Source organism: Clostridium sp., from assembly GCF_051656525.1.
GTDB lineage: Bacteria > Bacillota > Clostridia > Clostridiales > Clostridiaceae > Clostridium.
This window is the reverse complement of sequence record NZ_JBOGCC010000232.1, coordinates 1-54,653: the sequence shown is the minus strand read 5'-3', so window position 1 is coordinate 54,653 and position 54,653 is coordinate 1. Positions and strand designations below refer to the sequence as shown.

Here is a 54,653-nt window from a genome sequence, read left to right as displayed (position 1 = left end):
TGCGGGTATCGTATATCGGTAATACTCCAGCCTTCCAAGCTGGAAAGGTGAGTTCGATTCTCACTACCCGCTCCATATGCGTCTTTAGCTCAGCTGGATAGAGCAACGCCCTTCTAAGGCGTGGGCCAGGAGTTCGAATCTCTTAAGACGCACCAAACTTTGGTGGACGTAGTTCAGTTGGTAGAGCGCCAGATTGTGGTTCTGGTTGTCGTGGGTTCGAGTCCCATCGTCCACCCCATTGTTTAGGGATATCGCCAAGCGGTAAGGCACCACACTTTGACTGTGGCACTCGTAGGTTCAAATCCTGCTATCCCTGCCAACAATATGGTTCACTAGCTCAGTCGGTAGAGCACATGACTTTTAATCATGGTGTCCGGGGTTCGATTCCCCGGTGAGCCACCAAAAGCTATACGGTAGTATAGCTTTTTTTTATTCAGAAAAATAAGAAAATATAACTTAAATGCTATTTAGTATAAAAATTAAAATATCATTAATATAGAAATAAAAATTAAAAAACTTTAAAAAATAAGAATAAAAAAACTTTGTATAATGTATTATATACTATATAATATAGATGATAAGGAAATAGAGTATCCTTATTTAAAGTAAATATAGAATATATGGGGGTATAGTATGGGTTTTTATGACAAGCTTACAGGGAAAGGAACATCAGGGGGAGCAAATTTAAGTCTATTAGATGATTTTTTATTACCAAGTGAATCAGTTATAGCATCATACCAATTTATAAGAGATTCAATTATTTTAACTAATTTAGGAATTTATATGATTGATGTACAAGGAGTAACAGGAAAAAAGGTTGAAACTAAATTTTTTCCAAGAAAAAATGTGAAAAGCGTTAGCTTTGAAACAGCAGGAAGTTTCGATTTGGATGTTGATATAAAAATAGGTGTAGAGGGAAATACAATAGTAACAGCAAATGGTATTCCTTATTCAGCACCTATATCATTCAAAGTTCCAAAAGCACAATCAAAAGAAGCAAAACAGATAATTAACCAAATAAAACAATACTACTTATGTGTATAGATTTTATTGAGAAATAGCATAAATTTATTATTAATAATAGAATTAAATTTGAAGATAAAAAATGAGATCTTAGATATTATATCTAAGATCTCTATTTTAATTGGTTTGAATCTTTTTTTGTATGTTTAGAAAATATGTAATTATTCTATTTGTATTTGAAAGTCTTATTTATGTAAATAAATAGTTAATTATACCAATGAAAAGAAAAATAAATGGATAATAGTGCTAAAATAAAGATGTAATTAATAAAAAGAAATGAGGGATTTATAATGAAAAGATTTATGTGTACTGTATGTGGATATGTATTTGAAGGAGCGGAAGCACCAGAAGTATGTCCAGTATGTAAAGCAGGAAGAGATAAGTTTGTAGAACAAACAGGAGAAATGGTTTGGGCAGATGAACATAAAGTTGGAGTAGCACAAGGTGTTGATGAAAAAGTAATCGAAGGATTAAGAGCAAACTTTGCTGGAGAATGTACAGAAGTTGGAATGTATTTAGCTATGTCAAGACAAGCTGATAGAGAAGGACATCCAGAAGTAGCAGAAGCTTATAAAAGAATAGCTTTTGAAGAAGCAGAACATGCTGCTAAATTTGCAGAAATGTTAGGAGAAGTTTTAGTAGCTGATACTAAAGCAAACTTACAAGCAAGAGTTGATGCTGAATTTGGTGCATGTAAAGGTAAAAAAGATTTAGCTACATTAGCTAAACAATTAAACTTAGATGCAATTCATGATACAGTTCATGAAATGTGTAAAGATGAAGCTAGACATGGAAGAGCTTTCAAAGGTCTTTTAGACAGATATTTTGCATAGAATTTAACAAAGTTTAATAGAAGAGTATCTATGAAATGTAGGAATATTTCATAGGTACTTTTTTTTAGTTAAGAATGTGAAATTGGAGTTTTTAATTAAAGGTGAAAAACAAAATCTAATTAATAAAAATTATTTTTAAAAAGGTATTTACAATTAATAATAATTATTATAAAATAAGTATAGATTAAAACGAAAGATTAAGTTAAGGCTTTTAAGATTTAAATTTTTAGGTTTTGAAAGCTTTAGGAAATTAAATATAAATAAAAAAATATATGTGTTGTAATAAGAGGAGGAATTTTAAATGAAGAAATTTATTTGTACAGTATGTGGTTATATTTATGAGGGAGAAGTTGCACCAGAAAAATGTCCAGTTTGTGGTGTTGGAGCTGATAAATTTAAAGAACAAGCTGGAGAAATGGCTTGGGCTGATGAACATAGAATTGGAGTTGCACAAGGTGTTGACGAAAGAGTAATTGAAGGATTAAGAGCTAACTTTATGGGAGAGTGTACTGAAGTTGGAATGTATTTAGCTATGGCTAGACAAGCAGACAGAGAAGGACATCCAGAAGTAGCAGAAGCTTACACTAGAATAGCATTTGAAGAAGCTGAGCATGCTGCTAAATTCGCAGAAATGTTAGGTGAAGTTGTAGTGGCTGATACTAAAGCTAATTTACAAGCAAGAGTTGATGCTGAGTTTGGTGCATGCCAAGGAAAGAAAGATTTAGCAACACTTGCTAAACAATTAAACTTAGATGCAATTCATGATACAGTTCATGAAATGTGTAAAGATGAAGCTAGACACGGAAGAGCTTTCAAAGGTTTATTAGATAGATATTTTGCATAGAAGTTAAAATACTGGGTATTTTAAGGCGATAGAGATATGTTTAAAATACCCGTATAAAGTATTTATACTTTATAAATTTAGTCTTAACTAGAGGTTAAATCTAGAAAGTGATTAAATTGTCCATTTAAAAATTACTATAAACATTCATCCAAATATAGAAAGAACCTAACCCCTTTAGGTTCTTTTTTTTTATGTCTAAATTTATTTAGTAATTAGCTAGATATTTTTAACTAATAGAGTATTAAAGGTAAGAATTTAAATATTAATTAAATTCTATTTACATATAATCAATTTACAAAAAATGGGGTGTGAGATATAATTTGAGAAAAGAGGTGGATGTATGGATGGTATTTTTATTTATGTTATTTATGTAATTGTTATTCTAGGTGGAGTAATGATTGGAGGAAGTTTTGCAAAATATAAATTTAAGCAACGGTGTTTAGAAAATATAAGAAATCTTTATGGAAAAAGAAAACATATTGAAGAAGATTATCTTAATCATGGAGATAATACAAAAAGCTATTTTTTAAATTCAAAAGATGAAGGATTTTATTTAGATAATATAACATGGAATGATTTTAATATGGATGAAATATTTAAGCTTATGGGAAATACTAATACAAGCATTGGAAGTGAGTATTTATATAAATCCCTTAGAATCTTAGAATTTAATAAGAAGAGTTTGGAGAAAAGGAAATTTTTAATTCAGTTTTTTAAAGAGAATGAAAAGATAAGAGAAGATATTTCTTTAGAACTTAGATGTCTTGGAAGAAAAAATTCAGCAATGCTTTCTGATTATTTTATGAAAGAAAATAAAGCATATGAGATGAATTTTAAATTATTTAAAATATTAAGATATTTACCTATTCCGTTAATAGTATTATCTTTTTTTAATCCAATATTTATTTTATTAATCGTTTTAAATATAACTGCAAATGTTATTATTCATATGAGAGTTGAGAAAAAGTTAGAGTATAGGATGCAAGATTATGTGTATTTAATCAATATGATATTAAATGCTAAAAAGATTTACTCTAAGAATATAAAAGAGATAAATGAGTATTATAAGGACGTTGAAAAGGCAATAGATAAAACTATTTGTTTAAAGAGGAAGAATATAGGTAGTAAAGAAGTGAATATGGGAAATGATACAGATATTATTTCTGAGTATATCGCAATGTTAACATTGAAAAATGTAGTAAATTATGGTGATATTGAAGAAGTTATTTTAAGAGAGCGTGAAGGTATTAGACTTATTTATGATTTTATAGGTGAGTTAGATGCAATAATTGGAGTAGCTTCTTTTACAGAAACTTTAAGTGAATATTGTATACCAGAATTTATTGAAGAAAAGAAAATAAAATTTAAGGAGATTTATAATCCATTAATAAAGAATCCTGTAAAAAATAGTTTTGAAGGAAATAATGGAGTATTAATTACAGGATCTAATGCATCAGGAAAAAGTACTTTTTTAAGGAGTATAGGATTAAATGTAGTTTTAGCACAAAGCTTTAATTTTGCCTTTGCAAGAGAATTTAAGATTCCAGTTTTAAGGATTTTTAGTTCTATGGCTTTAAGTGATAGTATTATGTCAAATGATAGTTATTATATGGCTGAGATAAAATCTATAAAGAGAATATTAGAATTTAAGAGCGAAAATTTTATATGTTTTATTGATGAGGTTTTAAGAGGTACAAATACACTGGAAAGAATAGCAGCTTCATCAGAAATTTTGAATAAGCTTGGAAATATGAAAAATTGTATTTGTTTTGGAGCAACTCATGATATTGAATTAACTTATATATTAAAGAATAGTTTTGAAAATTATAGCTTTGAAGAAAAGATTGAAGATAATAAGATAAAATTTGATTATAAGTTGAAAGAAGGAGCATCAAAGACAAAGAATGCTATAAAAATATTAGAGTTTATGGGGTATGAAGAAGATATAGTAAGTAGGGCAAATAGCAATGTTGAATATTTTATAAAAAATAGTAGTTGGCAAGAGATATAAAAGGGGAATTTATGAGAGTTTTATTGGTTGAGGATGATATTTCTTTAAATAAGGGGATAAGCTTTGCTTTAAGGAAAGAGGGCTTTGAAGTAAGTGGAGTTAATTATATTAAAGATGCTGAGGAAGTATTGATTTCTAAAAGGGTTGATGTAATTGTTTTAGATGTTAATTTACCTGATAAGAGTGGATTTGAATTTTGTATGGATTTAAGACGTGTATCTGATATTCCTGTAATTTTTTTAACAGCACAAAATTCAGATTTAGATATTAGTAATGGCCTTGATATGGGAGCAGATGATTATATGACAAAGCCTTTTAGTATTAAGGTTTTAATTTCTAGAATAAATGCGATTTTAAGAAGAAGTAAAAAGGAAGAGGTATCTAGAAAGTTTATTTCAAATGAGATTACGATAGATGAGGCATTAATGAAGGTTATGAAAAATGATGAGGAAGTTTATTTAAGCAAAAAGGAATTTTTACTTCTTAGATATTTAATGATAAATGGAAAAAGAGTTTTAAGTAGAGATCAAATATTAGATGCTGTTTGGAGTGAAGAAGTAGAGTTTGTAGATAAAAATGTAGTTCCTGTAAATATAAAAAGGCTTAGAGAAAAGATAGAGAGTAATCCTAAAAATCCAGAATATATAAAAAATATTAGAGGACTGGGTTATCTTTGGTCTTTTGGATGTAATAAGTTATGAAAAAAGAAAAGAGGTTTGATAAGTATATATTAATTAGTTTTATTAGTATAGTAGGAGTAGTATTATTTGGATATATTTTTATTAATTATAAACTTAAAGAATATCAAACAGAGGAGCTTATAAAATATGCAAATTGTATTGGAGCTATGGAAGGTAGTAGCTTCAATATTGATGAAGTAATAAAAAATGTATTGAATGAAGAAATTTCTAAAGAAAATGTTTATAAAGGTTTAGAGTATTTAAACAAGTATGGTTATTTTGAAGGGATGAATATTCAAAATAAGTGGATAGGAAAAACTTTTATTAAAATTAAAAATGTGACTTTAGGAGTTTTGGTTTTAGTAAGTGTAATATTGTTTTCTGTTATATGTATTTTGTTTTATAGAGATTTAAGGAAATTAAAGATGATAAATAAAACCTTAGAGAAGGTTATTGAAGGAAAGAATATGGAGCCTCTTAGTGAAATTGAAGAAGGAGATATAGGTCTTTGTTATCATAATATAAATACAGTAATTTTAAGATTGAATATAGCAAAAGAAAAATTAAAAGAAGAAAGAGATAGAATAAGAGAATTACTAAGTGAATTATCACATCAATTAAAGACTCCAGTTGCAGGAATAAAAATGAATAATGAACTTATATTAGAAGGATATGTAGATGATTTTGAAAGAGATGAATTTTTAAGAGCAAATAGTGAGAATATAGATAGAATGGAATGGATAACTACAGGTCTTATAAAATTATCTACACTTGAATCTAAGTCTATAAATTTAAATAAAAAAGAAAACAGTATAAGTGAAACACTTTTAAATAGTATAAATGCAGTTTATGGAAAAGCCTTAGAAAAAAATATTACTATAAATATTTTAAAGTTTGATGAAGGTAACTTAAAGCATGATAGAAAGTGGTTTAGTGAAGCTATTATTAATATTTTAGATAATAGTATTAAGTATAGTTTAGAAGATAAAGAGATAGACATTTTCTTAGAAATAGAAGTAACAAAAATTAGAATAATAATAAAGGATAGAGGTTTTGGTATAAGGGTAGAAGATAGGGATAAAATATTTAAAAGATTTTATAGAAGTTATAGTGAAGAAGTTAGAAATGAAGAAGGTTCTGGAATTGGATTGTATTTAAGTAAAAAAATAATTGAAGATCATAATGGAAATATAAAGGTGGAAAGTAAGGTAGGAGAGGGAAGTACTTTTATTGTAACTTTATATAAGCATTTAATAGATTAAGGCTAAAATAACAAAACTGTTATTTTAGCTGTTATTTTTATGTTATTTTAAGTGGTTAGAATAAAAATATAGAAAGCTTAAAATAAAAAATGTAGGGGAGAATTTAAGAATGAAGGTATTAGAGGGAATTAATTTAGTAAAGAGTTATGGAGAGGGAGAAACAAAGGTAGTTGCAGTAAATAATATAAATGTAAGTATAGAAAGAGGAGAGTTTGTAACTATTGTAGGAACATCAGGTTCAGGGAAATCAACATTACTTCATTTATTAGGAGGACTTGATTATGCAACTAGTGGAAAAATCATTATAGATGGACGTGATATTCAAACTTTAAAAAAGGATGAGCTTAGCATTTTTAGAAGAAGAAATATAGGATTTATATTTCAAGGGTTTAATTTAGTTCCAGTATTAACTGTATATGAAAATGTAGTGTTACCTATAAATGCAGATGGAAAAAATCCAGATGAAAAGTTTGTGAAAGAAATAATGGAATCTCTTGGTATATGGATAAAGAAAGATAAATATCCAAATCAATTATCAGGAGGACAACAACAAAGAGTGGCTATTGCAAGGGCATTAGTTACAAGACCATCAATAGTTTTAGCAGACGAGCCAACAGGAAATTTAGATAGTAAAAATACAGAGGAGGTTATGAGCCTTTTAAAATCTTGTTCAAAAAAATATAACCAAACAATTGTACTAATAACTCATAATGATGAAATTGCACATCAAGGAGATAGAAGTTTAAGAATTGAAGATGGAAAGATATTTGAATAGGAGGAATGGGATATGGAAAGATGGGTTGCACTTAGGTATATAAGATCTAGAAAAAAGAAAAATATAATAAGTATTTTAACAATAGTTTTAGTAACAGCGTTTTTAATGGCAGTAGGAATTTATGCTTATAGTTATAATTTAATGAGTAGAAATTTTTCAAAGGCATATGATGGTGGGTTTTATGGGGCTGCTATTATAGATAATGAAGAAGATATAGAAAAGATAAAGACTCACAATAATGTAGAGAGTCTTGGAACTAGAATATTAGCTTATATGGAAAGTAATAGTGAAAGTGATATAGAGTATGCTTATTATGATAATACTGCACAAGGATATTATGATTTAGAATTAAAAAGTGGAAAGATAAATCTAGAAAATAATGAATGTGTAATTGATAATTTATATGAAAAAGAATTTAATAAAAAAATTGGAGATACTATAACTTTTTTAGATAAAGAATTAAAAATAGTTGGAATTGTAGAAAATAAAAAATATACAGTAAGTGATAATAATTTTTATAGAGTTTTTGTAAGTGAAAATTTAGCAAAAGAGCTTGGTGGAAAAAAAGAGGGGTTAATAAAGCTTATAAAAGCAGAAACTTATGAAGAGGATTTTGAAAATATAAGATTATTAATAAATGGAGATGTAGAAGATATCTTTATAAATGAAGGAATGGTATCTAAAGATATAAATGGCTCAGAAATAATACCATATATTTTAATTGGATTACTTGTAGTTATTTCAGGAATATTTATAATATATAACATTTTTAATATAATGCTTGTAGAGAGAGTAAAAGCAGTAGGCTTATTATTAACAGTAGGTGTAACAGGAAAACAAGTTAGAAAAATAGTTTTATATGAAGCATTATTTTTATCAGTAATTGGTATTCCACTTGGAGCAATATTTGGGATGATTGGTGCAAAAACTACAATGATTGGAATAAAATTTGAAGAAGATTTAAGGTTTATATTAAATCCAATAGTATTTATATTTGTAATATTAGTTTCTTTAATAACTGTCTTAATTTCAGTATTAGTACCAGCATTTAAAATATCAAAATTATCACCAATAGAAGCAAGTAAGTTTACAGGAATAGAAGGAAGTAAATTAAAGAAAGAAATAAAAGGAAAAGATTTTATAGATAAACTTGCGAAAGGAAATATAAAAAAGAATAAAAAGATAAATAGAATAACTATTATATCAATGACTTTATCAATTACATTATTTATAGTTACTGCAACTATATTTAAAAGTATGAGTATTAAAAAGATGGTTCAGGATACTTTTATAGAAAATGTACAAGTGAATTTAAGTTTTGAAGGAATTTTAAATGGAGAGTATATAGATGAAGAGATACTTAAAAAGATAGATGAGATAGAAAATGAGGTAGTCCCTTTAAAGATTATAGGTGAAAAAACTGAAGGTATAGCTAGAAAAGCATATTTAGGAATAACAGATGAAATATTAAAAAAAGCAGAAGATAAAATAGTACTTGGAGAAATTAATAAAGAAAGCTTTAAAGAGGGAAGAGAAGCATTAGTATATATGAGTCATAATACTAGTCCGTATGCATTAGGAGATAAGATAATAGTAAAAGATAAGGAGGGGAAAGAAACTGAAGTTACTGTAGGGGCTATATTAAGTGAGCCAGTAGTAAAAGGAGTATATGCAGAAGGAATATATATTTATAATGATTCAAAAGTTTTTGAAAACACAAAGGATTATGGAAAAATTTTAGTGAAAACAAGTGAAAAAGAAAGTAAGATGGTAGCAGAAAAAATAGAAAAAATTACAGGGAAATATAAAAATATAGATAAGGTAGAAAACTTTGAAGATACCTTAATCCAGTTGAAAGAAGAAAAAAGAAGTTATGAGCTTTTAGGATATTCAATTATTGGAGTAGTGGCTATAATTGGTTTAATGGGATTTATTAATTCAACATTATCAGAAATTCTTTTTAGAAGAAGAGAATTTGGAATGCTAAGAGGAGTTGGAGTAACAGATATTCAAATTAAAAAGTTGGTTCAAAGGGAAGGAATATTAAAAATGCGAATCTCTTTAATTGTGGGAGTAGTCTTAGGAAATATTCTAGCATTTATATCAGTAAAAATATTTATGAATGCTATGGGAGCAACCTTTGCAGTATATAGTTTTCCATTTATAGAAACTATAGCATGTATATTGGCTATTCTTCTTTTATTAAAAGGAATCACAACAGTAGGAGTAAATAAAATAGTTAAAGATTCAATTGTGGAACAAATAAAAATTGAAGATTAAATGAAAAAATTCAGATAGAGTTTAAATTCTATCTGAATTTTTTAGGATTAGTTACAAAATTTAAAAATTATCCATTGAATAAAAGAATAAAGAGTCTATAATACAAAGGTGGAGATTAGAGTTAGGAAGTGATTTTTGTGAAAAGTGCAATGGGATTAATTTTTGCAATTGTTGCATCAGTCTGTTTTGGATTCTTGGGGATATTTGCAAAGATTGGATATGATGGAGGTTCAAATCCAACAACGGTTTTAGCTGCAAGATTTTTATTAGGAGCAACAATTTTATTTGTAATTATCAAGATCAGTGGTAAGTCATTAAAAATAAGCAAGGAACAATTTGTTCTATTAATTTTAGTGGGAGCAATAGGATATACATTAACAACAGAAATTTTATTTGATTCCTATGAATATATAGGAGTAGGACTTGCTACAGGGATTCATTTTATCTATCCATTATGTGTATGTATATTTGGATTTTTATTTGCAAAAGAGAAGTTTACTAAAAGAAAAACTATAGCTTTAGTTATTTCAATAGTGGGTGTATTTCTTTTATCTGCATCTGAAAAGGGAGGAGTAGATATAAGAGGAGTAGGACTTGCGCTTCTTTCAGGAGTGTTATATGGTGCTACTGTTTTTGCAATGGGAAGTGATAAAATAAAAAACTTAAGTGGTATAATTATAGCTTTTTATACATCGCTATTTGCTGGTATTATAATGTTTATATTTGGAATGATAAGGGGAGACCTTGTTTTTAAGATTAATATGAATATTGGAGTTTCATATATAGGAATTGCAATTATATCTACTGTTTTGGCAATAGTATTTTTACAGATGGCAATAAAAGATATCGGACCATCTAATACATCGATATTAGGAACTTTTGAACCTATTGTAGGGATAATAGCAAGTTTTATATTTTTTGGAGAACCTATAGGAATTGATACTATTCTAGGAATGCTATTAATTATTGCAGCAGTAATAATTTTAGCAAGAGAGAAACCAGAGGTTTTAGAAAGTACAAATTTAAAAATTAGTAGTACATAAAGAAATAAACTTTAATTTTACTCAAAATTTATTTTATTCTTAGGAAACATTTAATAAGTAAATGAATATAAAATAAAAACTTTATTTTAAATTAGAATAAAGTTTTTTTATTTATCTAAATTACATAAATGGGTGGCATAGGAAGTCACTTCATCCCATTTTTAGGGATGAAGTGACTTTTTTTATTATTTTAGAGAATTTAACAAAAAGGAGAGGTTTTTAAAAGATGGTTAATTTAACACCTATAAATATTTATAAAGGATTAGATGGAAAAAATAAATTTATTTTTGAAAGTGGAAGTAGGAATGAGCATTTTGGAAGGTATTTATTTATTGGAGAAAAAACTAAATGTTTAGTAATTGGAAATGAACTTAGTGAAATAGAGAAACTTAGACAGGAGCTAGAGGAAGAATTTAAAAAAAACAAATCATTTCCATTTTAAAGGAGGAGCTATAGGATATTTATCTTATGATATCACTGAAAAATATGAGGACAGATTATGCTTTAAAAATAAGGATACTGTAGAAAGTGAGAATTATAGGTTTTCTTTTTGTGATGAGTACATTTGTTATGATGCTTTTACTCATAGAATAAGTTTTGTGACTAATATAAGTAAAGAAGAAAAGCGTGGATATGAAGAAATTTTAAAAGCTCAAAGGGAAAGTTTTAGAGATATAAAAATTAGAATATCAAAAAATATTTTAGATATAGATGAAGATTTTGAATTGTATAGAAGACTTGGAGAAGAAAATTCTTCTCCATATATGTTTTTAATAAAATATAAGGATTTTTCAATTATAGGTGCATCACCAGAAAGTCTTGTTTCAGTTAATAGGAGCAGTTTTAGGAAAAAAGCTTTCAAAGTTTTGCAATATAGCAAAGGGAATAGGACTTGATGTAATTGTAGAAATTCATAATGAAGAAGAACTTAAATGTGCACTTGATTCTGATGTTGAAATAATAGGAATTTAGATACTTTTAAGGTTAATTTAAAAACAACAGAGAAACTTTTAAAAAGAATACCAAAAGGAAAGGTTGTTATATCAGAAAGTGGAGTTGGTGGAATTACGCTAGAAGAGGATTAGCTTATTTAGAGAAGTTAAAAGGGAATTTAAATAAGGAGGGTGTTGTAATAGTTAATTTATCTGGAAGATGGGATAAGGATATGGAGACTATAGATAAATATATGGAGAAAAGTAATAGGTAGGATAGAAGAAAGTAGAAAGAGTGTGAAAATACCTATAGTAGTTATGACATATTTTAATGTTATATTCCATTAGTATCTAGAACATCAGAAGAAAGAATAAAGAAAATTGTTGAAAATAGCAGTGGGTTTATTTATTGTGTATCAGTAAATGGAATAACAGGTGAAAGAACAAATATGGATTTAGAAATAGAGGAATATTTAGAGAGTGTGAAAGAGAAAACAAGACTTCCAAGATTACTAGGATTTGGTATATCAAATAAAGAAACTGTATTAAATGTTAGAGATAAAGTAGATGGAGTAATTATAGGAAGTGCTATTGTAAAAAGAATAAAAAAAGAGGATAGTGGATATAATAATATTAAAGCTTTCATGAGAGAGATAAGAAATATTTTATAAAATTTGAAACTTTCTGAAAATTTAGAGAAAAAGTATTGAAAAAATAAATCCTATCTGTTAAAGTGAAAGTGAAATATATTTAATTAAAGATGTGGTAAATTATAACGTTCTCCTTATTTTCGAGAATTTATAAATTTTAATCAAGTCTTTAAATAAGGAGGAATTTATTATGGATAAAACAATAGTATGTAAAGATTGCGGAAAAGAATTCGTTTTCACTGAGGGAGAGCAAGAGTTCTACAAAGAAAAAGGGTTTGAAAATGAGCCAGTAAGATGTCCTGATTGTAGAAGAGCTAGAAAGCAACAAAGAAACAGATAATATGAAAGGAGGCTAAGATTTAGCCTCCTTTTTTTTAAAATCTATCAGATAAATTCGACTAGAAATTCAGATAGAGTTGAAGCTCCACCTGAATCAAGTCTTATTTTATATTAATTCCATAAATAGTTCCATTTCTTGTAGCTACAACAAGTGTATCATTAAAGATAGCAGGTGAAGCTTCAATATTAGCATCAAGTGCAAGTGTATCTAAAGTTTTTCCAGTCTTACCATCTATTAAAAATAAATTTCCAACAGAATCTCCTTGAACTATAAATTCATCACCATTTTCATTTTTAAAATTTGTTGGTGAAGACCAAGCATAATTATCAAGTTTTTTCTCCCAAACTATGTCTCCAGTTTTTTTATCTAAGGCTACTAATAAGCCACTATTAAATCCACCATATCTAGAAAGAGAGAAAACTACAGTATCATTTAAAACAGCGGGTGTTGAAAGCATTCCACCGTTTACAGGAGAAGGTCCTAAAAGTGATTCACATTTAAAGGATTTTTCCCAAGAAATATCTCCGTTTAAACCATTAAGTTTTTTAATTTTGCAATAGCCTACGGCACCTTGAATATCTACTTCATTTCCAGCATAAATAAATGGATTATCATTTTCTATATCTATAGTAAGAGTAGCATCAGTATCATCAGAAAGATTTTTATACCAAACAGGTTTCATATTATTAAGATCAATACATTGAAGGAAGCCGTTGTTATCAGCAATATAACCTAAATTGGCAAAAGCAGCCATAGAACTTTCTATGCCAGGTTTTGAGCCAAGATTATATCTATATTTACTAACTTTAGGATTTATAGATATAGTATTCTTTTTTGAGTCATATTTTGAATTAAGTTTTAATTTATAAATAAGACCATTTTCACCAGGTGCAAAAAGTGTATCAGTTTCTTTATCGATAAGTGGAGATGAATCAAAAGCGCCCCATCCACGCGTAGCATCTTTATCATTACCAGCAATTTCATAAAGTTTTTTTCCATCTAGTAAACTATAAATATTGAAACTAAGAGGGTTATTTTCATTAATACCTTCACCAACATAAAGGAGTGGTAATCCACGTGGATCAATACTTAAACTTCCTTTAATAGGATTTCCAATATGAATTTTAGGACGGGTAGTTTTTCCAGTTTCTAAGTCAAGAAAGTAAATATTACCATCTAATGATGCATAAATAACCTCAACAGCATCTTTTTTATTTTTAAAATCAGATGAAAGATTCATTTTAGATTTTAATTCTTCAGGCCACCGTATTAAAGAAGGTTGTCCAGTCCAACCAGCACCACCTCCCCAGGAACTGCTAGAAGTTTTAAATGTCCAAGAGTTAGTAAGTTTATTATTTGTACCAGAAATTGTGCCAAAAGATGGGGATGTTCTATAATTACTCCCACGAAAAGTTAGAATACCATCAATTTCAGAGTAATTATTATCAAATATAATTTCATCTACATCCTTAAAGTTATTTATATTAGAATATGATAATTTATCTTTAGATAGATAGTTAGTATCTATTTTAGATATAGGTTTAATTATAGGTTCTATTATTAATTCTTCCACAGGCTCTTTATCTGAAGTTTCTATAGAGGGTTTTGGGGTAGTAGAGCTACATGATGTAAGAACAAAGCTTAAATTAGAAATAAGTATAAATAAAATGAATTTTAATTTCATAAATCCTCCTAAATAATTAATACAGATAAATTATAAACTAAACATAAGGAAAAAAATGTAAAATTATATATTGGAAATGAATTAAGTTTAAAACAAGTTTCAAAAAGAAATGAAAATATAATATAAAAAATAACAAAAAAATTAAAAAAAGTAAGAATAATGAGTGTGCAAATATAAATTTAAACAAGAAAAATAAAATATAGTAGCCTATATTTAAAATTAATGACTAGTAGATAAAAAATATATATGGATTAAAAGAAAGATTGATAGGGAACTGAAATAATTTGTAGCCATTTGAGTAGTACATAAATATATTAGCATTATAAATATATATTGAATTATAAAAAGGCGGTGGCATTGTGATTAGCAAAAATATTTATACAAATTGTGATACTTTTGTTTCATCAAATTATCCAAATGATAATTTTGGTAATGAATTATTTTTACTAGTAGGAAAATATGACGAGTGTAATTGTAATGATAGAATAGCAAACACTTTAATAAAGTTTGAGTTACCAGATTATGTATGTGGATGCAAAATTGTTGAAGCAGAGTTAAAATTATTTGTAAAGAAAATCAATGGAAGTTGTAAAAGTGTTAGTATAGACATAGCAAGAAATAATACAAGATTTAATCCAAATACAGTAACGTATACTTCGGTGCCAATGACTACTTTATTTAAAAAAAACATAATACTTACAAAAGATTGTGTAGGAAAATATATTTCTATAAAAATAAATGAGTTGGTAGAAGGATGGAGTGAGGGAACAATTCAAAATAATGGAATAACAATAATGATTTCAGAAAAAGCAAGCGGTGAAATTTTATTGGCATCATCAGGAGAGACTAATGGACCATTAATTAAACTAGTTTGTGAGAGTGAAAATACTTGTGGATGTAATGAAAGCTGTAAAGGACCAAGAGGACCAGAGGGGCCAAGAGGACCAGAAGGGTGTATAGGACCACAAGGAATGCAAGGACCAGAAGGACCACAGGGATGTCCAGGACCACAGGGATGTCCAGGATTAGAAGGACCGGAAGGACCAGAAGGACCAGAAGGGCCACAGGGACCACAAGGACCAAAAGGTCTAAAAGGTGATAAAGGACCAATAGGACCACAAGGCGTAAGAGGAACTCAAGGACCAAAAGGTGATAAAGGAGAAATGGGATTAGAAGGGCCAACAGGGCCACAAGGACCAAAAGGTTTAAAAGGTGATATAGGTCAACAAGGAGCAGAAGGGCCAGAAGGAGCACAAGGACCAGAAGGGCCAAGAGGACCAGAAGGGCCAAGAGGAATTCCAGGACCAGTAGGACCACAAGGAATACAAGGAATACAAGGGCCAGAGGGAGAGAGAGGGCCACAGGGACCGGTTGGGTCACAAGGACCAGAAGGACCACAAGGGATGCAAGGACCACAAGGATCAGAAGGGTTAAGAGGACCAACAGGACCACAAGGACCACAAGGTGCAGAAGGGCCAGAAGGACCACAAGGTGTACAAGGACCACAAGGACCACAGGGATTAGAAGGACCACAAGGTGATGTAGGACCAAAAGGACCAATAGGACCACAAGGAATACAAGGTGAAGCAGGACCAGAAGGACCAGAAGGACCGCAAGGAGATATAGGTCCAGAGGGACCAAAAGGACCAAAAGGAGATAAAGGAGATAAAGGAGATAAAGGGGATCAAGGCTGTCAAGGACCAAAAGGGCCAATGGGATTAATGGGACCAGAAGGACCACAAGGAGAAGAGGGACCAGAAGGTCCAGAGGGACCACAGGGAATACAAGGAATGGAAGGGCCACAGGGACCAGAAGGGGTACAAGGAGCAACAGGAGCAACAGGAGCAGAAGGGCCAGAAGGACCAATAGGACCAATAGGACCACAAGGGCTTCAAGGAATAGATGGAGCAACAGGACCACAAGGACCAAGAGGAATGGAAGGACCAATAGGACCAGAAGGACCAGAAGGGCCAGAAGGACCAGAAGGACCAGTAGGGCCAAGAGGACCACAAGGAGAAAAAGGTGCAGAAGGACCAAGGGGGCCGAAGGGAGATTGTGGAAAATGTACAAGCATAGAGCATATTTATATTTGTTCAGATTCTTGTCAAACAGTGAATGGACAATCAGCAATTAATCTAGGTAGTAATCTTGTTTTAAGTGGAACATCGATTTCTCATAGAGAGGGTTCATGTATTATAGAGTTGCTTCAAAGAGGTTCATATTTAGTTAATTTTTCAACATCAGCTTTAGGTGAAGGTGGAGCTTTAGCAGAGATAAGACTTTTAGCTAATGATAATCCAATAGGAATAGCAGCAGGAGAAATAAATAGAAATGGTTGTCTAGTAAATTTGGCAAGTTCTGCTATAGTAAGTATGCTAGACTGTGAAAAACTAGAGCTAGAATTAATTAATTCTGCAAGATGCAGTTTAAAATATTGTTTAACAAGAGTAACAGTAGTTAAATTGTCATAAACTTTATAATCATAAATATAACTATGATTAAAAATCATGTAGATTAGATTCTACATGATTTTTTAATTACAAAATAATGATAAATGTGTATAATGATAGAGAAATAGAGGAAAGGGAGTAAAATAATGCATGCTTTTTGGTTAACTGTTATTATAATATTTTTAAATATTATATTTTCATTATCACTAATATTTATAGAAAGAAAGAATCCAACAACAACATGGGCATGGCTTTTAATATTTATAATATTGCCTGGGATTGGATTTATAATATATGTTTTATTAGGACAAAATTTCAGCAGACAAAAACTATTTAGGGAAAAATCAATAATAGATGAATATAAGAAAAAAGTTTTAGAAACTCAGAAATTTGATAGATTAGATTTAAAAAAATATAATTGTGAAAATGCAGATTTAATGAAAATGAATTTTAACAATTGTGGTTCAAGATATACAAGTAGAAATGAAGTTAAAGTTTTTGATAGAGGAGAAGATAAATTTAAGTCTTTATTAGAAGATATAAAAAATGCTAAAAAATATATAAACATCCAATATTATATTTTTAAGAAAGATAGTATAGGAAGTGAAATAATAGAGGCACTTGAAAAAAAATTAGAAGAAGGTGTAGAAGTAAGACTTTTAGTTGATGCAATGGGGTCTAGGGGAATGACTAAAAAGAAGCTTAAGAGATTTTTAGAGCTTGGAGGAGAGTTTGCAGTATTTTTTCCAGGAATATTACCTCATATAAATACACGTGTAAATTATAGAAATCATAGAAAGATTGTAGTTATAGATGGTGAATATGGATATGTAGGTGGATTTAACGTTGGAGATGAGTATCTAGGAAGAGATAAGAAGATAGGTAATTGGAGAGATACGCATATTAGAATAAGAGGAAATGCAGTTATTGATCTAAATGAAAGATTTGTACTAGATTGGTGTTATGCATCTAATAAGGAAATTACAGAGCTTGATAAATTTATATATGAAGGTGATTTAAATAGTGGAGATGTGGGTATACAAATAGTTACCAGTGGACCTGATCATAATGAGGAGTATATAAAAAATGCGTATGTGAAGATGATAACTAATGCAAAAAGGAATATCTTTTTAACAACACCATATTTTATACCAGATGATACAATGATAGAAAGTTTAAGAATTGCAGCTTTGTCAGGAGTGGAAGTTAAAATAATTATTCCAGGAGAGCCAGATCATAAATTTATGGCATGGGCAGCTAGTTCATATATAGGTGAATTATTAGAAGCAGGTGTTAGAGTGTTTTATTATGAAAATGGATTTGTTCATGCAAAAGTTTTAGTAGTAGATGAAATGGTGTCTAGTATAGGAACTGCTAATATGGATATAAGAAGTTTTAGACTTAATTTTGAGGTGAATTCTTTTATATATGATGAAGAAATTTCAAGCAAAGTAGTTAAGAGTTTTGAGAGAGATTTAACTGAATCAAGAGAGATAAGTGTAAAAGAATATAATGAGAGAAGCATAACGTTAAAAGTGTTAGAATCAATTACAAGATTACTTTCACCTATATTATAAATTAATTATTAAAAAGACTGTATTGTCATACTAAATGAAAATACAGTCTTTTAAAAATAAAAAAATAATAAAAAATTCATATAAATACTGACAAAATAAAAGTATTATGATAGACTAAATTTAAATAAAAGGAATAAAATGGAAATTTGGAGGGTTAAAAATGAAAAAAGAAACTTTAGAACTAAGAAATAAATTTTATAGCTTTTTTTACTTTATATTCTGGGGCTTTTATTTTAGCGCTGGCTATTTTGTGTATGAAAAAAAGAATAGTTCTATAGTTTTGAGTATATAAATTTAATCTTTAGAAATTCACTATATTCTAACAAACAAAAATATAAGTGTAAATTTAGAAGCTCATCAAAATAGGTGGGCTTTTTTTATTTATAAAAAGGGGGCAAAATTAATGATAGTAATTTTAAAACAAAACACAAGTGAGAAGGATAGAAAAAAACTTACTGAAATGATTGAAAAAAGAGGGGTTTCAGTTAATGAAGTTATTGGAAGTGATTTAACTATATTAGGTTTAGTTGGTGATACTAGTAAGATAGACTCATCTCAAATTGAAGCTAATAGAAATGTTGAAAGAGTAATGCATGTACAGGAACCATTTAAAAAAGCAAATAAAATGTTTCATCCAGAGGCATCGATTATAGATGTAAATGGACAAAAAATAGGTGGAAAAAAGATTGCATTAATTGCAGGACCATGCTCAGTGGAAACAGAAGAACAAATTACAGGAATAGCTAGGGATGTAAAAAAACTTGGGGCAGGATTTTTAAGAGGGGGAGCATTTAAGCCTAGAACTTCACCATATAGTTTTCAAGGCCTTGCCTATGAAGGATTAGAACTTTTAAAGAAAGCAAGGGAAAATACAGGGTTACCAATAGTTACAGAAATAATGTCACCATATGATGTGGAGAAATTTAATGAAGATGTAGATATAATTCAAGTTGGGGCAAGAAATATGCAAAACTTTGACCTTTTAAAAGAGCTTGGAAAAACTAAAAAACCTATTCTTTTAAAGAGGGGATTAGCATCAACAATTGAAGAACTTTTAATGAGTGCAGAATACATTATGGCAGGAGGCAATGAAAATGTAATTCTTTGTGAAAGAGGAATAAGAACTTTTGAAACTTATACAAGAAATACATTAGATTTAAGCATAGTTCCAGCTATAAAGAAATTAAGTCATTTACCAATAGTAATAGATCCAAGCCATGCAGCGGGAAAATGGTGGATGGTAGAGCCGCTTTCAAAGGCAGCAATTGCAATTGGAGCAGATGGACTTATTATAGAAGTTCATAATGATCCTGCTAATGCTTTATGTGATGGGCAACAGTCTATAAAACCAGATATATATGGTAAATTACTAGAGGAATTAAGACCAATTGCAGAGGCAGTTTCCAGAGAACTGTAAGAAAATTTGTTAAAGAGATAAAAAGGTTGTAAAATTGATAAGAGATAAATGAGATTTAATATTATTAAAGAATAAGAGTTAATTTAGAAAGGTGGAAAAGTATGAAAAAACTGTTTGTAGATTTAGGTGAAAATTCATATGAAATAGTAATTGAAAAAGGGCTAATTAAAAATATTTCAAGAGAAATTAAAGAAGTATTTAATGGAAATAAAATATTTGTAATTACTGATGAAAATGTAGAAAAATATTATGGAGAGATAGTAAGAAAATCTTTAGTAGAAGAAGGTTTTGAAGTAGATTATATTTCTTTAGAGCCAGGGGAAAAAACTAAGGCCTTTAATACTCTTCCACTTGTTTATAATAGACTTTTAGATTTTAAGCTAACAAGAAAAGATTTAATAATTACGTTAGGTGGAGGAGTTATAGGAGATTTAGGTGGATTTGTAGCTTCAACATTTTTAAGAGGGGTTCCTTTTATTCAAGTGCCAACAACTCTTTTAGCACAAGTAGATAGTAGTGTTGGAGGAAAAGTTGCAGTAGATTTAGAGAGAGGAAAGAACTTAGTTGGAAGTTTTTATCAACCTAAAAGAGTAGTGATAGATCCTAATGTATTAGAAACTTTAGATGAAAAGTTTTTTAAGGATGGACTTGGAGAAGTTATTAAGTATGGATTTATAAAAGATGAAGACCTTTATAAAAATTTAGAAGACTATAAAGATAAAGATGAAGTAATGAAAAATATAGAGTATATTATATATACTTGTTGTAATATTAAAAGAGCTGTTGTAGAAAATGATGAAAAAGATTTAGGTGAAAGAATGATACTAAATTTTGGTCACACAATAGGTCATGCAGTTGAAACATTTTATGATTATGGAAAATATACTCATGGAGAATGTGTAGCAATAGGAATGTATAATATTTTTAAAATCACAGAAGAGAAAAAGCTTACAAAAAATATATACTCTGAAAATTTAAAGGAACTTTTAATTAAGTATGATTTACCTTATGAAATGGATGAAAGTATAAGAGAGAAGATATTAAAAACAATAGCACTAGATAAGAAGAATATGGGAAAAATATTAAAAGTGATTTTAGTTAGAGAAATAGGAAAAGCAGAAATATATGATACGAATGTAGAATTTTTTAAATAAGGAAAGGTGAAATTTTTGGGGAATTATAGAATTTTAAAAAGCAACTTAGAAGGGGAAATAAATATACCACCATCAAAAAGTATGGCACATAGAGCAGTTATATGTGCAAGTTTAAGCACAGGAAAGAGTGTAATAGATAATATTGATTTTTCAGATGATATAGTAGCAACTATAGAAGGAATGAAAAGTTTTGGAGCTAAAATAATAAGAAAACATAGATGCTTAGAAATAGAAGGAATATTTTCAAAGGAAAATAATTTGAAAAGCTTAGAATATAGAAAGATAGATTGTAATGAGTCAGGTTCTACTTTACGATTTTTAGTTCCAATAAGCTTATTATTTAGTGGAGAGAATAATTTTGCTGGAAGAGGAAATTTAGGAAAGAGACCTCTTGATATTTATTATGAAATATTTGAAAAACAAAATATAGAGTATTCTTATAAAGAAAGAGAATTAGATTTAAAAATAAAGGGAAATATTAAAAATGATATATTTAAAATAAGAGGTGATATAAGCTCACAATTTATAACAGGACTTATGTTTGTACTTCCTTTATTAAAAGGAAACTCTAAAATAATTATTGAGGGAGAACTTCAATCAAAAGGGTATATAGATTTAACTATAGAAGCAATGAAGGAGTTTGGAGTAGAGATTATTAATAATGGCTACAAAGAATTTATAATTGAAGGAAATAAAGAGTATAAAGGAAGAGAATATAGGGTTGAGGGGGATTATTCACAAGGTGCATTTTTCCTTTGTGCTGATGCAATTGGAAATAAAGTTATTTCTTTAGATTTAAAGGAAGATTCACTTCAAGGTGATATGGAAACTATTGAAATTCTTGAAAGAATGGGAGTTAAGTTTAAGAGAATTAAAAATGCAATTGGTGGAAAAAGCACTGGACTTAAAGGAACTGTTATTGATGCTAAAGGTTGTCCAGATGTAATCCCGATTTTATCAGTAGTAGCATGTCTTGCAGAAGGTGAGACTAGAATAATAAATGGTGAAAGATTAAGAATAAAAGAGTGTGATAGATTACATGCTATAAAAACAGAACTTTCAAAACTTGGTGGAGACATTGAAGAGTTAGAAGATGGATTAATAATAAGAGGTGTAGAAGAATTTAAAGGTGGAGCATCTGTATGGAGTCATAAAGATCATAGAATAGCAATGATGCTAGCTATTGCAGGAACAAGATGTAAAAATCCAATAGTGTTAAGGGATTATGAATGTGTATCAAAATCATATCCACATTTCTTTGAAGATTTTAAAAAGTTAGGAGGAAAGTTTAATGAGTGGAACATGGGGTAATAATTTAAAGGTATCTATATTTGGTGAATCTCATGGAGTAGGAATTGGAATTACAATAGATGGACTTCCATCTGGATTTCCTTTAAATGTAGAAAAAATAAATTTTCATATGGGAAGACGTGCTCCAGGGAAAAGTAAATTATCTACGGCAAGAAAAGAAGGGGATAATGTTGAGATTTTAAGTGGATTTTTTGACGGAAGATTAACAGGAACACCTCTTTGTGGAATTATAAGAAATAAGGATAATAGATCAAGAGATTATGGAAAGCTTAAAGATGTAATGAGACCAGGCCATGCAGACTATACAGGGAATATTAGATATAGTGGATTTAATGATTATAGAGGTGGAGGACACTTCTCAGGAAGAATAACAGCACCAATAGTTTTTGCTGGGTCTATATGTAGACAAATATTAGAAGAGAAGGGTATTAAAATAGTAAGTCATGTAAAAAGTATAGGAAATATTGAAGACTCTAGTTTTAATCCTGTAAAGATAGATGAAAATTTAATAGAGAAGTTATATGAAAAAGAGCTTCCAGTTTTAAAAGAAAATATAGATGAAAAAATGAGAGAAACTATATTAGAAGCAAAAGAAATGGGAGATTCAGTTGGAGGAGTAATAGAGTGTGCTATTTTGGGTGTGAAACCTGGAGTTGGAAATCCTTTCTTTGATTCAATAGAAAGTGTTCTTGCAGGACTTTTATTTTCAGTACCAGCTGTAAAAGGTGTGGAGTTTGGAAAAGGCTTTGATATTACAAAAATATTAGGGTCAGAAGCTAATGACAGTATGTACTATGAAGAAGATGTAGTAAAAACGAAGACCAATAACAATGGTGGAGTTTTAGGTGGAATAAGCAATGGAATGCCAATAATATTTAGAGTTGCAATTAAGCCAACAGCTTCAATAATAAAAAAACAAGAAACTATAAATATAACTACAAAAGAAAATGAAAAATTAATTATAGAAGGAAGACACGATCCTTGTATAGTACAAAGAGCAGTTCCAGTAATAGAAAGTATGGCAGCTATTGGAATATTAGATTTAATGAAAGAGGTTTGAGAGATGAATGAACTAGAGGCATGCAGGAAAGAAATTGACGAGATTGATAAAGAAATTACAAGACTATTTGAAAGACGAATGGATGTAGTTTTAGGTGTAGCTAATTATAAAAAGAAAAATAATTTGCCTATTTTTCATAAAGGAAGAGAAGAAAAAGTTATAGAAAAAAATATAAATAGATTAGAAAATAAAGATTATGAAAAAGAGTTAGAAAAGTTTTTTAATGGAATGATGGGAGTTAGCCGTGAGCTTCAAAGAAGAAAGCTTGAAGAAGGAGAATTTATAGAAGAAATTAAAAAAAGAGTAATTACAGAAGAAAGTAAAATAGGTTTTCAAGGTGTTCATGGTTCTTTTGCAGAAGAGGCACTTTTAAAATATTTTGGTGAAGAAAATTATTCTAAGAATTATGAAGAGTTTGAGGCAGTATTTGAAGCTATAGAAAAAGGTGAGATTGATTATGGAATTCTTCCAGTTGAAAATTCATCAACAGGTGGGGTTTCGGAGGTACATGATCTTTTAGTAAAATATGATTTTCATGTTGTAGGAGAAATTAGTATAAAAATAGAGCAGTGTTTAATGGGATTAGAAGGAGCAACTATAGAAGATATAGATGAAGTATATTCTCATAGTCAAGGTTTTGCTCAAAGTTTAGGTTTTTTAAAGAAATATGACCATTTGAAATTAATACCATTTCATAATACAGCAACAAGTGCAAAATTAGTTGCAGATTTGAAGGATGAAAGAAAGGGAGCAATAGGAAGCAAGAGAGCTGCCGAGTTTTATGGATTATCGATATTAGAAAAAGATATAAATGATTTAAAAGATAATCATACTAGATTTATAATTATTTCTAAAGAGCTTCTAAAAGAAGAGGGTGCAAATAAAGTAAGTGTAGTATTTTCATTAGAGGATAAATCAGGAACACTTTGTGATTTATTAAAGAATTTTTCAGAAAATAATATAAATATGTTAAGGATAGAATCAAGACCAACTAAACATGGAAATTGGAAATACTTTTTATATGTTGATTTTGAAGGTAGCTTAGAAAATAAAGAGGTAATGAGAGCTTTAGAGCAAATAAAGGGAAGTAGTGAATATTTTAAGATTTTAGGTTGGTACAAAAATGGAATTTAATTAGGAGAGAAAAATGAATTATTACGGATTAGTAGGAGAAAAACTAGGTCATTCACTTTCACCTAAAATACATGAGTATATATTTAAAAAGTTTAATATAAATGGGTCATATAAGTTATTTCAAATTCCAAGAGAAGATATTAAAGATTTAGGAAAATGGATGAAACTTCTAGATATAAAAGGTGTAAATGTAACTATTCCATATAAAAAAGAAGTATTTAGTTTCTTAGATTATATTTCAAAAGAGGGAGAAGAAATTGGAGCTATTAACACAATATTAAATAAAGATGGAAAGTTAATGGGGTATAATACAGATTATTATGGTTTTAAATATATGCTTTTAGATAAAGAAATAAATGTAGCAAAAAAGAGAGTTGTAGTTCTTGGTACAGGTGGAGCAAGTAAGGCTGTAATTCAATATTTATTAGACTCAAGAGCTGATGAAATATTTTTAGTATCAAGAAAAAAAGAAGATAAAAATTTAGAAAATAAAAAAATAAAGATTATAGATTATAATGATTTAAAAGATGTAAAAGGATACGCTATTATAAATACAACACCAGTTGGAATGTATCCTAATATTGGAGAGACACCAGTTTTAGAAGAAATAATAAAAAATTTTGATTGTGTAGTAGATTTAATATATAATCCAATAAAAACATTATTTATAAAAATTGGTGAAGAAAATAAAAAGAAGGTCTGTGGTGGTTTAATGATGCTTGTAGCACAAGGATTAAAAGCGGATGAATTATGGGAAGATGTTACAATTGAAGAAAAAGAATATAATAGAGTATATAATATTTTAGAGAAGGAGTTGAAATAAAAGAAGGAAATGTGTAAAAAGTATGAGAAGATTTTTTTGATAGGTATGCCTGGTTGTGGAAAAACAACTATGGGAAAAGTTTTAGCTAAAGAATTAAATTATAACTTTTTTGATATGGATGATTATATAGAAGATATGGCTAAGAAGAGTATAAAGGAAATCTTTAGTGAATCAGAAGAACACTTTAGGAAATTAGAGACAGAAGCTTGTAGGGAGCTTGGAAGAAAGAAGAGAGTGCTTATATCAACAGGTGGTGGAGTTATAAAGAGAGATGAAAATATATCTTTAATGAAAAAGGGGATAGTTATTTTTATAAATAGACCAATTGAAAAAATAATTAGTGATATAGATGTTCAATCTAGACCTTTATTACAGGGAGAGTCTAAGAAGTTATATAAGCTATATGATGAAAGGATAGATAGATATTTAAAAGCCTGTGATATAGAGGTCGTTAATGAAGGATATATAAGAGATACTATTGATATAATAAAAAGGGAACTTAAAGGGAAAATTAAGGAGTAAGTTAGTATGAAGATAATGGTTATAAATGGTCCTAATTTAAATATGTTAGGAATAAGAGAGAAAAATATATATGGAGAAGGAAGCTTAGATGAGATTGAGAAACTTTTAAAAGAAGAAGGAACAAATCATGAATTAGAATTTTTTCAAAGTAATAGTGAGGGAGCTATAATTGATAAAATTCAGGAAGCTTTTTATAAAGGATTTAATGGAATAATAATAAATCCAGGAGCATACACACATTATAGTTATGCCATACATGATGCTATAAAAGCAGTAAATATAAAAACTGTAGAAGTTCATATATCAAATATACATAGTAGAGAAGAATTTAGAAGCAAGTCTGTTACAGCAAGTGCATGTATAGGACAAATATCTGGGTTTGGGAAAAAAGGGTATGTATTAGGATTAAGAGCATTAGAAGATTAAGTTAAAAGAAAATATAGGAGGAAGAAATAAATGATAGTAGTAATGAATCCAAAAAGTAAAAAAGAAGATATAGATAAAGTGAAAAATTGTATAAGAAAGAATGGATTAGAAGTTCATGAATCAACAGGAGAAAATTATTTAATATTAGGTGTAGTAGGTAGTTGTGAGAAATTAGACTCTAATAAACTTTTAAGAGTAGATGGAGTTGAAAAAGTGTTGAAAGTTCAGCAACCATTTAAGAAAGCAAATAGATTATTTAAGCCAGAAGATACAATAATTGATGTTTTAGGTAGAAAAATAGGTGGCGGAAACTTAGGGATAATGGCAGGACCTTGCTCTGTTGAAAGCGAAGAGCAAATTATAGAGATTGCAAAAGATATAAAAAAATATGGCGGGAATTTCTTAAGAGGTGGAGCGTTTAAACCAAGAACATCTCCATATAGTTTCCAAGGACTTGAGCTTGAGGGATTAGAACTTTTAAAGAAAGCAAAAGATGTTACAGGACTTCCAATAGTTACAGAAATAATGTCTACAGACTACATAGACCAATTTGTAGATAATGTTGATGTAATTCAAGTTGGTGCAAGAAATATGCAAAACTTTGATTTATTAAAGCAATTAGGAAAAACAAAGACACCTATTCTTTTAAAGAGAGGGTTATCAGCAACAATTGAAGAGTGGATAATGTCAGCTGAATATATTATGGCAGGTGGAAATGAAAATGTAATTCTTTGTGAAAGAGGAATAAGAACTTTTGAAACTTATACAAGAAATACATTAGATTTAAGTGCAATACCAGTTGCAAAAAGACTTACACACTTACCAATTATAGTAGATCCAAGTCACGCAGCAGGATATTGGTACTTAGTAGAACCACTTGCAAAAGCTGCAATAATGGCAGGAGCAGATGGTCTTATGATAGAAGTTCATAATGATCCAGAAAATGCTTTAAGTGATGGACAACAATCTATAAAACCAGAAAATTTTAAAACATTAATGGAGAAAGTAAGAGCGTGTGCAGAATTAGAGGGTAAAAAAATAATATTATAATTTTTCATATATAAAGGGGTAGAGGATGAAAATTTTAATTGTGGGACTTGGGGTTATAGGAGCAGCTTTTGCTAAAGGGTTTAAAGGGTGTGGATTTACAGAGGTTTATGGAATTGATAAATCTTTAGAAACTTTAAAGAAAGCAAAAGAGTTAAATATTATAAAAGAAGGGTATACAAATGGAAAAGAGATAATAAATTTATGTGATATTATTATTCTTTGCGTATATCCAAAGGTTGTATTAAACTTTATTGAAGAAAATAAAGAAAGATTTAAAGAGAAGGCTATAATTACAGACGTTACGGGAATAAAAGAAGTATTTATAGATGATATTTTAAAAATATTACCTGAAAATGTTGATTTTATTTTTGGTCATCCAATGGCGGGAAGAGAAAAAAAAGGTATAGATTTCTCATCTAATGAAGTATTTAAAGGTGCAAACTATATAATTACGCCAATTGAACGAAATAGGAATGAAAATATAGAATTAATAGAAGACTTAGTAAGAAAGTTGGGTTTTGGAAAAATAAAAAAAATAACTCCAAGTTATCATGATAAGATGATTGCTTTTACAAGCCAACTTCCTCATGCACTTGCAGTAGCACTTATAAATAGTGATGAGGAAGAAAGGGATACAGGTTCTTTTATAGGAGATAGTTATAGGGATTTAACTAGAATTGCCAATATAAATGAAGAACTTTGGAGTGAACTTTTTTTAGGAAATAGAAAAAATCTTTTAGATTCTATAATAAATTTTGAAAGTGAACTTTGTTTAATAAAAAAGGCAATTGTAGATGAGGATAAAGAAAAAATGATGGAGATTTTTAGAAAATCATCAATTAGACGGGAAAAATTATGAAAATCATATAATTTATTTAGAGAATAGCTAGAGATTTAATTTCTAGCTATTTTTATGTTGAATTTAAGATGATGAATATTTTTCTAAAAAGTAGGAAAATAAATTTGTGAAAAGACTATAAAATGAAAAATTGGTATTAAATAAAGTGTGCAAAATAGTGTATAATTGTAATTAAATATAAAGAGAATTATAGTATGGAGGCAGAATATGAAGAGGATAGACCAAGTATTAGAAGGGCTGATAAAGTTAAGTGGAGAAGAGAGGCGTGGAATATCAGCAATTGAACTAAGTAAAGCTATGAATCTAGATAGGGCAACTATAAGCAGATATTTAAATGATTTATTTAAAGATAATAAAGTGACAAAAATAGAGGGAAGACCAGTTTTATATAAAGAAATGCAAGTTGAAAAAGATGAGGAAGAGGTTAGTGTAGATTTAGAACGAAACTGCTTAGATTCATTAGTAGGAGCAGATGAATCTCTTCAAGTACCAATACAACAAGCAAAAGCTGCAATATTTTATCCGCCAAATGGACTTCATACATTAATCCTTGGAGAAACAGGGGTAGGAAAGTCAATGTTTGCAGAAGCTATGTATGGTTTTGCAAAAGAATCTAAAACACTAAATGAAGATTCACCTTTTGTAAGATTTAATTGTGCAGATTATTCAGAAAATCCACAGCTTCTTATATCACAGATATTTGGTGTTAAAAGAGGGGCATTTACTGGAGCTGATAAAGACAGAGATGGTCTTCTAAAGCAAGCAGATGGTGGTATTATCTTTTTAGATGAAATTCATAGATTATCTCCACAAGGACAAGAGATGTTATTTACATTTATAGATAAAGGTAGTTTTAGACCTCTTGGGGAAAGTGAGAAGGAAATTAGAGCACAAGTCCAAATTATAGCGGCAACAACAGAAGAACCAAAGTCATATCTTTTAAAAACTTTTACAAGAAGAATACCTATGACAATAACTCTTCCACCTTTAAAGGAAAGAACATTAAAAGAAAGATATAAGCTTTTAGAAGAATTTATAAAGAATGAATCTCTTAGACTCTCAAATGAGATATATTTTGATAAGAATGCATTAATATCATTTTTGCTTTATGAATGCACAAATAATATTGGACAATTAAAAAGTGATATTCAATTATCCTGTGCAAAAGCATTTTTAAATTTTAAATCTAAAAGTAAGAATGTAATTATAATAGAACAACAAGATTTACAGAGTAATGTAAAGCGTGGAATAATGAAACTTAAAGATCATAGAAGTGAGATAGATAAACTATTTAAAAATTTAAATGATGTTATTTCATTTTCATATAAAGAGGAAAAAAATAGTAAAGCGTTTGCATTAGAAGAAGCAGTAAGAAAAAATGATATAGAATATTTTTATAATGTTATAGAAGAAAAAGTTGATTCTTTAAAAAAAGAAGGGCTAGATGAAGAACATATAAAAGATATATTGAATGTAGATATAGATTCATATTTTAATAAATATATGAGTAGTTTTAAAAGTAATTTTAGAAAGGCAGAAATACTAAAAATTGCAGATGAAAAAGTATTAGATATTGTTGAAAAAGGTTTAGAGTATGCATCAGAAAAATTAAATAGAGAGTATGATGAGAAAATTTACTATGGATTAGCACTTCATATGCAAGGGAGTATTGAGAGAATAAGGAATGGAAATAGAATTTATCATCCAAAATTAAATTATATTAAATCAAAATTCAAAGATGAATTTATGATAGCTATGGATATTGCTAAGATGGTAGAAGATTCATTTATGATAGATGTTACATTAGATGAGATAGGATATATAACTATGTTCTTAAATTCTAATGTGAATGAAGGAAATAAAGACTTAGAGAAAACTGTTGGTGTTCTTATAATAATGCACGGAATTTCTACAGCGACGAGTATGGCAGAAGTTGCTAATACACTGATTGGAGAAGAATATATAGAGGCTTTAGACATGCCTCTTACTATGAAGGCTGAGGAAATGCTTGAAAGAGTAAAAAAGAGAATTAGAGAGATTGATAGAGGAAAAGGTGTTATAGTTTTAGCAGATATGGGTTCATTAGTTAATTTTGGTGATATCTTAAAAGAAGAAATTGGTGTAGATATTAGAACTATAGATATGGTAAGTACATTAACAGCTATTGATGTAGGAAGAAAAGCATTGTGTGGAAGAGATATAGATTCAATATATAGATCATGTAGAAATATACAAGTTTATTCTTATGAAAATAGTATAAAAGGAATAAGAAAAGAGTTAGCTATTATAACTACTTGTTTTACAGGAGAAGGTTCAGCAGAAAGACTTAGAGATGTTATTGAAGAGAAAATTTATATAAAAGATAGAGTGAGAGTTATTCCTATAGATATATTAGATAAGGAAAGATTTTTTAATAATATAGAGGAGCTTAAAAAGGATTATACAATAGTAGCTATAGTTGGTGCGGTAAATATGTATGCAGAGGGGATTCCTTTTGTTTCAGCAGTAGAAGTATTTACTGAAGAGGGAATTAGTAGATTAAATTCTTTAGTAAGTGAAGAGATTCAATATGACCATATAGGTGAAACTTTAAAATCTCAAATTTCAGATATAGATTCCTATAGACTAGTAGAAGAAATAAAGAGTCTTTTAGTTGATATTGAAGGAAAGCTTTGTGTAAAAATAAATTCAGATGTAAAATTAGGAATTTTAATGCATACATGTTTCTTAGTAGATAAACTTAAAAAGAATGGGAAAGAAACACCTTTTGTGGGTTTAAATGAATATAGAAATGAATATAATAAAGAATTTATTCTTGTAAAGGGAGCTTTTAAAAGAATAGAAGTTGAATATGAGATTAATATTGGAGATAATGAGATTGCATATATTGTTAGAATGATTTTGAATAATAAAAGCTAAGTGTGTTTAAAATAAGGTAGTGTGTAAATGAAAAATTACACTCTACCGTATTTTCATTAGAGGATTAAGAATGCCTATTTTACTAGGATTTAGATGAAAAGTAAAAATAAAAAATAAATATTTTAAACTTGGCATGAAAGTTGCTTATGTATATAGATATACAAAAGAAAGATATAAGAATTAATAAATGTTTAATTCTTAAACAAGGGAGGAAATAAAAATGAAAAATATATTATTAGTATGTTCAGCAGGAATGTCAACAAGTCTTTTAGTTACAAAAATGGAAGCAGCAGCAAAAGAAAAGGGTATTGAGTGCCATATAGAAGCATTAGCAGAAGCAGATGCTCACAAAAAATTAGGAGAAGTTGATGTACTATTATTAGGACCTCAAGTTAGATTCTTATTATCAAAATTCAAAAAAGAAGCACCAGCAGAATTACCAATTGAAGTAATAGATACTGTAGCTTACGGAACAATGAATGGAGCTAAAGTTCTTGATAGAGCTTTACAATTAATAGGTTAGTCTTTAAATTAAGTGGAGCCTAATGACTCCACTTTTAAAATGTAATAAATAAATGATTTTGAAAAGAGGTAGGGAATATGGAAGAAATAATTATGAATTTAATCATGTATAGTGGAGAAGCAAGAAGTTATGCTATGGAAGCTATGCAAGCAGCAAAAGATGGAAATATAGCTGAAGCAAGAGAATTAATAGGAAAAGCTACTGCTCAATTAACAGAAGCACATCATTCACAAACTAAATTAATACAAGGTGAAGCAGCAGGAAATAAAACAGAAGTTTCATTATTATTAGTACATGCACAAGATCACTTAATGACTACAATGACATTAAAAGATATTGCAACTGAAATTATTGATATTAGAGAAGAATTATTAAAAAAATAAACTATTATATAAAATAATAGGTAAGTATATGAATCATAAAAAAGAGAGGGATGACCTCTCTTTTTTATTTCATTTTTTCATTGAATTTAGATATAAGATTATAAATAGTATCAGATGTTGTATCTTTCATAGAAAAACCTAAAAGAGACACTATTTTTTCAAGGTGTTCTATTGAGTCAGTTTCAATTTCAATATAAGGAAATGGGCAAAATGCTGTATCATTTATATCAATTTCAACTAATCCATTTTCTAATTTATAGCTTTCTCTGTATTTTTTTATACTTTGAGTAAGTTTTAAGCCTAAAGATTTAAAAATACCTTCTGCCATAACTTTATTATCAACAATAACTTCATTTTCTTCCATAACCTTAAAAGTATCTTGTGATAAAAGCTTTTTAGTAGTCATAAAGATAATTTCTTTGTTATTTAAATTATCATAAACAGTTCTTATTCTAGCATAACCTTTATCTTTTAAAAGGCTACCATCTTCAAAATCATAAAGGTCATTTATTTGATCTTCCATTTTTACTTTTTTTGCATTAAGAGAAGATAATTTTAGTCTTAATAAAGTAACATCTATATCTATAATTCTAGTTTCTAATTCCTTAGCCATAGTAAAGCCTCCTTTGTTCTTTAATTTAATTATATCAGAAATTATAAGTAATGCTTAAAGATGTGATAGAATATAACATAGATGATTTTAAAGGAGATTTTTTATGGAATATATTAGTGAAGTAAATGTAAATGAAGCAATTATACATATTTTAGATACTGCAGGAAGTGAGCCTATATTAAATGAATATGCATTAGATTTAACAGATGATATATATAAATTTGTTTTTAAGCATATAGAAAAATGTTTGAAGGATGAAGAACTTAAGTATGCAGTATTTAATCCAGAAAGAAGTATTGTAAAAGAGGTATGCCAAGATTATTTAAATGGGATAGACCATAATTTAATAAATTTATCAAAAGAACTTGCAATGCAAATGTTTGCTGTAATGAATGGGAATACAAATATTCCTTCATGTGATTTAATAATTGCATCTATAGTTACTGATAAAGGGCCTATGATAGCTATACTTAAGATGGATTATGTTAAGAATTTTACACATCAAGTAGAGTTTGTTGAAGAAAAGATTGGAATAGAGATAGTTCCACAATCAGCAGGACTCCCAGGTAGTTCTCAAAAGATTCAAAAAGCTGCATTTATAAAACCAATAAGAGAAGGAGATAGTTATAATCTTATGGTTTTAGATAAACAAAGAAAGGGAAAGAATAATGAAGAGTATGGTGCAAATTATTTTATAAATAATTTTTTAGGGTGTACTGTTATAGATAATGAAAGAGATTTAACAAAAATATTTGTAAATGTAGCAGAGGCATGGACAAGGGAAAATTTTAGTGAAGAACCTTTAAAAGCTATGGAAGTACGTGATGCAGTTAAAAGAAAGTTAAGGGATGAAGAGATAATTCATATAGAAGATTTTTCAAAAGAAATATTTAAAGAAGATAAAGAAAAGCTTCAAAATTTTAGTGGTATGTTTAAAGAGCAAGGAATAGATGAAGTTGAAATAGATAAAACATGGGCAGAGAAGAAACTTAAAAGGGTAAGACTTAAAATTGATAATAAAATTGATCTTTATTTAGAGGAAGAAGATTATTTAGATAAGAGTAAGTTTGAAGTTACAAGAAATGGTGATGGAACTGTAAATATGACTATAAAATTTATAACAAACTATATAGAAAAGTAAATTAAAAAAGCTATTTTGGGAAATCGAAATAGCTTTTTTAATTTTATTTAATAGTTAGATTTCTAGATAAATTTTACTAGAGATTTAGAGGAAGCTTTAACTTAGAATAAATTAAGTTTTATTTAGATAAAATAGAAATAGAGTATAGGAAAAATACAAAATGAACAAAATAAGATATAAAATATTATTAACAAATTATACATTGACTAAAAGTCGTTTTGAAAATATAATTTTAATGAAACTGATTAGTTTCTAATAAAACTTATAGGTTTTATAAAATACATAAAAAAGAAAAATACATAATAACAAAGGATAAGGTGATTTTATGGAACAAGGAGTAAAAAAACCGTATAATAGTATACTTATATCAGCAGTAATACTACTTGGAGCATTTATAGCATTTTTAAATAGTACATTTATGAATGTTGCTATACCTGATATAATGAAAGATTTACATATTAGTGTTGCTACAGCACAATGGTTAAGTACAGGATATATGTTAGTACTTGGAGTTATGATTCCATTTACAGCATTTTTAATTGACAAATTTAAGACTAAAACATTATTTTTAATGTCAATGGGACTTTTTACAATAGGAACAATTATAGGAGCAACAGCTACAACTTTTGATACACTTTTAATAGCAAGACTTCTACAAGCAGCAGGGGCAGGAGTATTAATGCCACTTATGCAAACAGTATTCCTTATAATTTTCCCGATAGAAAAAAGAGGATTAGCAATGGGAGTTGTTGGATTAGTTATAGCTTTTGCACCAGCAATAGGACCAACACTTTCAGGATGGATAATAAATAGTCATCCATGGAAAGATTTATTCTATGTAACATTACCTTTTGCAATATTAGATTTTGTTCTTGCAATATTCTTATTAAAGAATGTAACAGATACTAAGAAGGTAAGACTAGATATTATATCAACAATAACTTGTATATTTGGATTTGGTGGATTATTACTTGGATTTAGTAATGCAGGGAATGATGCATGGAGCAGTAGACAAGTATATATTCCTTTAATTGTAGGAGTTGTAGGAATAGCAATATTCGTTTGGAGACAACTTACAATGGAAAAACCAATGCTTGATTTAAGAGTATTTAAAAGTAGAACATTTACTTTTTCAACTATAATAGTAATGATTGTTTATGCAGGACTTATATCATCAGAACTTATAATTCCAATGTATTTACAAAATGGTAGAGGATATTCAGCATTTGATGCAGGGCTTGCATTAATGCCAGGAGCAATAGTTATGGGAGTTATGAATCCTATAACAGGAAAATTATTTGATAAGATAGGACCAAGACTACTTGCAATAGTAGGACTTATATTATTTACAGGTGGAACATTTGCTTTTTCATTCTTAAGTATAACAACACCAATTTGGTATATTACAGGAATGTATGCAGTTAGATTACTTGGAATGTCAATGTTTTTAATGCCACTTACAACTTCAGGATTGAACACATTAGAAAGAAAATACTATGCACATGGAAATGCAGCAAATAATACAATGAGACAAATTGCAGGAGCTATAGGAACATCTATCTTAGTTACTGTAATGACAAAATCAGCTGCTTCATCAGGACTTAAAAATCCTTTAAATGCAACTATTCATGGAATGAATACATCATTCTTCTGGGCAGGAATTCTTGGAATAATAGGGTTAGTTATTGCAATTATTGTAGTAAAGAAAAAAGAAAAACCAGTAGTATCATAAAATAAAAAAGCATAGAACTTAGATTTTAAGTGCTATGCTTTTTAAGCTTTAAGATAATAATTTAACTAAAATTGCTTTTTGTGCATGAAGTCTATTTTCTGCTTCATCAAATATAGAAGGTGAATGTTTTTCAAAAACTTCTGCTGAGATTTCTTCTTCTCTATGAACTGGAAGACAGTGAAGGACTATGGCATCTTTATTAGCTAAATTCATAAGAGTAGAGTTTACACAATATCCTTCAAAGTCTTTTATTCTTTTTGCAGATTCAGACTCTTGTCCCATACTAGCCCAAACATCAGTTATAACAATATCTGAATTTTTTATAGCTTCTTTAGGATCATTAGTCATTTTAAAAGAAGTATTATTTTCTTCAGAAATTTTATTTCCTAAGGTTATATACTCTTCTTTTAAAGAGTAGTCTTTTGGTGAGGCTATAGAAAAGTTCATACCTACTTTAAGACAACCTACCAGAAGAGAGTTTGCCATATTGTTTCCATCTCCAATGTAGCAAACATTAAGTCCATCAAAAGAATTTTTATATTCACGGATAGTCATTAAGTCAGCTAATATTTGACATGGGTGTTCATCATCTGTAAGTCCATTTATAATAGGAATAGAAGAGTATTTAGCTAAAGTATCTACTTCTTCTTGCTCAAAAGTTCTAATCATAATTCCATCAAGATATCTAGATAAAACTCTAGCAGTATCATAAATAGGTTCCCCACGACCTATTTGTAAGTCAGAGCTACTTAAAAATAATGGATTTCCACCAAGTTGATACATTCCAACTTCAAAAGATACACGAGTTCTTGTTGATGACTTTTCAAAAATCATTCCAAGAGATTTTCCTTTTAAGTGGGTATGTGGTATTCCATGTTTTTGCTCATATTTTAATTGGTCTGCTAAATTTAACACATCTAGAATTTCTTCTTTAGATAAATCATTCATTTTTAATAAATCTTTTTTCATAAGATAAAAGCCCCCTTATATTTAATTATTTTTTAAAACATCTATAAGAATATTTAGTCCCTTATTTAAAATTTCTTTCTTTATAGTGAGTGGAGGTAATAGTCTTATAACATTTGGACCAGCCGTTAAAACAACTAAGCCTTTTTCTAAAAGTAGTTTTTGAATTTTAGAGCTAGATTCTTTAATTTCAATTCCTACCATAAGACCTTTTCCACGTATTTCTGTAATTATTTTTAGATTTTTATTTTTTAGTTTAGAGAAAAGCAAAGTTTCATTTTCTTTTATAGAATTTAAAGAAGTTTTTTTTGAAAGTTTATCTAATACAATTAAGCTTCCAGCACAAGATACAGGATTTCCTCCAAAGGTTGAGCCATGGTCAGATGGCTTAAATACATCTTTTAATTTTTCATCACAAAGACATGCTCCGATAGGAAGGCCACCACCAAGACCCTTAGCAGTAGTAATAATATTAGGTTTTAAATTAAAATGCTCATAAGAAAAAAGTTTGCCAGTTCTATAAATTCCACATTGAACTTCATCAAAGATAGTTAAAATATCTTTTTTAGCACAAATATTAAAAACCTCTTCTAAATAAACTTTATCTAATGGATGTACACCACCTTCACCTTGAATAGTTTCCATCATAATAGCACATACATCAGAAGTAAGATTTTCTAATAGATCATTTATAGAGTTAGCCTTAACATATTTAAAACCATTAGGAAAAGGATGAAAGTAATTATGAAATTTTTCTTGTCCTGTTGCTTTTAAAGTTGTTAAGGTCCTTCCGTGAAAAGAAGAGTAGAGAGTAATAATAGTTCCACGGGTTTTAGTATTATATTTTTCAAAACTATATTTACGAGCGAGTTTTATTGCACATTCATTAGCTTCAGCACCTGAATTTGTAAAGAAAACTTTACTCATATTAGCTTTTGAAGCTAAAACTTTAGCTAAAGTTAGGGAATTGTTATTTAAAAAGATATTAGAGATATGAGGAAGATTAGAAACTTGCATAGAAACGGCTTTAATATAATCTTCATCACCATATCCAATAGAATTTACTCCAATACCACTTGAAAAATCAATATACTCATTATCCTCTTCATCATAAAGAAAAGAGTCCTTTCCCTTAATGAAGATTTTATCTAGAGGTGCATAGGTATTCATTAAAAAATTATCCATAAAAAACCTCCCATTTAATAAATCATAGTTCCAATTCCTTCATCAGAAAAAATTTCTAAAAGTAAGGAATGTTTTATTCGTCCATCTAAAATATGTGCTTTCTTAACTCCCATCCTAACAGCTTCAACACAGCATTCAATTTTAGGAATCATTCCACCTTGAATGATTTTATCACTATAAAGTTTAGGAATTTCGTGAAGTCTAAGTTTAGAAATAAGTGTGCTTGAATCTTTTGGATTAACTAAAACACCAGGAACATCTGTAAGTAAAATAAGTTTCTCAGCTTTAAGTGCAGAGGCTATTTTAGAAGCACAAGTATCTGCATTGATGTTATAAATATCAGAAGTTTTTTCATCTATTCCTACACTGCCAACAACAGGAATATATCCTGATTTTAGACTCATTGATAAAATTTCAGTATCAATAGAAGTTATTTCACCAACAAACCCTAAATTAGTAGGTGATGAGAGCTTGTTAGCTTTAATAAGACCACCATCCATACCACAAAGACCAATTGCTTTTCCACCAGATTTTAGAATAAGTGAAACTAAATCTTTATTTACGCTTCCCCCTAAAACCATTTGAACTATATTTATAGTTTCAGAATCAGTATATCTAAGACCATTTATAAAATTAGATTTTATATCTAATTTCTTTAAAAATGATGAAATGTAGGGACCACCACCATGTACTACAACTATATTAAAGCCAACACATTTCATGAGAATAATATCATTAATAACAGATTCACGAAGATCTTGACTTATCATTGCATTGCCTCCATACTTAACAACAATAGTTTTTCCACTATACTCTTGAATATAGGGAAGGGCACGAACTAAAATTTCAGCTTTATAATCAGGATTAAACAAAACTTAAAGCACCTCCTTATGACCTATAATCTCCATTAATTTTTACATAATCATAACTTAAATCACAACCAAAACAAGTGGCAGAGTAATCACCATTATTCATATCAATAAGAATTTCGATAGTATCTTTAGTAAGGATTTCTTTTGCTTTATCTTCATTAAAAGGTATGGAAGAACCTTCATTAAAAACTAAAATTTTTCCAGCAGAACTTTTAAATGATAAGGATAATATGTTTGGATTAAATGAAATTCCTGCATATCCAAGAGCACATAAAATCCTACCAAAGTTTGCATCACTACCAAAAATAGCTGTTTTTACTAGGTTTGAGTTTATAACACTTTTAGAAAAGATAATAGCATCGGATTTAGAAGGGGCAGAGCTTATAGTACATTCTATAAGTTTTGTAGCACCTTCACCATCACTTGCAATTCTTTTAGCTTGTAGCAAATTAATTTTATTTAAAGCTTGTAAAAATAAATTGTAATTTGAATCTTCCTCAATAATTTTTTTATTATTACTTAAACCATTAGCTAAAATTAATACCATATCATTAGTGCTTGTATCACCATCTACTGAAACACAGTTGTATGAAAGGTCAGTACTTATCTTTAAAGCTTTTTTTAGTAGCTTATGTGAGATATTTATATCAGTAGTTATAAAAGAAAGCATAGTGCCCATATTAGGTTCAATCATTCCAGAACCTTTTGAGATACAACCAATAGAACAAGTTATCCCATCTGAAAGTGTAAAAGAGATGGCACATTCCTTTTTCTTTGTATCAGTAGTCATAATAGCAGTAGAAGCATCAGAACTACCATCTTTTGAAAGTTTAGATACAAGCTTTGGAATTTTATTTACAATAGCTTTTAAATTTAAAGGGACACCTATAACTCCAGTAGAAGCTACTAGAATATCTTCCTTGGGAATCCCTAAATCAAAGGAAGTGAAGTATGTCATAGCTTTTGCATCATCTAATCCTTTTTGACCATTACAAGTGTTAGCATTACCACTATTTATAATAATTGCACTAGCATAGCCATCTTCTAAATGTTCACTAGTAACATAAATAGGTGCACCTTTAACAATATTTTTGGTATATACACCAAAAGCCTTAGCACGAACTTCTGAAGATATTAAAGCTAAATCTTTTTTATTAGAGTTTTTTAAGCCACAATGGATACCTGCTGCTTTAAATCCAAGTGGAGTAGTTATAGAACCAGTTTCAATAAATTTCATATTAATCCTCCTAAAATTAGAAGCTAGGACTAACTGCTAGTAAGCCACAGGTTTCATCAAATCCTAAGGCTATATTCATATTTTGAATTGCTTGTCCTGCTGCTCCTTTAATCATATTGTCTATTACACTAATTATTATTAATTTATCTTTTTTATGATTAAAATGAAGAGAAATATTACAATAATTTGAGAGTTTAACCATTTTTATCTCAGCAACTTCTCCTAAAGGAAGAATATTTACAAAAGGTGCATCCTTATAAAAATTTGTCATTATATTATGAATTTCTTCAAGAGAAATAGCTTTATTTAAGGAAGAGTAAATAGTAGATAGAATTCCTCTATTTATTGGAAGTAAGTGTGGAGTAAAGGTTAGATTTACTTTATCTTTAGAAACTATATTTAAGACTTCCTCTATTTCAGGTGTATGTCTATGAGAACCTATTTTATAAGGACTAAAGTTTTCATTTACTTCTGGGTAATGAGAAGCAATAGATAAACCTCTACCAGCACCAGTAGTTCCAGACTTAGAATCACAAATAATATTAGGTGTTATTATTTCTTCTTTTAAAAGTGGCAAAAGAGGAAGTTCAATTGAAGTAGGAAAACAACCAGGATTTGCAATTATTTTATAATTTTTAATCTTTTCTTTATTAAGTTCAGGGAGACCATAAATACTATATTTATGAAGCTTTGGTTTATCAAAACTTTTACCATACCATTCCTTATAATCTTTTTCAGAAGAAAGTCTAAAATCAGCACCTAAATCAATACATATTTTATTTTTATAAAAAGCTTTTTCTGCAATTTTCTCACTTAAACCATGAGGAAGAGCGGTGAATATTACATCAGAATTATTTATAACAGAATCTATATCTTCACAAACCAAATTTGTTTGGAAGAGAAAATTTTTATAGATATAATTAAAGTTTTTACCTTCAAAAGAATTTGAGCTTACTTTAAATATAGTAACTTTAGGGTGATTTAAAAGAAGTCTTAAAAGCTCACAACCAACATAGCCTGTAGCACCAACTATGCCTATTTTATACATTAGAATTTACCTCATCAATAAAGTTCTTCAATGAATCAAGTTGAAGGAGAATAGATGATTTAGATGGTCCACCTAAAACATTTCTTTCTTCTACACAAGTAGTTAGTGAAATTGCATGATAGACATCACTTTTAAAGATTGTAGAAAATTCTTGAAGCTCTACAAGTGAAAGATCTTCAATACCTTTATTTTCTTTTATACAATAAAGAACAACTTCACCTACAATTTCGTGTGCAATTCTAAAAGCAGTACCTTTCTTAACTAAATAATCAGCTAAATCAGTAGCGTTAGTAAATCCTTTAGAGGCACCTTCTTTCATATTTTCCTTTTTTATAGTCATAGTGTTAATCATTCCAGTAAATGTTTTTAAGGAAAGAGTTACAGTATCTAAAGCGTCAAATAGTGCTTCTTTATCTTCTTGCATATCTTTGTTATATGCTAGTGGAATTCCCTTCATAACAGTTAGGAGAGTAATTAAATCTCCATAAACACGTCCTGTTTTTCCACGAACAAGTTCTGCTACATCAGGATTTTTCTTTTGAGGCATAATACTACTTCCAGTACTATATTTATCAGAAAGCTCTATAAAATTAAATTCGTTTGTGCACCAAAGAATTATTTCTTCAGAAAATCTTGAAAGGTGCATCATTATAATAGAAAGACAAGAGATTGTTTCAATTACATAATCTCTATCAGAAACTGAATCTAGACTGTTTAAAGTTACCTTTGAAAATTCTAATAAATCTTTAATCATATCTCTATCAATAGGGTAGGTAGATGTAGCAAGAGCTCCGCTTCCAAGTGGCATTTCATCAATTCTAACTAATGCATCTTTTAGTCTATTAATATCACGCTTAAACATTTCAGCATAGGCTAATAAATGATGAGAGAAAGTAATAGGTTGAGCCTTTTGCATATGAGTATAGCCAGGCATAATTGTATCTATATTTTCAAAAGATTTTGAATGAAGTACAATTAACAAGTCATTTAAATCATTAATAAGTGATGGAATATATTTTTTAAGATAAAGCCTCAAGTCAAGAGTAACTTGGTCATTACGGCTTCTACCTGTATGAAGCATTTTTCCAGAAGGACCAATATAATAAGTTAAAAGCCCTTCTGTGAAACTATGAATATCTTCAGCTGTCATATCAAATTCAATAGTTCCATTTTCTAATCTTTTTAAAATTTCTAGAAGGCCAGCTTCTATTTTTTGGCTAGCTTCTTTAGGAATTATATTTTGAAAGCCAAGCATCTTAACGTGCGCAAGACTTCCTTCAATATCTTCTTTATACATTCTTTTATCTATTTTTATTGATGAATTGAAGTCATTAACAAGAGGGTCTACTGCAGATTTAAAGCGTCCTCCCCAAAGTTTCATTTATTTATTCTCCTTAAGAGCCTTTTCCATTTTTGCTTTTACTGTAATAGGTAAACCAAAAAGATTTATAAATCCAGCAGAGTCATTTTGGTTATATACTTCATCTTCATCAAAGGTTGCATATTCTTCACTGTATAAAGAGTAAGGAGAAGTTATAGAGGATGTTATAATATTTCCTTTATAAAGCTTTAATTTAACATCACCTGTAACAGTTTCTTGAGTTTTATTTATAAAAGCAGAAAGAGCTTCACGAAGTGGTGTGTACCATTGTCCGTTATACACAATATCTGCAAACTTTAAAGCTATCATTTCTTTATAATGCATTGTTTCCTTATCTAAACAAATAGATTCTAAATCTTTATGAGCGTAATATAAAATACTTCCGCCAGGCGTTTCATAAACACCTCTTGATTTCATACCAACTAATCTATTTTCAACCATGTCACAAATTCCAATACCATTTTCACCACCAAGTTTATTAAGAGCTAAAATAAGGTCTACACCGTTTAAAGTTTTTCCATTTAGAGCTACAGGAACACCTTTTTCAAAAGAAAGAGTAAGGTAAGTGGCTTTATCTGGTGCTTTAAAAACTGTTTTTGACATTTCAAGGATTTTTTCATAATCAGGTTCATTTGCTGGATCTTCTAAATCTAAACCTTCATGACTTAAATGCCAAAGATTTTTATCTTTACTATAATTAGTTTCACGAGTAAGTTTTATAGGAATATTTTTATCTATTGCATATTGAATTTCTTCATCACGAGATTTTATATCCCATATTCTCCAAGGTGCAATAATTGGCATGTCTGGAGCAAAAGCTTTAATAGCAAGCTCAAATCTAACTTGATCATTTCCTTTGCCAGTACAACCATGACAAATAGCATCAGCACCTTCTAAAAGTGCAATTTCAACCATTCTTTTTCCTATGATTGGTCTAGCAAAAGAAGTTCCTAAAAGATATTTTCCTTCATAAACTGCATTTGCCTTAACAGTTTCAAAAATATAATCATTAACAAATTCTTTAGTTAAATCTTCAATATATATTTTAGATGCTCCAGTTTTAATTGCTTTTTCTTCTAAGCCTTCTAGTTCATCAGCTTGCCCCACATTACCAACAACAGCTATAACATCACACCCATAATTCTCTTTAAGCCAAGGAATAATTATGGATGTATCTAAACCTCCAGAATAAGCTAAAACTACTTTATTAAATTTTTTCATAAATAAGCCTCCTTTTTATCTAATTACCATTTATTGGTATTATATACTTATTAGAATATTTATGCAATATAATAATTGAAAATAAATAAAAATTATTTATTTATGCATAAAAACAAGCAAAAATAGAAAAAATATGCATAAAATAAATTTGAAAAGTAAAAAAAATGAATAAATAGAAATAGAATACTAAGTAGACAAGTGTATTTAAAATAAAAAAAGACAAATACTATGATTGTATAGAAGATAAGGAGTTGATGTTAAATGACTACATTAAAATGTGAAGTTTCAGATTGTACAAACAATAAACAAAATTGTTGTTGCAATAATGAAATAACAGTTGGAGGACAAGAAGCAGAATTTTCAAGTGAAACTAATTGCAAAAATTTTCAACCCAAAATAGATTCTTTAACAAGTGATGTACGTGACATAAATCCTAGTTTATATATTAATTGCAGTGTTGATACATGTACCTATAATAAAGGACAAACGTGTGTAGCAAAAAATGTGGATATTTCTAATAATTTAAACAGTTATTCTTCTGATACACAATGTGCTACCTTTGAAGAAAGATAGTAGAAAAGGGCTAGATTAAATAGCCCTTTTTAAAAAATATTTTCTAAATTGGGTTTTTGAAAGTTTTTCATAGTTTTAGCAGAAACTTTTAGAATGTAAATTGCAGTTAAAGAGTCTCCATAACTTTCTGAGCGTGAACTAGTTGCTACAGAAATACAGTTAGTCATAAGAATTTCTGTGTCATAATGAGAAACGTAGAAAGAACAGAAGGCATCATCTTGCTCAATAATAGTTAAAAGTTTTATAGATAACTCGTAGGATGTATTAAAATCATATTTCTCAATAGCTTCTTCCATAGCATTACAAGTGCTTTCTATATATTCATATAAATTATTTAATTTTTTTGTTGCATAAAAAACAAGAAAAATTAAAGAAAAGAAAAGAATTAGTGATATGATTCTATTTTTCATAATCTTCGTCATCCTTATATTCATCAAAAAGTTGATACTTAAAATTTCCTTTAGTATCAAAAAAAGCAATTAATACTTTTTTTAAATCTGTTATACCATTTTCTTTTAATTTTTCAAAAATCCAATCTTTAGAACGATTAACTTTAGTTAGAGCATTAATATTAATCTTTCCATCACAAATAAGTATTTTAGGTAAGAAAATTTCTGTGGGAGCTTCATTACCAGACATAGTTGTTTTAGGTTGATGCTTACGATGGTATTTGCCTTTATTTTTTTTAGCAAATATTGGTTTTATTAAATCATTTGATTTATTAGGAAGAATTGATATATCACCATTAGTTTCTAAAATGGCATATTTAATATCTTCTAAATCAAAATATCCTGCAAGCCTAAGTTCTTCCATAAGTTCATCTATATTTATTTGTTGATTTTTTAATTCCTTATATATAATTCTACTCTTATAAATTAATATAGATGGAGAACCATCTATAATTTTTCTTGCAAATTGACTTTTAAGCTGTAATTGGGACAAGCTTAATTTTAAAAGTAATAATGTGAGCATAGGAATAATTCCAAGAAGAAGTGGTAGCTTTATATCTTGCATTGGTAAAAGGGCAAGATCAGAAACCATAATAGTTATAATAAACTCATAAGGTTGAAGTTCACCTACTTGACGTTTTCCCATAAGTCTCATAACAATCATTACTAATATATATAAAATTATTGTTCTTATAAGTAAAATAATCATAACAAAAAACCTCCTTATATACTAATATTCTCAAAAAGAAATAGAATATTCATATATTTATTGGAGAACGGTTTCATAGTATAAAGAAGAGGAATATAATAATAGAAGGGAGGGATGAAGAATATGGAAAAGTTTAATATAATACTTGAAAATGGAAATATAATAAATGTTAATAAAGGGACAAGCTTCAGAGAGATAGTAGAAAGCTATTATGAAGATGAAAAAGAAAACATAGCATTATGTAGATTAAATTATGAGTATTTTGAATTAAGTTCAGAGATAAGAGAAAGTGGAAATTTAACTATTGTAAGGCTAAATTCAGAACTTGGAATGAATATATATAAGAGAGCATTACAATTTATATTTATAAAGGCAACTCTTGATATATTCAAAAATGCAAAGATAACAATAGAGCATTCTATTAGTAAGTGTATGTTTGGTGAGATTCATAAAAATATAGCATTAACAAATGAGGATGTTGCTAAGATAAAAATAAGAATGACAGAATTAATAAAAATGAATGCAAGAATAGAAAAAGAAAAATTTTCAAGAGAAGATGCAATAAAAATATTTGATGAATATGGAATGGAAGATAAAGTTGCTCTTTTAGAAACAATGGAAGAAGATTGTATAGATTTATATAAACTTGGAGATAGGTACGATTATTTCTATGGCTTAATGGCAGATAGTACAGGTGTAATAAAAGCCTTTGACTTAAAATATTATGAACCAGGATTTATGCTTAGATATCCAGAAGAAAATAATTTAGAGGAATTACCAGAATTTAAGGAGCAAAAGAAACTTTTTAATATTTTTTATGAAACTGAGAAGTGGCTTGAAATATTAGGTGTAGGAGAAGTTGGTAGTTTAAATAAAGAAATAGAGGAAGGAAATACTAGGGAACTTGTTATGGTAGCAGAAGCACTTCATGAGAAGAAGATAGCTTATATAGCTGATAATATAGTGAATAAAAGAGGAGTGAAGATGGTATTAATTGCAGGACCATCATCATCAGGAAAAACTACTTTTTCCAAAAGATTAAGTATTCAACTTAGAGTAAATGGGCTTGTACCAGTACCAATATCTTTAGATGATTACTTTGTAGATAGAGAAGATAACCCGAAAGATGAAGATGGAAATTATGATTTTGAAACTATAAAATCAGTAGATTTAATTACATTAAATGATCATTTCATAAAATTATTAAGAGGTGAAGAGGTAGAAATACCGTCATATAATTTTAAGACAGGAAAGCGTGAGTGGAAAGGGAATAAACTTAAATTACCTAAAAATGGAATACTTATAGTTGAGGGAATACATGGATTAAATCCAATGTTAACATCTAGAGTAAATGAAGAAAATAAATATAAGATATATATATCTGCATTAACACAGCTAAATTTAGATAATCACAATAGAATTCAAACTACAGATGTAAGAAAAATAAGAAGAATAGTTAGAGATTATTTATCTAGAGGATATGGAGCTGAAGAAACACTTAAGATGTGGCCATCTATAAAAAGAGGAGAGAAGAATAATATTTTTGTATATCAAGAAGAATGTGAGGATATGTTTAATTCAACTCTTGTATATGAATTATCTGTATTAAAACCATATGCTTTAAAAGAGCTTAATAAAATACAAAAAGATAGTCCTGTATATGCTGAAAGTTATAGATTAAAGGCATTTTTAAGTTTCTTTAAAGAGATACCAATGGAATATGTACCAGACAACTCAATATTTAGAGAGTTTATAGGTGGAAGCATATTTTATGATTATTAAAAAAGAGGAACTGCATTAAATTATAAAATGCAGTTCTTTTTTTTAAAATTCTTCTATATGAACTTTTCTTTTAGCCATAAAATCACGAACCATATTTTTTTCAGTTTCTTTTAATTTCATACTAAAGATAATTTTTTTATTACTTATAAAACCAAGAGAAAACTTTCCATTTCTAAGTTTTTGGATACCAACACCATCTAATTTTTTATATTCTAAATAATAATAGATGAAGAAAATACCATCATTAGCCAAAACAACAGTTCTGTTTAAAAAAGCAGAAATTAATATAATAACAAAAAATACAAATCCCATAAAAATTTCAAAAAGAGACATATGTTTATAGCTGTATCCAACATATCCTAAAAGGATAAATGCACAAATAACGTATATGTAAAAGCTTGGTAAAAGATAATTAAATTCTTTATATTCACCTTGTGCATAAAGGGCCTTTTTCTTATCAAAGTTCTTTTTAAATGTATATAAAAAGTATACAGTCATTGCTAGGAATAAAATAATACCAAAGTTACTGTTCAAAATAAAACCTTCTTTCTTAAATTAAGATATTTTAAGTATTGTAAAATTATAGTAAGAACAATCAAAAAGCTATACCAATATAACTTATCTTAAGTGATACTGGTATAGCTTTTTTAATGTCTTTCAACAGAACCTTTACCATGTGCTGCCATATATTTTTTGAAAATATCTTTTTTTTCATTTGGTAAAATGAATGCAAGTTCACCACCAGTATTTTTTCTAACAGTTATTAAAGAATAGTTAGGTTTTTTAGTATGTGGAGTTATAGTAATTTTACTCATTTCTTTAAAATCTAAAGTACTATACATATAAGAAAATTTCTTAAATCCAATAACCATTCTTGAATTCGTAATACCAGATACTACTGAAATAAAAATAAATAGTATTGCAAGTGCTATGATAATAGGGTTCATTCTTTGATGTTCATAAACTATATAAGCTAATATAATAAGGATAACAATAATATAAGAAAATGATATTGGCATTACATTCCATATAGTTAATCCATCAGTATCTTTCTTTAGCTTAACCTGTAGTATAAAAGGTTTAATCATTCTGAAAGATAAAAGAATCATTGCTCCTATAATTGCAAGATAAATAAGTATTTGTAACAAATATATCAGTCCTTTCACTAGTTAATTGTGGACGTTTTCAATTTTAAAATTAAAACATAGATAAATGATAACAGTAGAAAAAGAATAAGATATTAATAAAAAATGAATGAGAAGTTAATAAATGGGCATATATAAGTTTTACCTAGTTATAGAGGTAAGCTAGTAGATAAAAGACTATTGTTGATAAAGTGTGGGAGTTATTGATAGAATAGTAGTATAGAAAATTAAAAGATAGTATAAAGAAGAGGTGAAAAAAATGATAAAAATAGAAGGAAAAGAAGAAAAAAGAGAAGCAAAAGAGTATATACAAAATATAGCTAAATCATCTACATATTTCTCATTTAGAAATGGACCTATAAAAAAGTTATATGAAGAAGGAAAAATTTCAGATGAAGAAATGAAAAATATTCAAGAGTATATGCAAGATCACTTAGCATATCTTTACACAGTGCTATTAGAGGAAAATAATATAGAAAAATTTAATTTAATAGTATCAACTATGAATAAATTTTATGTGAATGATGATTCAGAAGTAGCCATTAGAGATGATGGATTTGATGGTTTTTATAAAAGCCTATTTAAATAAAATTTAAACTTTAGAAAAGATGAACTACAAATTCATCTTTTTTTATTTTAACTAGGTTTTGGTTAGTTCGTATTTTTTAAGAGAGTATTAACTGATTTTCTATTTAAAATTTCTGAAATAATAGAGCCATTGTTTTTAGATGTTTTAAAAGAAAACTGTCTATTATCTTTTAATAAGAAAACTATAAGTTTAGTTTTACCATTATTTATAATAGTTACTTTTTGAACATCACTATATTTTATTGAATAGTATGTGTAGGAAAAACTATAGTGTCCAAATAAAATATTTGTATTTATAAAGCTTGAAGCTATTAATAAAAGAAAGATTATAATAGCTAGAGTTTTTGTAAGATAAGTAAATTCATCATTTGAAAAGATAACATATATAAGTAAAAATATAGAAAGAATTGTTGTAGCAAAAAACAGAGAGTTAAAATTAGTAATAGAGTGATAGCTACCTTCTTTTTTTATTGATTGTTTCTTTAATAAATTTTTTAGTAAAAAGAATAAATTGAAAAGAATAAATAATATTTCAACTAAAAATAAAATGTCCATTAAAAACCTCCAAATAAAAATTATAATAATATTAATAAAAATATAAAGTATGAACATAGATAAAAAGCGAATAGTAAAATTATTACCGAAAAAGGATTAAAGTATTCAAAAAAACAATAAGAAAATTAGATATAAATTAAAATAATTCTATGATGTATAAAACTATTTTAATTAATCTTGAAATATATTAAAATAATGATAAATAAAATATTAAAGAAATAGGAGAAAAGTATGAAAAGTGTTGGTGTTTTTGATATATTAGGTCCAATTATGATAGGACCATCAAGTTCACATACTGCAGGAGCAGCTAGACTTGGAAGAGTTGCAAGATCAATTGCAGGAGATGAAATTAAGGAAGTTAAATTTTTATTACATGGATCTTTTGGGAAAACTTACAAGGGACATGGTACAGATAGAGCTTTAGTTGCTGGAATTTTAGGAATGAATCCAAGTGATAAAAGACTTAGAACATCTATGGAGATAGCAAAAGAAAAAGGTGTAAAGTATGAATTTATTGAAGCAGATTTAGGTGATGAACATCCAAATACTGTTAGATTTATAATGAAAACTGAAAATGGAAATGTTTCAGAAGTTATGGGATCATCTATTGGTGGAGGAAGCATTAAGATTACAGAAGTTAATGGAAGTCGTGTAAGTTTTACAGGTGAATATCCGACTCTTATAGTAACTCAACAAGATGTACCAGGAGTGGTTTCAAACGTTACATCATTTCTATCTAAAAAGAATGTTAATATAGCTTTTATGAGTGTTTTTAGACAACAAAGAGGACAAGGAGCTACTATGATATTTGAATTAGATAATAGTATAGATGAAGAGGTTTTAGAAAATATAAGAAATTTAGATTATATAGAAAAAGTTATACTTATTAATCCTGTTAGGGAGGAGCTTTAAAATGAAAATAGCAAGAACTGGTGAAGAACTTATACATATATGTAATGAAGAAAATATTTCATTGAGTGAATATGCAATAAGAATGGAAATGGAAAAATCAAATGTATCTAGAGAAGTTATTATAGAAAAAATGCGTGATAACTTAAAAGTTATGATTGATTCGGTAACAGAAGGAATGGAGAAGGCGGTTTATTCTGTTACAGGATTAATTGGTGGTGATGGATATAGAGTAAATGAATATTTAAAAAAGGGAGAAACTTTAACAGGTAATACAACTGTAATGGCAATGGCAATGGCTCTTGCATGTTCTGAAGTAAATGCATCTATGGGAAGAATAGTTGCTTGTCCTACAGCAGGATCTTGTGGAATTTTACCAGCAGCAATTTTATCAGCAGGTGGAAAACTTTCTAAAACAGAAGATGAAATGATTGAAGGACTTTTTGCAGCAGCAGCAATTGGAACAATTATAGGAATGAATGCAACACTTTCAGGTGCTGAAGGTGGATGTCAAGCAGAATGTGGTTCAGCAGCAGCTATGGGCTCTGGTGCAATAGTATTTATGATGGGTGGAACACCTAAGATGAGTATGGATGCAGGTGCTATAGTTTTAAAAAATATTTTAGGACTTGTATGTGATCCAGTTGCAGGGCTTGTTGAAATTCCATGTGCAAAGAGAAATGCTTCAGGAGCAATAAGTGCTTTATGCACTGCTGATTTAGTGATGGCAGGAGTAGAGTCAAAAATTCCATTTGATGATGCAGTTAGTGCAATGTACAAAGTTGGGCGTGAAATGCCATCATCTTTAAGAGAAACAGCATTAGGGGGAGTTGCAATTACTAAAGCTGGTCTTGAGCTTAGAAAAAAAGTTTTTGGTGACGAGTAGTTTTAGAAAAAAGATGATGGTTTAGCATCATCTTTTTTGTATTTAAAGAAGAAAAATTATGAAATTTAATTTAAATTTGATTTGAAAGAGATAAAGATAGGATATAATAAAATATATATTACAAATGATAAGGAGAGAAAAATAAATGAATAGAGCATTAACTATATCAGCAGCAGATTGTATTGGAACTGTAGGAATTCAAAAAGATATTAGTGTTTTTTTGAAAAATGGAATTTGTCCATCAAGTATTACAACATCAATAATTGCTCAAAATAGCCAAGGTGAATTTAAGGTAGAGAAAATTTCTAAAGGAATGCTAAAAGATCAAATAAAAGTTGTTTTTGAAGAGTTAGATTTTGATGTAATAAAAATAGGAACTTTAATTGGAGAAGATAATATAAAACTTGTTGGAAAAGAGCTAAGAAAAAAAAGAAGTATTCCAAGTATAGTTGTAAATGGTCAAATTGTTTCAAAAAAAGGTGAAGGGATTCTATCTAAATCTGAAAAAAAGGCATATATAAAAGAAATATTACCTCTTTCATATCTTTTAATTTTAAGTAAAAATGATATTGAAGAACTATTAGATATAAATGTGATAGGCATTCGTGATATTGAAGAAACTTTAGAAAAAATAAAAAAACTTGGACCTTTAAACATTTTAATTAGAAACTTACAAGATGAAGATAAGGCTGTAGATATACTATATGATGGAGATGAAATGGTGTTTTTTAAAGGTGAATTATTAAATAATGTTGATACATATATGGAGGGAGAAAATTTATCTGCAATTATATCAGCAAATATAGGAAATAAATTAAGTTTAAGAACATCTATTAAAAATAGTAAAGATTACATATTAGAAGAAAAAATAAAAGTTTAGTTGAAAATAAATGGTATAAAATGGTAAAATTATAAAAACGAGTTTATGGAGGTTTTTATAATGGAAAAATTTAAAGTTGGAGTTGTAGGTTATGGGAATTTAGGACGTGGAGTCTTAAATGCTATAAAGCAAAATGAAGATGTTGAGTTAAAAGCTGTTTTTACAAGAAGAGAAGGGGTAATGATAGATGGAGTGGAGACAGCTCATATATCTAAAATTAAAGATTATAAAGGAATTATAGATGTTATGATTCTTTGTGGTGGTTCAGCAACAGATTTACCAGAACAAGGACCTATGATTTTAGAAAATTTTAATACTGTTGATTCTTTTGATACACATGCAAAAATTCCAGAGTACTTTAATCATATGGATAGAGTAGGGAAAGAAAGTGATACTCTTTCTATAATATCAGTAGGTTGGGACCCAGGATTATTTTCAATAAATAGACTTATGGGAAGAGCAATTTTACCTGAAGGAAATGATTATACGTTTTGGGGAAGCGGAGTAAGTCAAGGACACTCAGATGCTATAAGAAGAATAAATGGTGTTAAAAATGGAATACAGTATACTGTTCCAAAAGAAGAAGCTTTAATGAAGGTTAGAAATTTAGAAAATCCTAAATTAGAGACTAGAGAAAAGCATGACAGAGTTTGTTATGTTGTTTTAGAAGAGGGAGCAAATAAAGATTTAATAGAAAAAGAGATAAAGGAAATGCCAAATTATTTTTTAGATTATGATACAAAAGTAAACTTTATTTCAGAAGAAGAATTAAAAGAAAATCATAGTGGAATGCAACATGGTGGTTTTGTTATAAGAACAGGTCTTACTGGAAATGGAAATAGAGAAAAGATAGAATATTCATTAGTTCTTGATAGTAACCCTGAATTTACCGCAAGTGTATTAGTTTCTTATGCTAGAGCTATAAATAAAATGGCTAAAGAGGGAAGATGTGGAGCGATAACAGTATTTGATGTACCTCTGGGATATCTTTCTAATAAAACTTCTGAAGAACTAAGAAAAGAATTGTTATAAGGGAAAGTTTTATTATGTATCATGATTTTATTCTTGTTAAGAAAAATAAGATAAATGTTAAGGAAAAAAGAGAAAGAACATGTACAAATTATTTTAATGGAAATAAAGAAAATCTACCTTTTGTGCAAATTGATGATGATATAATTATATATATCTATGATACATTAAAATGGATAAGAAATGATTGTGAAGAAAGTACTGAAAAGAAAGGTCTTGCATATCATGGATTAACATTAATACAAGATGATAATGCTGAAAAGCTTAAAAAAATAATTAAAGCATGGGGAATTCTTTTTTCGTTAGGTGAAGAAAGATTTACACTTGAAGGTTCATATGTATATGAAAATTTAGGAATCCATGAAGGTGAAGAGTATTTTAGAGGTGGTTCATATGAAAAGATAATAGTGAAAAAAAGAAAATTATTAAGTGATCTCAAAAAGCTTATAGATATGCTAGAAGTTGCAGAAAAAAATAAAGAGTATTGTGTATTTCATATGGGGGTTTAAAGAGAAAGAGGGTTTTTACGACTCTCTTTTTATTTTAATTAAATTCAAAGTTTTAAGGTATAAATTTTATGATTAGAAAAAGAAAAACAAGACAAAACTTAAAAATATTGATATAAAAATATTTTAAGGGTATATTATTAATATAAAATAAAAACAGGAGTTCGTGTTATGGCAAAGAAAAATAGTAAAAATAATGATTTTTTAAGTGGAGTAAGAGAAGACCTTTCACCAAAAGTTTATAGTGAAGTTTTAAATTTAGTAAATGAAGGCAGAGAAGATTTAGCAAAAGATGCAATAAAGGTAGATTATTTTTTAGATTATACAAGTAGATGTATAAAGCTAAAGGATTTTAGAGAGGCTAAAACTTCTATTCAAGGAGCTAAAGTAAGAATAGATAAAATTAAAAATGAAGGTTTTAAAATAGATTATATAGAACATCTATACGAAGGAATAAAAAGCAAAGTAAAGTAGAAAGGAAGAGTGAAATGAACATTAGAGAAAAAGCACATTATGCATTAAAAAAATTCTATGGATATGATACTTTTAAAGAAGGGCAATTAGAAGTAATAGAAAAAATAATAAATAAGAGTGATGTGTTTTGTCTTCTTCCAACAGGAGGAGGAAAATCTGTATGTTATCAGATTCCATCAATAATTTTAAGTGGAATAACTATAGTCATTTCACCACTTATTTCTCTTATGAAAGATCAAGTTGATAATTTAAAAGAACTTGGTCTTAAAGGGGCATTTATAAATAGTAGTATAAATACAGAAAAGATGAAAGAGATATTAAATGATGCAGCACTTGGAGAGTATAAAATACTTTATATAGCTCCGGAAAGGCTTGAATCAGATTATTTTAGAAGAATGATAAAAGGACTAGATATAAGTCATATAGCAGTAGATGAAGCTCATTGTGTTTCAGAATGGGGACATGATTTTAGGAAGAGTTATAGAAAAATAAAAGTTTTTTGTGATGAACTTGACAAAAGACCAGTTATATCAGCATTTACAGCTACAGCTACAAAAGAAGTTATGGAAGATTCTATAAAATTACTTTCTCTTAATCATCCATATATTTATAAGGGGAATATAAATAGAAATAATTTAAGAATAAAAATTTTAAAAGAGATAGATAAGGAAGAAGTAACTCATATTATAAGAGAACATGAAGCTGAAAGTGGAATAATATATTGTGCTTCAAGAAAAGAAGTTGATGAATTATATAGTGTTCTAAGGGACATAGGATTTAGTGTTTTAAAGTATCATGGTGGAATGA

Annotated in this window: 55 protein-coding genes, 5 tRNA genes and 2 pseudogenes; 48 read left to right on the top strand and 14 right to left on the bottom strand. The window is 28.5% G+C overall.

Annotation, left to right across the window (positions count from 1 at the left end):
* Position 1 precedes the first annotated feature (1 nt).
* The 20 genes and pseudogenes from ACRDDY_RS11620 (at position 2) to ACRDDY_RS11525 (ending at position 12,673) form a co-directional block, all read left to right on the top strand.
* Positions 2 to 75 (top strand) — tRNA-Gly (locus ACRDDY_RS11620).
* Between the two features lie 3 nt (positions 76 to 78).
* Positions 79 to 155: transfer RNA gene (locus tag ACRDDY_RS11615), tRNA-Arg, on the top strand.
* A 7-nt stretch (positions 156 to 162) separates the two neighbouring features.
* Positions 163 to 238 (top strand) — tRNA-His (locus tag ACRDDY_RS11610).
* A gap of 6 nt (positions 239 to 244) precedes the next feature.
* Positions 245 to 319, top strand: a tRNA-Gln gene (locus ACRDDY_RS11605).
* 7 nt (positions 320 to 326) lie between these two features.
* Positions 327 to 402 (top strand) — tRNA-Lys (locus ACRDDY_RS11600).
* Between the two features lie 231 nt (positions 403 to 633).
* Positions 634 to 1,044, top strand: a complete 411-nt coding sequence (locus ACRDDY_RS11595) for a PH domain-containing protein (protein ID WP_438565106.1) — start codon at positions 634 to 636, stop codon at positions 1,042 to 1,044.
* Between the two features lie 269 nt (positions 1,045 to 1,313).
* On the top strand, positions 1,314 to 1,856 hold the full coding sequence (locus ACRDDY_RS11590) for an NADH peroxidase (RefSeq protein WP_438565105.1): 543 nt from the start codon (positions 1,314 to 1,316) through the stop codon (positions 1,854 to 1,856).
* A 301-nt stretch (positions 1,857 to 2,157) separates the two neighbouring features.
* Positions 2,158 to 2,700, top strand: coding sequence for an NADH peroxidase (locus ACRDDY_RS11585; protein ID WP_438565104.1), 543 nt, complete (start codon positions 2,158 to 2,160; stop codon positions 2,698 to 2,700).
* Positions 2,701 to 3,040: 340 nt separating this feature from the next.
* Complete coding sequence (locus ACRDDY_RS11580; RefSeq protein ID WP_438565103.1) at positions 3,041 to 4,711, top strand: MutS-related protein; 1,671 nt, start codon at positions 3,041 to 3,043, stop codon at positions 4,709 to 4,711.
* Between the two features lie 11 nt (positions 4,712 to 4,722).
* Positions 4,723 to 5,412: a response regulator transcription factor gene (locus ACRDDY_RS11575; RefSeq protein WP_438565102.1), complete on the top strand. Its 690-nt coding sequence runs from the start codon at positions 4,723 to 4,725 to the stop codon at positions 5,410 to 5,412.
* Positions 5,409 to 6,653, top strand: a complete 1,245-nt coding sequence (locus ACRDDY_RS11570) for a sensor histidine kinase (RefSeq protein WP_438565101.1) — start codon at positions 5,409 to 5,411, stop codon at positions 6,651 to 6,653. The genes ACRDDY_RS11575 and ACRDDY_RS11570 overlap by 4 nt, the downstream gene beginning before the upstream one ends.
* A 109-nt stretch (positions 6,654 to 6,762) precedes the next feature.
* Positions 6,763 to 7,428, top strand: a complete 666-nt coding sequence (locus tag ACRDDY_RS11565; protein ID WP_438565100.1) for an ABC transporter ATP-binding protein — start codon at positions 6,763 to 6,765, stop codon at positions 7,426 to 7,428.
* A 12-nt stretch (positions 7,429 to 7,440) separates the two neighbouring features.
* Positions 7,441 to 9,708: an ABC transporter permease gene (locus tag ACRDDY_RS11560; protein ID WP_438565099.1), complete on the top strand. Its 2,268-nt coding sequence runs from the start codon at positions 7,441 to 7,443 to the stop codon at positions 9,706 to 9,708.
* Positions 9,709 to 9,845: 137 nt separating this feature from the next.
* Positions 9,846 to 10,751 carry a DMT family transporter gene (locus tag ACRDDY_RS11555; RefSeq protein WP_438565098.1) on the top strand — a complete coding sequence of 302 codons (906 nt, stop codon included), beginning with the start codon at positions 9,846 to 9,848 and terminating at the stop codon, positions 10,749 to 10,751.
* Between the two features lie 226 nt (positions 10,752 to 10,977).
* Positions 10,978 to 11,193: a hypothetical protein gene (locus tag ACRDDY_RS11550; RefSeq protein ID WP_438565097.1), complete on the top strand. Its 216-nt coding sequence runs from the start codon at positions 10,978 to 10,980 to the stop codon at positions 11,191 to 11,193.
* Positions 11,194 to 11,203: 10 nt separating this feature from the next.
* Positions 11,204 to 11,284 (top strand): annotated as a pseudogene (locus tag ACRDDY_RS11545) (hypothetical protein); the annotation flags it as partial.
* A gap of 66 nt (positions 11,285 to 11,350) precedes the next feature.
* Positions 11,351 to 11,647, top strand: coding sequence for a chorismate-binding protein (locus tag ACRDDY_RS11540; protein WP_438565096.1), 297 nt, complete (start codon positions 11,351 to 11,353; stop codon positions 11,645 to 11,647).
* Positions 11,553 to 11,836: pseudogene (locus ACRDDY_RS11535) on the top strand (hypothetical protein). The gene ACRDDY_RS11540 and the pseudogene ACRDDY_RS11535 overlap by 95 nt, the downstream one beginning before the upstream one ends.
* Positions 11,837 to 12,021: 185 nt before the next feature.
* Positions 12,022 to 12,354, top strand: a complete 333-nt coding sequence (locus tag ACRDDY_RS11530; RefSeq protein ID WP_438565110.1) for a tryptophan synthase subunit alpha — start codon at positions 12,022 to 12,024, stop codon at positions 12,352 to 12,354.
* A gap of 166 nt (positions 12,355 to 12,520) precedes the next feature.
* Positions 12,521 to 12,673: a zinc-ribbon domain-containing protein gene (locus ACRDDY_RS11525; protein WP_438565109.1), complete on the top strand. Its 153-nt coding sequence runs from the start codon at positions 12,521 to 12,523 to the stop codon at positions 12,671 to 12,673.
* A gap of 100 nt (positions 12,674 to 12,773) precedes the next feature.
* Here the strand turns inward: ACRDDY_RS11525 and ACRDDY_RS11520 are convergent, their stop codons facing one another.
* Positions 12,774 to 14,357: an outer membrane protein assembly factor BamB family protein gene (locus ACRDDY_RS11520; protein ID WP_438565095.1), complete on the bottom strand. Its 1,584-nt coding sequence runs from the start codon at positions 14,355 to 14,357 to the stop codon at positions 12,774 to 12,776.
* Positions 14,358 to 14,716: 359 nt separating this feature from the next.
* Between ACRDDY_RS11520 and ACRDDY_RS11515 the strand changes: the two genes are divergently transcribed.
* The 16 genes from ACRDDY_RS11515 (at position 14,717) to ACRDDY_RS11440 (ending at position 31,965) form a co-directional block, all read left to right on the top strand.
* Entirely contained in the window at positions 14,717 to 16,828 is a 2,112-nt protein-coding gene (locus ACRDDY_RS11515) for a DNRLRE domain-containing protein (protein ID WP_438565094.1), read from the top strand.
* A gap of 125 nt (positions 16,829 to 16,953) precedes the next feature.
* Positions 16,954 to 18,384: a cardiolipin synthase gene (cls, locus tag ACRDDY_RS11510; RefSeq protein ID WP_438565093.1), complete on the top strand. Its 1,431-nt coding sequence runs from the start codon at positions 16,954 to 16,956 to the stop codon at positions 18,382 to 18,384.
* Between the two features lie 160 nt (positions 18,385 to 18,544).
* Positions 18,545 to 18,676 (top strand): hypothetical protein, encoded by a 132-nt coding sequence (locus ACRDDY_RS11505; RefSeq protein WP_438565092.1) that lies wholly within the window; start codon positions 18,545 to 18,547, stop codon positions 18,674 to 18,676.
* 111 nt (positions 18,677 to 18,787) lie between these two features.
* Positions 18,788 to 19,801 (top strand): 3-deoxy-7-phosphoheptulonate synthase, encoded by a 1,014-nt coding sequence (gene aroF, locus ACRDDY_RS11500; RefSeq protein ID WP_438565091.1) that lies wholly within the window; start codon positions 18,788 to 18,790, stop codon positions 19,799 to 19,801.
* Positions 19,802 to 19,902: 101 nt separating this feature from the next.
* Positions 19,903 to 20,955 carry a 3-dehydroquinate synthase gene (aroB, locus tag ACRDDY_RS11495; RefSeq protein WP_438565090.1) on the top strand — a complete coding sequence of 351 codons (1,053 nt, stop codon included), beginning with the start codon at positions 19,903 to 19,905 and terminating at the stop codon, positions 20,953 to 20,955.
* 81 nt (positions 20,956 to 21,036) lie between these two features.
* On the top strand, positions 21,037 to 22,266 hold the full coding sequence (aroA, locus tag ACRDDY_RS11490) for a 3-phosphoshikimate 1-carboxyvinyltransferase (RefSeq protein WP_438565108.1): 1,230 nt from the start codon (positions 21,037 to 21,039) through the stop codon (positions 22,264 to 22,266).
* A complete protein-coding gene (gene aroC / locus ACRDDY_RS11485) occupies positions 22,247 to 23,326 on the top strand; it encodes a chorismate synthase (protein WP_438565089.1) in 1,080 nt (359 codons plus the stop codon). Before aroA ends, aroC begins: the two co-directional genes overlap by 20 nt.
* Before the next feature lie 3 nt (positions 23,327 to 23,329).
* A complete protein-coding gene (pheA, locus tag ACRDDY_RS11480; RefSeq protein ID WP_438565088.1) occupies positions 23,330 to 24,460 on the top strand; it encodes a prephenate dehydratase in 1,131 nt (376 codons plus the stop codon).
* 13 nt (positions 24,461 to 24,473) lie between these two features.
* Entirely contained in the window at positions 24,474 to 25,283 is an 810-nt protein-coding gene (gene aroE, locus ACRDDY_RS11475) for a shikimate dehydrogenase (protein WP_438565087.1), read from the top strand.
* Between the two features lie 9 nt (positions 25,284 to 25,292).
* On the top strand, positions 25,293 to 25,805 hold the full coding sequence (locus ACRDDY_RS11470) for a shikimate kinase (RefSeq protein ID WP_438565086.1): 513 nt from the start codon (positions 25,293 to 25,295) through the stop codon (positions 25,803 to 25,805).
* 6 nt (positions 25,806 to 25,811) lie between these two features.
* On the top strand, positions 25,812 to 26,231 hold the full coding sequence (gene aroQ, locus ACRDDY_RS11465) for a type II 3-dehydroquinate dehydratase (protein ID WP_438565085.1): 420 nt from the start codon (positions 25,812 to 25,814) through the stop codon (positions 26,229 to 26,231).
* A gap of 30 nt (positions 26,232 to 26,261) precedes the next feature.
* Positions 26,262 to 27,281: a 3-deoxy-7-phosphoheptulonate synthase gene (aroF, locus tag ACRDDY_RS11460; RefSeq protein ID WP_438565084.1), complete on the top strand. Its 1,020-nt coding sequence runs from the start codon at positions 26,262 to 26,264 to the stop codon at positions 27,279 to 27,281.
* Positions 27,282 to 27,306: 25 nt separating this feature from the next.
* Positions 27,307 to 28,140: a prephenate dehydrogenase gene (locus tag ACRDDY_RS11455; protein ID WP_438565083.1), complete on the top strand. Its 834-nt coding sequence runs from the start codon at positions 27,307 to 27,309 to the stop codon at positions 28,138 to 28,140.
* A gap of 207 nt (positions 28,141 to 28,347) precedes the next feature.
* On the top strand, positions 28,348 to 31,059 hold the full coding sequence (locus tag ACRDDY_RS11450; RefSeq protein WP_438565082.1) for a sigma 54-interacting transcriptional regulator: 2,712 nt from the start codon (positions 28,348 to 28,350) through the stop codon (positions 31,057 to 31,059).
* A gap of 220 nt (positions 31,060 to 31,279) precedes the next feature.
* Positions 31,280 to 31,582, top strand: coding sequence for a PTS sugar transporter subunit IIB (locus ACRDDY_RS11445; protein ID WP_438565081.1), 303 nt, complete (start codon positions 31,280 to 31,282; stop codon positions 31,580 to 31,582).
* A 77-nt stretch (positions 31,583 to 31,659) separates the two neighbouring features.
* A complete protein-coding gene (locus tag ACRDDY_RS11440) occupies positions 31,660 to 31,965 on the top strand; it encodes a PTS lactose/cellobiose transporter subunit IIA (RefSeq protein WP_438565080.1) in 306 nt (101 codons plus the stop codon).
* A gap of 64 nt (positions 31,966 to 32,029) precedes the next feature.
* On the opposite strand, the gene ACRDDY_RS11435 is transcribed toward ACRDDY_RS11440, so the two are convergent.
* Positions 32,030 to 32,578, bottom strand: coding sequence for a class IV adenylate cyclase (locus ACRDDY_RS11435; protein WP_438565079.1), 549 nt, complete (start codon positions 32,576 to 32,578; stop codon positions 32,030 to 32,032).
* Positions 32,579 to 32,681: 103 nt separating this feature from the next.
* On the opposite strand from ACRDDY_RS11435, the gene ACRDDY_RS11430 reads away from it, so the two are divergent.
* Positions 32,682 to 33,719 carry a nucleoid-associated protein gene (locus ACRDDY_RS11430; protein ID WP_438565078.1) on the top strand — a complete coding sequence of 346 codons (1,038 nt, stop codon included), beginning with the start codon at positions 32,682 to 32,684 and terminating at the stop codon, positions 33,717 to 33,719.
* Positions 33,720 to 34,044: 325 nt separating this feature from the next.
* Positions 34,045 to 35,451: an MDR family MFS transporter gene (locus tag ACRDDY_RS11425; RefSeq protein WP_438565077.1), complete on the top strand. Its 1,407-nt coding sequence runs from the start codon at positions 34,045 to 34,047 to the stop codon at positions 35,449 to 35,451.
* 48 nt (positions 35,452 to 35,499) lie between these two features.
* On the opposite strand, the gene argF is transcribed toward ACRDDY_RS11425, so the two are convergent.
* From argF to ACRDDY_RS11390, 7 genes are read right to left on the bottom strand one after another with little or no spacing between them, the layout of a single operon-like run.
* The gene (gene argF, locus ACRDDY_RS11420) at positions 35,500 to 36,420 is read right to left on the bottom strand and encodes an ornithine carbamoyltransferase (RefSeq protein ID WP_438565076.1); all 921 of its coding nucleotides are present in this window, start codon (positions 36,418 to 36,420) and stop codon (positions 35,500 to 35,502) included.
* A gap of 21 nt (positions 36,421 to 36,441) precedes the next feature.
* Positions 36,442 to 37,602 (bottom strand): aspartate aminotransferase family protein, encoded by a 1,161-nt coding sequence (locus ACRDDY_RS11415; protein WP_438565075.1) that lies wholly within the window; start codon positions 37,600 to 37,602, stop codon positions 36,442 to 36,444.
* 14 nt (positions 37,603 to 37,616) lie between these two features.
* Positions 37,617 to 38,474, bottom strand: a complete 858-nt coding sequence (argB, locus tag ACRDDY_RS11410) for an acetylglutamate kinase (protein ID WP_438565074.1) — start codon at positions 38,472 to 38,474, stop codon at positions 37,617 to 37,619.
* Between the two features lie 16 nt (positions 38,475 to 38,490).
* The gene (argJ, locus tag ACRDDY_RS11405; protein ID WP_438565073.1) at positions 38,491 to 39,711 is read right to left on the bottom strand and encodes a bifunctional glutamate N-acetyltransferase/amino-acid acetyltransferase ArgJ; all 1,221 of its coding nucleotides are present in this window, start codon (positions 39,709 to 39,711) and stop codon (positions 38,491 to 38,493) included.
* Between the two features lie 16 nt (positions 39,712 to 39,727).
* The gene (argC, locus tag ACRDDY_RS11400) at positions 39,728 to 40,759 is read right to left on the bottom strand and encodes an N-acetyl-gamma-glutamyl-phosphate reductase (RefSeq protein ID WP_438565072.1); all 1,032 of its coding nucleotides are present in this window, start codon (positions 40,757 to 40,759) and stop codon (positions 39,728 to 39,730) included.
* Entirely contained in the window at positions 40,752 to 42,140 is a 1,389-nt protein-coding gene (gene argH, locus ACRDDY_RS11395) for an argininosuccinate lyase (protein ID WP_438565071.1), read from the bottom strand. Before argH ends, argC begins: the two co-directional genes overlap by 8 nt.
* Positions 42,141 to 43,361 carry an argininosuccinate synthase gene (locus ACRDDY_RS11390; RefSeq protein WP_438565070.1) on the bottom strand — a complete coding sequence of 407 codons (1,221 nt, stop codon included), beginning with the start codon at positions 43,359 to 43,361 and terminating at the stop codon, positions 42,141 to 42,143.
* A 261-nt stretch (positions 43,362 to 43,622) separates the two neighbouring features.
* Between ACRDDY_RS11390 and ACRDDY_RS11385 the strand changes: the two genes are divergently transcribed.
* Positions 43,623 to 43,934: a DUF1540 domain-containing protein gene (locus ACRDDY_RS11385; protein WP_438565069.1), complete on the top strand. Its 312-nt coding sequence runs from the start codon at positions 43,623 to 43,625 to the stop codon at positions 43,932 to 43,934.
* Positions 43,935 to 43,963: 29 nt separating this feature from the next.
* Here ACRDDY_RS11385 and ACRDDY_RS11380 read toward each other — a convergent pair whose 3' ends face one another.
* Positions 43,964 to 44,344 carry a DUF4363 family protein gene (locus tag ACRDDY_RS11380; protein ID WP_438565068.1) on the bottom strand — a complete coding sequence of 127 codons (381 nt, stop codon included), beginning with the start codon at positions 44,342 to 44,344 and terminating at the stop codon, positions 43,964 to 43,966.
* Positions 44,334 to 45,092 (bottom strand): YetF domain-containing protein, encoded by a 759-nt coding sequence (locus ACRDDY_RS11375; protein WP_438565067.1) that lies wholly within the window; start codon positions 45,090 to 45,092, stop codon positions 44,334 to 44,336. Before ACRDDY_RS11375 ends, ACRDDY_RS11380 begins: the two co-directional genes overlap by 11 nt.
* A 123-nt stretch (positions 45,093 to 45,215) precedes the next feature.
* Here ACRDDY_RS11375 and ACRDDY_RS11370 point away from each other — a divergent pair, with 123 nt between their 5' ends.
* Complete coding sequence (locus tag ACRDDY_RS11370; RefSeq protein WP_438565066.1) at positions 45,216 to 46,874, top strand: nucleoside kinase; 1,659 nt, start codon at positions 45,216 to 45,218, stop codon at positions 46,872 to 46,874.
* 42 nt (positions 46,875 to 46,916) lie between these two features.
* Here the strand turns inward: ACRDDY_RS11370 and ACRDDY_RS11365 are convergent, their stop codons facing one another.
* Both ACRDDY_RS11365 and ACRDDY_RS11360 read right to left on the bottom strand, forming a co-directional pair.
* On the bottom strand, positions 46,917 to 47,408 hold the full coding sequence (locus ACRDDY_RS11365) for a hypothetical protein (protein WP_438565065.1): 492 nt from the start codon (positions 47,406 to 47,408) through the stop codon (positions 46,917 to 46,919).
* Between the two features lie 113 nt (positions 47,409 to 47,521).
* A complete protein-coding gene (locus ACRDDY_RS11360) occupies positions 47,522 to 48,022 on the bottom strand; it encodes a hypothetical protein (RefSeq protein ID WP_438565064.1) in 501 nt (166 codons plus the stop codon).
* Positions 48,023 to 48,278: 256 nt separating this feature from the next.
* Here ACRDDY_RS11360 and ACRDDY_RS11355 point away from each other — a divergent pair, with 256 nt between their 5' ends.
* The gene (locus ACRDDY_RS11355) at positions 48,279 to 48,608 is read left to right on the top strand and encodes a hypothetical protein (RefSeq protein WP_438565063.1); all 330 of its coding nucleotides are present in this window, start codon (positions 48,279 to 48,281) and stop codon (positions 48,606 to 48,608) included.
* 62 nt (positions 48,609 to 48,670) lie between these two features.
* On the opposite strand, the gene ACRDDY_RS11350 is transcribed toward ACRDDY_RS11355, so the two are convergent.
* Positions 48,671 to 49,162 carry a hypothetical protein gene (locus ACRDDY_RS11350; RefSeq protein WP_438565062.1) on the bottom strand — a complete coding sequence of 164 codons (492 nt, stop codon included), beginning with the start codon at positions 49,160 to 49,162 and terminating at the stop codon, positions 48,671 to 48,673.
* Between the two features lie 231 nt (positions 49,163 to 49,393).
* Here ACRDDY_RS11350 and sdaAB point away from each other — a divergent pair, with 231 nt between their 5' ends.
* The 7 genes from sdaAB to ACRDDY_RS11315 form a co-directional block, all read left to right on the top strand.
* The gene (gene sdaAB, locus ACRDDY_RS11345) at positions 49,394 to 50,074 is read left to right on the top strand and encodes an L-serine ammonia-lyase, iron-sulfur-dependent subunit beta (RefSeq protein WP_438565061.1); all 681 of its coding nucleotides are present in this window, start codon (positions 49,394 to 49,396) and stop codon (positions 50,072 to 50,074) included.
* Between the two features lies 1 nt (position 50,075).
* Positions 50,076 to 50,957: an L-serine ammonia-lyase, iron-sulfur-dependent, subunit alpha gene (sdaAA, locus tag ACRDDY_RS11340; protein ID WP_438565060.1), complete on the top strand. Its 882-nt coding sequence runs from the start codon at positions 50,076 to 50,078 to the stop codon at positions 50,955 to 50,957.
* Positions 50,958 to 51,102: 145 nt separating this feature from the next.
* Complete coding sequence (locus ACRDDY_RS11335) at positions 51,103 to 51,837, top strand: bifunctional hydroxymethylpyrimidine kinase/phosphomethylpyrimidine kinase (RefSeq protein WP_438565059.1); 735 nt, start codon at positions 51,103 to 51,105, stop codon at positions 51,835 to 51,837.
* A gap of 57 nt (positions 51,838 to 51,894) precedes the next feature.
* On the top strand, positions 51,895 to 52,869 hold the full coding sequence (locus tag ACRDDY_RS11330; RefSeq protein WP_438565107.1) for a diaminopimelate dehydrogenase: 975 nt from the start codon (positions 51,895 to 51,897) through the stop codon (positions 52,867 to 52,869).
* 14 nt (positions 52,870 to 52,883) lie between these two features.
* Positions 52,884 to 53,375, top strand: a complete 492-nt coding sequence (locus ACRDDY_RS11325) for a hypothetical protein (protein WP_438565058.1) — start codon at positions 52,884 to 52,886, stop codon at positions 53,373 to 53,375.
* Positions 53,376 to 53,543: 168 nt separating this feature from the next.
* Entirely contained in the window at positions 53,544 to 53,846 is a 303-nt protein-coding gene (locus ACRDDY_RS11320; RefSeq protein WP_438565057.1) for a hypothetical protein, read from the top strand.
* A 14-nt stretch (positions 53,847 to 53,860) separates the two neighbouring features.
* A partial coding sequence (locus tag ACRDDY_RS11315) for a RecQ family ATP-dependent DNA helicase (RefSeq protein WP_438565056.1) occupies positions 53,861 to 54,653 on the top strand: 793 nt, incomplete at its 3' end.

Coding starts and splice junctions, on each gene's coding strand:
- ACRDDY_RS11595 (WP_438565106.1), top strand. CDS start 634: ATGGGTTTTTATGACAAGCTTACAGGGAAAGGAACATCAGGGGGAGCA.
- ACRDDY_RS11590 (WP_438565105.1), top strand. CDS start 1,314: ATGAAAAGATTTATGTGTACTGTATGTGGATATGTATTTGAAGGAGCG.
- ACRDDY_RS11585 (WP_438565104.1), top strand. CDS start 2,158: ATGAAGAAATTTATTTGTACAGTATGTGGTTATATTTATGAGGGAGAA.
- ACRDDY_RS11580 (WP_438565103.1), top strand. CDS start 3,041: ATGGATGGTATTTTTATTTATGTTATTTATGTAATTGTTATTCTAGGT.
- ACRDDY_RS11575 (WP_438565102.1), top strand. CDS start 4,723: ATGAGAGTTTTATTGGTTGAGGATGATATTTCTTTAAATAAGGGGATA.
- ACRDDY_RS11570 (WP_438565101.1), top strand. CDS start 5,409: ATGAAAAAAGAAAAGAGGTTTGATAAGTATATATTAATTAGTTTTATT.
- ACRDDY_RS11565 (WP_438565100.1), top strand. CDS start 6,763: ATGAAGGTATTAGAGGGAATTAATTTAGTAAAGAGTTATGGAGAGGGA.
- ACRDDY_RS11560 (WP_438565099.1), top strand. CDS start 7,441: ATGGAAAGATGGGTTGCACTTAGGTATATAAGATCTAGAAAAAAGAAA.
- ACRDDY_RS11550 (WP_438565097.1), top strand. CDS start 10,978: ATGGTTAATTTAACACCTATAAATATTTATAAAGGATTAGATGGAAAA.
- ACRDDY_RS11520 (WP_438565095.1), bottom strand. CDS start 14,357: ATGAAATTAAAATTCATTTTATTTATACTTATTTCTAATTTAAGCTTT.
- cls (WP_438565093.1), top strand. CDS start 16,954: ATGCATGCTTTTTGGTTAACTGTTATTATAATATTTTTAAATATTATA.
- ACRDDY_RS11505 (WP_438565092.1), top strand. CDS start 18,545: ATGAAAAAAGAAACTTTAGAACTAAGAAATAAATTTTATAGCTTTTTT.
- aroF (WP_438565091.1), top strand. CDS start 18,788: ATGATAGTAATTTTAAAACAAAACACAAGTGAGAAGGATAGAAAAAAA.
- aroB (WP_438565090.1), top strand. CDS start 19,903: ATGAAAAAACTGTTTGTAGATTTAGGTGAAAATTCATATGAAATAGTA.
- aroA (WP_438565108.1), top strand. CDS start 21,037: ATGGCACATAGAGCAGTTATATGTGCAAGTTTAAGCACAGGAAAGAGT.
- aroC (WP_438565089.1), top strand. CDS start 22,247: ATGAGTGGAACATGGGGTAATAATTTAAAGGTATCTATATTTGGTGAA.
- pheA (WP_438565088.1), top strand. CDS start 23,330: ATGAATGAACTAGAGGCATGCAGGAAAGAAATTGACGAGATTGATAAA.
- aroE (WP_438565087.1), top strand. CDS start 24,474: ATGAATTATTACGGATTAGTAGGAGAAAAACTAGGTCATTCACTTTCA.
- ACRDDY_RS11470 (WP_438565086.1), top strand. CDS start 25,293: ATGTGTAAAAAGTATGAGAAGATTTTTTTGATAGGTATGCCTGGTTGT.
- aroQ (WP_438565085.1), top strand. CDS start 25,812: ATGAAGATAATGGTTATAAATGGTCCTAATTTAAATATGTTAGGAATA.
- aroF (WP_438565084.1), top strand. CDS start 26,262: ATGATAGTAGTAATGAATCCAAAAAGTAAAAAAGAAGATATAGATAAA.
- ACRDDY_RS11455 (WP_438565083.1), top strand. CDS start 27,307: ATGAAAATTTTAATTGTGGGACTTGGGGTTATAGGAGCAGCTTTTGCT.
- ACRDDY_RS11450 (WP_438565082.1), top strand. CDS start 28,348: ATGAAGAGGATAGACCAAGTATTAGAAGGGCTGATAAAGTTAAGTGGA.
- ACRDDY_RS11445 (WP_438565081.1), top strand. CDS start 31,280: ATGAAAAATATATTATTAGTATGTTCAGCAGGAATGTCAACAAGTCTT.
- ACRDDY_RS11440 (WP_438565080.1), top strand. CDS start 31,660: ATGGAAGAAATAATTATGAATTTAATCATGTATAGTGGAGAAGCAAGA.
- ACRDDY_RS11435 (WP_438565079.1), bottom strand. CDS start 32,578: ATGGCTAAGGAATTAGAAACTAGAATTATAGATATAGATGTTACTTTA.
- ACRDDY_RS11430 (WP_438565078.1), top strand. CDS start 32,682: ATGGAATATATTAGTGAAGTAAATGTAAATGAAGCAATTATACATATT.
- ACRDDY_RS11425 (WP_438565077.1), top strand. CDS start 34,045: ATGGAACAAGGAGTAAAAAAACCGTATAATAGTATACTTATATCAGCA.
- argF (WP_438565076.1), bottom strand. CDS start 36,420: ATGAAAAAAGATTTATTAAAAATGAATGATTTATCTAAAGAAGAAATT.
- ACRDDY_RS11415 (WP_438565075.1), bottom strand. CDS start 37,602: ATGGATAATTTTTTAATGAATACCTATGCACCTCTAGATAAAATCTTC.
- argJ (WP_438565073.1), bottom strand. CDS start 39,711: ATGAAATTTATTGAAACTGGTTCTATAACTACTCCACTTGGATTTAAA.
- argC (WP_438565072.1), bottom strand. CDS start 40,759: ATGTATAAAATAGGCATAGTTGGTGCTACAGGCTATGTTGGTTGTGAG.
- argH (WP_438565071.1), bottom strand. CDS start 42,140: ATGAAACTTTGGGGAGGACGCTTTAAATCTGCAGTAGACCCTCTTGTT.
- ACRDDY_RS11390 (WP_438565070.1), bottom strand. CDS start 43,361: ATGAAAAAATTTAATAAAGTAGTTTTAGCTTATTCTGGAGGTTTAGAT.
- ACRDDY_RS11385 (WP_438565069.1), top strand. CDS start 43,623: ATGACTACATTAAAATGTGAAGTTTCAGATTGTACAAACAATAAACAA.
- ACRDDY_RS11380 (WP_438565068.1), bottom strand. CDS start 44,344: ATGAAAAATAGAATCATATCACTAATTCTTTTCTTTTCTTTAATTTTT.
- ACRDDY_RS11375 (WP_438565067.1), bottom strand. CDS start 45,092: ATGATTATTTTACTTATAAGAACAATAATTTTATATATATTAGTAATG.
- ACRDDY_RS11370 (WP_438565066.1), top strand. CDS start 45,216: ATGGAAAAGTTTAATATAATACTTGAAAATGGAAATATAATAAATGTT.
- ACRDDY_RS11355 (WP_438565063.1), top strand. CDS start 48,279: ATGATAAAAATAGAAGGAAAAGAAGAAAAAAGAGAAGCAAAAGAGTAT.
- ACRDDY_RS11350 (WP_438565062.1), bottom strand. CDS start 49,162: ATGGACATTTTATTTTTAGTTGAAATATTATTTATTCTTTTCAATTTA.
- sdaAB (WP_438565061.1), top strand. CDS start 49,394: ATGAAAAGTGTTGGTGTTTTTGATATATTAGGTCCAATTATGATAGGA.
- sdaAA (WP_438565060.1), top strand. CDS start 50,076: ATGAAAATAGCAAGAACTGGTGAAGAACTTATACATATATGTAATGAA.
- ACRDDY_RS11335 (WP_438565059.1), top strand. CDS start 51,103: ATGAATAGAGCATTAACTATATCAGCAGCAGATTGTATTGGAACTGTA.
- ACRDDY_RS11325 (WP_438565058.1), top strand. CDS start 52,884: ATGTATCATGATTTTATTCTTGTTAAGAAAAATAAGATAAATGTTAAG.
- ACRDDY_RS11320 (WP_438565057.1), top strand. CDS start 53,544: ATGGCAAAGAAAAATAGTAAAAATAATGATTTTTTAAGTGGAGTAAGA.